This window comes from Deltaproteobacteria bacterium, from assembly GCA_017302835.1.
Lineage (GTDB): Bacteria > Bdellovibrionota > Bdellovibrionia > Bdellovibrionales > Bdellovibrionaceae > UBA2316.
On record JAFLCC010000020.1, the window covers coordinates 1 to 47,618 of the forward strand.

43 protein-coding genes and 1 tRNA gene are annotated in these 47,618 nt (G+C 37.8%); 14 read left to right on the forward strand and 30 right to left on the reverse strand.

Going from position 1 to position 47,618, the window contains the following annotated elements; genetic code table 11:
* Positions 1-115: 115 nt before the first annotated feature.
* From J0M15_15065 to greA, 5 genes are all read right to left on the reverse strand, one after another.
* On the reverse strand, positions 116-781 hold the full coding sequence (locus J0M15_15065; protein ID MBN8538372.1) for a transposase: 666 nt from the start codon (positions 779-781) through the stop codon (positions 116-118).
* A 403-nt stretch (positions 782-1,184) separates the two neighbouring features.
* A complete protein-coding gene (locus tag J0M15_15070; protein ID MBN8538373.1) occupies positions 1,185-1,706 on the reverse strand; it encodes a YceI family protein in 522 nt (173 codons plus the stop codon).
* A gap of 156 nt (positions 1,707-1,862) precedes the next feature.
* On the reverse strand, positions 1,863-2,642 hold the full coding sequence (locus tag J0M15_15075) for a glycerophosphodiester phosphodiesterase (protein ID MBN8538374.1): 780 nt from the start codon (positions 2,640-2,642) through the stop codon (positions 1,863-1,865).
* Positions 2,611-4,533, reverse strand: a complete 1,923-nt coding sequence (locus tag J0M15_15080) for a hypothetical protein (GenBank protein ID MBN8538375.1) — start codon at positions 4,531-4,533, stop codon at positions 2,611-2,613. Before J0M15_15080 ends, J0M15_15075 begins: the two co-directional genes overlap by 32 nt.
* 11 nt (positions 4,534-4,544) lie before the next feature.
* Positions 4,545-5,042: a transcription elongation factor GreA gene (greA, locus tag J0M15_15085; protein ID MBN8538376.1), complete on the reverse strand. Its 498-nt coding sequence runs from the start codon at positions 5,040-5,042 to the stop codon at positions 4,545-4,547.
* 182 nt (positions 5,043-5,224) lie between these two features.
* Between greA and J0M15_15090 the strand changes: the two genes are divergently transcribed.
* From J0M15_15090 to J0M15_15120, 7 genes are all read left to right on the forward strand, one after another.
* Positions 5,225-6,202 (forward strand): bifunctional oligoribonuclease/PAP phosphatase NrnA, encoded by a 978-nt coding sequence (locus J0M15_15090; GenBank protein MBN8538377.1) that lies wholly within the window; start codon positions 5,225-5,227, stop codon positions 6,200-6,202.
* A complete protein-coding gene (locus J0M15_15095; protein MBN8538378.1) occupies positions 6,199-6,444 on the forward strand; it encodes a (2Fe-2S)-binding protein in 246 nt (81 codons plus the stop codon). Before J0M15_15090 ends, J0M15_15095 begins: the two co-directional genes overlap by 4 nt.
* Positions 6,445-6,554: 110 nt before the next feature.
* A complete protein-coding gene (locus J0M15_15100; protein MBN8538379.1) occupies positions 6,555-7,481 on the forward strand; it encodes a PDZ domain-containing protein in 927 nt (308 codons plus the stop codon).
* Between the two features lie 28 nt (positions 7,482-7,509).
* The gene (gene gspD, locus J0M15_15105) at positions 7,510-9,927 is read left to right on the forward strand and encodes a type II secretion system secretin GspD (protein ID MBN8538380.1); all 2,418 of its coding nucleotides are present in this window, start codon (positions 7,510-7,512) and stop codon (positions 9,925-9,927) included.
* Positions 9,928-9,935: 8 nt separating this feature from the next.
* The gene (gspE, locus tag J0M15_15110) at positions 9,936-11,624 is read left to right on the forward strand and encodes a type II secretion system ATPase GspE (GenBank protein ID MBN8538381.1); all 1,689 of its coding nucleotides are present in this window, start codon (positions 9,936-9,938) and stop codon (positions 11,622-11,624) included.
* A 107-nt stretch (positions 11,625-11,731) separates the two neighbouring features.
* Positions 11,732-12,247, forward strand: coding sequence for a hypothetical protein (locus J0M15_15115; protein MBN8538382.1), 516 nt, complete (start codon positions 11,732-11,734; stop codon positions 12,245-12,247).
* Positions 12,244-14,334 carry a hypothetical protein gene (locus J0M15_15120; protein MBN8538383.1) on the forward strand — a complete coding sequence of 697 codons (2,091 nt, stop codon included), beginning with the start codon at positions 12,244-12,246 and terminating at the stop codon, positions 14,332-14,334. The genes J0M15_15115 and J0M15_15120 overlap by 4 nt, the downstream gene beginning before the upstream one ends.
* A gap of 37 nt (positions 14,335-14,371) precedes the next feature.
* On the opposite strand, the gene J0M15_15125 is transcribed toward J0M15_15120, so the two are convergent.
* The 9 genes from J0M15_15125 to J0M15_15165 form a co-directional block, all read right to left on the reverse strand.
* Positions 14,372-16,588 (reverse strand): bifunctional (p)ppGpp synthetase/guanosine-3',5'-bis(diphosphate) 3'-pyrophosphohydrolase, encoded by a 2,217-nt coding sequence (locus tag J0M15_15125; protein MBN8538384.1) that lies wholly within the window; start codon positions 16,586-16,588, stop codon positions 14,372-14,374.
* Between the two features lie 104 nt (positions 16,589-16,692).
* On the reverse strand, positions 16,693-16,932 hold the full coding sequence (locus J0M15_15130; protein ID MBN8538385.1) for a DNA-directed RNA polymerase subunit omega: 240 nt from the start codon (positions 16,930-16,932) through the stop codon (positions 16,693-16,695).
* Between the two features lie 29 nt (positions 16,933-16,961).
* The gene (gene gmk / locus J0M15_15135; GenBank protein ID MBN8538386.1) at positions 16,962-17,519 is read right to left on the reverse strand and encodes a guanylate kinase; all 558 of its coding nucleotides are present in this window, start codon (positions 17,517-17,519) and stop codon (positions 16,962-16,964) included.
* Positions 17,516-18,382 (reverse strand): YicC family protein, encoded by an 867-nt coding sequence (locus tag J0M15_15140; protein MBN8538387.1) that lies wholly within the window; start codon positions 18,380-18,382, stop codon positions 17,516-17,518. The genes gmk and J0M15_15140 overlap by 4 nt, the downstream gene beginning before the upstream one ends.
* A 90-nt stretch (positions 18,383-18,472) precedes the next feature.
* Entirely contained in the window at positions 18,473-19,393 is a 921-nt protein-coding gene (miaA, locus tag J0M15_15145) for a tRNA (adenosine(37)-N6)-dimethylallyltransferase MiaA (protein ID MBN8538388.1), read from the reverse strand.
* Between the two features lie 43 nt (positions 19,394-19,436).
* Positions 19,437-21,254, reverse strand: coding sequence for a DNA mismatch repair endonuclease MutL (mutL, locus tag J0M15_15150; GenBank protein MBN8538389.1), 1,818 nt, complete (start codon positions 21,252-21,254; stop codon positions 19,437-19,439).
* Positions 21,255-21,338: 84 nt separating this feature from the next.
* Positions 21,339-22,211, reverse strand: coding sequence for an SH3 domain-containing protein (locus tag J0M15_15155; GenBank protein ID MBN8538390.1), 873 nt, complete (start codon positions 22,209-22,211; stop codon positions 21,339-21,341).
* Positions 22,202-22,903, reverse strand: a complete 702-nt coding sequence (locus tag J0M15_15160) for a polyprenol monophosphomannose synthase (GenBank protein ID MBN8538391.1) — start codon at positions 22,901-22,903, stop codon at positions 22,202-22,204. Before J0M15_15160 ends, J0M15_15155 begins: the two co-directional genes overlap by 10 nt.
* Before the next feature lie 41 nt (positions 22,904-22,944).
* Positions 22,945-23,310, reverse strand: a complete 366-nt coding sequence (locus tag J0M15_15165) for a hypothetical protein (protein MBN8538392.1) — start codon at positions 23,308-23,310, stop codon at positions 22,945-22,947.
* A 143-nt stretch (positions 23,311-23,453) separates the two neighbouring features.
* Here J0M15_15165 and J0M15_15170 point away from each other — a divergent pair, with 143 nt between their 5' ends.
* Positions 23,454-24,113, forward strand: coding sequence for a hypothetical protein (locus tag J0M15_15170; protein MBN8538393.1), 660 nt, complete (start codon positions 23,454-23,456; stop codon positions 24,111-24,113).
* Between the two features lie 34 nt (positions 24,114-24,147).
* A complete protein-coding gene (locus J0M15_15175; protein MBN8538394.1) occupies positions 24,148-24,696 on the forward strand; it encodes a YIP1 family protein in 549 nt (182 codons plus the stop codon).
* 18 nt (positions 24,697-24,714) lie between these two features.
* On the opposite strand, the gene dut is transcribed toward J0M15_15175, so the two are convergent.
* From dut to J0M15_15240, 13 genes are all read right to left on the reverse strand, one after another.
* Complete coding sequence (gene dut, locus J0M15_15180) at positions 24,715-25,155, reverse strand: dUTP diphosphatase (GenBank protein MBN8538395.1); 441 nt, start codon at positions 25,153-25,155, stop codon at positions 24,715-24,717.
* Positions 25,156-25,211: 56 nt separating this feature from the next.
* A complete protein-coding gene (locus tag J0M15_15185) occupies positions 25,212-26,501 on the reverse strand; it encodes an insulinase family protein (GenBank protein ID MBN8538396.1) in 1,290 nt (429 codons plus the stop codon).
* Between the two features lie 48 nt (positions 26,502-26,549).
* Positions 26,550-28,643, reverse strand: coding sequence for a polyribonucleotide nucleotidyltransferase (gene pnp, locus J0M15_15190; protein ID MBN8538397.1), 2,094 nt, complete (start codon positions 28,641-28,643; stop codon positions 26,550-26,552).
* A 17-nt stretch (positions 28,644-28,660) separates the two neighbouring features.
* Positions 28,661-28,930, reverse strand: a complete 270-nt coding sequence (gene rpsO / locus J0M15_15195) for a 30S ribosomal protein S15 (GenBank protein ID MBN8538398.1) — start codon at positions 28,928-28,930, stop codon at positions 28,661-28,663.
* A 234-nt stretch (positions 28,931-29,164) separates the two neighbouring features.
* The gene (locus J0M15_15200; protein MBN8538399.1) at positions 29,165-30,484 is read right to left on the reverse strand and encodes a hypothetical protein; all 1,320 of its coding nucleotides are present in this window, start codon (positions 30,482-30,484) and stop codon (positions 29,165-29,167) included.
* Between the two features lie 60 nt (positions 30,485-30,544).
* Positions 30,545-31,471 carry a tRNA pseudouridine(55) synthase TruB gene (truB, locus tag J0M15_15205; protein MBN8538400.1) on the reverse strand — a complete coding sequence of 309 codons (927 nt, stop codon included), beginning with the start codon at positions 31,469-31,471 and terminating at the stop codon, positions 30,545-30,547.
* A 5-nt stretch (positions 31,472-31,476) separates the two neighbouring features.
* Positions 31,477-31,905 carry a ribosome-binding factor A gene (locus J0M15_15210; protein ID MBN8538401.1) on the reverse strand — a complete coding sequence of 143 codons (429 nt, stop codon included), beginning with the start codon at positions 31,903-31,905 and terminating at the stop codon, positions 31,477-31,479.
* A gap of 13 nt (positions 31,906-31,918) precedes the next feature.
* Complete coding sequence (gene infB / locus J0M15_15215) at positions 31,919-34,957, reverse strand: translation initiation factor IF-2 (protein MBN8538402.1); 3,039 nt, start codon at positions 34,955-34,957, stop codon at positions 31,919-31,921.
* A gap of 46 nt (positions 34,958-35,003) precedes the next feature.
* Complete coding sequence (gene nusA / locus J0M15_15220) at positions 35,004-36,389, reverse strand: transcription termination/antitermination protein NusA (protein MBN8538403.1); 1,386 nt, start codon at positions 36,387-36,389, stop codon at positions 35,004-35,006.
* Positions 36,390-36,408: 19 nt separating this feature from the next.
* Entirely contained in the window at positions 36,409-36,927 is a 519-nt protein-coding gene (locus J0M15_15225) for a ribosome maturation factor RimP (GenBank protein ID MBN8538404.1), read from the reverse strand.
* Positions 36,928-37,114: 187 nt separating this feature from the next.
* Positions 37,115-37,588, reverse strand: a complete 474-nt coding sequence (locus J0M15_15230) for a hypothetical protein (protein MBN8538405.1) — start codon at positions 37,586-37,588, stop codon at positions 37,115-37,117.
* 15 nt (positions 37,589-37,603) lie between these two features.
* Positions 37,604-38,317, reverse strand: a complete 714-nt coding sequence (locus tag J0M15_15235; protein ID MBN8538406.1) for a hypothetical protein — start codon at positions 38,315-38,317, stop codon at positions 37,604-37,606.
* 43 nt (positions 38,318-38,360) lie between these two features.
* Positions 38,361-39,659 (reverse strand): hypothetical protein, encoded by a 1,299-nt coding sequence (locus J0M15_15240; protein ID MBN8538407.1) that lies wholly within the window; start codon positions 39,657-39,659, stop codon positions 38,361-38,363.
* 250 nt (positions 39,660-39,909) lie between these two features.
* Here J0M15_15240 and J0M15_15245 point away from each other — a divergent pair.
* Positions 39,910-39,996, forward strand: a tRNA-Leu gene (locus J0M15_15245).
* 335 nt (positions 39,997-40,331) lie between these two features.
* Here the strand turns inward: J0M15_15245 and J0M15_15250 are convergent.
* On the reverse strand, positions 40,332-40,652 hold the full coding sequence (locus J0M15_15250) for a hypothetical protein (GenBank protein ID MBN8538408.1): 321 nt from the start codon (positions 40,650-40,652) through the stop codon (positions 40,332-40,334).
* A gap of 377 nt (positions 40,653-41,029) precedes the next feature.
* Between J0M15_15250 and J0M15_15255 the strand changes: the two genes are divergently transcribed.
* Positions 41,030-41,230, forward strand: a complete 201-nt coding sequence (locus J0M15_15255; GenBank protein MBN8538409.1) for a hypothetical protein — start codon at positions 41,030-41,032, stop codon at positions 41,228-41,230.
* A gap of 499 nt (positions 41,231-41,729) precedes the next feature.
* Positions 41,730-42,737: a hypothetical protein gene (locus J0M15_15260; GenBank protein MBN8538410.1), complete on the forward strand. Its 1,008-nt coding sequence runs from the start codon at positions 41,730-41,732 to the stop codon at positions 42,735-42,737.
* Positions 42,738-43,331: 594 nt separating this feature from the next.
* Here J0M15_15260 and J0M15_15265 read toward each other — a convergent pair.
* Complete coding sequence (locus J0M15_15265; GenBank protein ID MBN8538411.1) at positions 43,332-43,706, reverse strand: hypothetical protein; 375 nt, start codon at positions 43,704-43,706, stop codon at positions 43,332-43,334.
* A 500-nt stretch (positions 43,707-44,206) separates the two neighbouring features.
* Between J0M15_15265 and J0M15_15270 the strand changes: the two genes are divergently transcribed.
* A complete protein-coding gene (locus J0M15_15270; protein MBN8538412.1) occupies positions 44,207-44,803 on the forward strand; it encodes a TetR/AcrR family transcriptional regulator in 597 nt (198 codons plus the stop codon).
* Between the two features lies 1 nt (position 44,804).
* On the opposite strand, the gene J0M15_15275 is transcribed toward J0M15_15270, so the two are convergent.
* Positions 44,805-46,286 (reverse strand): hypothetical protein, encoded by a 1,482-nt coding sequence (locus tag J0M15_15275; GenBank protein ID MBN8538413.1) that lies wholly within the window; start codon positions 46,284-46,286, stop codon positions 44,805-44,807.
* A 322-nt stretch (positions 46,287-46,608) separates the two neighbouring features.
* On the opposite strand from J0M15_15275, the gene J0M15_15280 reads away from it, so the two are divergent.
* Entirely contained in the window at positions 46,609-47,463 is an 855-nt protein-coding gene (locus J0M15_15280; protein MBN8538414.1) for a ChaN family lipoprotein, read from the forward strand.
* Positions 47,464-47,618 lie beyond the last annotated feature (155 nt).

Genomic DNA, 47,618 nt, shown 5'->3' on the forward strand with positions numbered 1-47,618 from the left:
GTCCATTCCCTGACGCTCCTTGATTTAGTTTTTTTGCAACATCAATCAAATCAAAGACTCAGGGCTTGGGCAATTTCTTCTTTATGTATTACTTTTTACGGCACCCCATGAAAAGTTAGAGACCCGGGTTTACCTCTGGATCATATCTATGGGCCTTTGTGACCGCACTCTTTAAGTTATCTGGTGATACCACCTGCGGAGTACCCGAAAAATATTTAAACATATTTACATGTGAACCTAGAAAATCAGAAGATTTTTGACTCCACGTAAACTCCGCAAAGGCATATCGGCTTTGACATAAAACACCAACAAATAGTTCTGTTGTTTTTATTTCTCCACTCACTGGGTCTAAAATATCTATCCCATCACAATAATCAATTTCACAACGTTCTCCTGGCTTGAAAACCCTTACCATTGTGACTCTTGAGAGATTTATATTTTTCTTTAACTGCTTCCAAAACCCAGAGTATAGAACTGGAACTTTACCACTTGCAAACAACTCTTCATGTATTACTTGAAGTGATACGCCTTTTAAGTATTCATTTTTAATATCTTCCCAATGAATTTGATGTACCCAAAAATTTTCTTCAGTTACAGGCTTAGTAAAATTAGCTTTCTCTGAATTTATTTTTAAATTATCAGACTTAATCTCTTCTACATATTTATTAATGGTATTTCGGTGAATCCCAAGAGTCGTCGCAATTCTGCGATTTGAAAAATTTAATTCTAACAATCTTTTTACTTCTAAAATTTCTCGCATGCTGAGTCCTTTTCCTGACATTATTCAACCTCCAAGTTTGTTAATTAGTTAACTTCAACAAACTCTTTGGTTTCGGCAAAATGCGTTCAGCATGACGTGGCACAACATCAAGGAAATTGACTGGCACAGTATCAAAGGAAATCAGGTGGCACACTATTCAGGAAATCGAGTGGCACAGTATCGAGGAAATTCGACAGCTTAAATGCAGAATTCGTAAATAAGATATACAATCTAAATTTAAAAAATTTCGATTTATATAACAAGGTTCTTTCGCTATTTCTGCACATGGTGAACTACAGTAGTAGTTCCTTTGAGGATTTAGTAAAGTCGGAAGCCAAAGATCTTCAAAATAAATTCGAAAAAAAATTAGAGGCTGCTTTAGCTCCATTTCTTAACTGATTTTTTTAAGCAAGAAAACAAGAGTCTATTTCTTTACTGGCACTGTTACGGTGACATTAACAATATCTTTTACTCCCATGGACATATACCTAATTCCGCTTATTTTAAAATCAGCCATGTTAAGATCAAATTGAGCTTCGACTTCTTTATTATCGATGACTTTATAGGTGCCTTTAATTTCTTTTTCAATACCTCTAAATTTGAGTTTGCCTTCGCCCTTTCCTGCTTTTCCTTTTCCAAGGGTCAACGTGGCTTCTGGGTATTTATCAACTTCAAGATATTTCTTTTTCATATGATCATCTCTTAATCCCATATCTGTTGTTAAGGATTTCAAATCTACGGTTATTTTTTCTGCAGTGACTTCATTATTTTTAATGGTTACCGATCCCGTAACCGATTTTGTTTTAGCTTTAAAAGACCCAGCCGGAGAGATTTTACAATTTACGGATACACCTGTTTCCGCGTTCACAGAAGTGATGGTTAAAAAACTTATTAAAACCATCGATTTTAAAAGTAGACGAAAATTTAAAATTTGCCCAGTGGTCATATGATTTTCTCCTTAAAAATAATGCTCGATTGATGCCCTTATTGTATTTTTTTTGACAAACTAAACAATAGTTTTTCGTTATAGTTTTTATTTTCTAGATCTTCAGAAGTGAGCTCATTAATCTTTAAAAAGAACTCTTATGTAACGCGAAAACGATTAAAACATTCTTGGCAATAAAGCATCTGTAATTAAACTGTCCACTCCCCAATTTAATAATTCCTGCGCTTTGTCTTTGGAATTAACGGTCCATGCGGAAATTTTAAAATCTTTATTTTTAAAAAAAGAAACCAGTTGTTGGTCTAGCATTAAAAAATTAAAATGAATCAGATGAGGATTAACAAGCGGCAATAACCACATTTTTTTAAGAAAAAAATGATTCCAATTTTCAGGCTCATTCGTAACCAGCATCGCTCTTGGAATCATCGGCAATACTTTTTTTAATCGTGCGAGGGACCACGGATTAAAACTCGAAAAAAGAATTTGATCTTGAGTTTTCGTTTTATTAATTACTTCTAAAATTTTTTCTTCTATCAAGGCTGATTTAATTAATCGAGACTTAATCTCAATATTAAGAAAATCAGGTCGATTCTTAGTTGATAACACTTCCAATAAGGTGGGTAGACTTATCAATCTCTTAAGATCATTATAATTCAATTCGGATATCTGGACATTTATACCAAGCTCTCCGATTAAATCAAAATCATGAAATAAAATGGGAATCCCGTCTTTGGTTAACTGGACATCAAATTCCGCCATCAAAAAACTTTGATTTTTAGCTTCCATTAAGGAAGCTAATGAATTCTGCCTATTTGATTTTAGCCAGCAACCACGATGGGCTTGCAATTGTGGCATTTTCCACCCTGCCTTCCATTTGGGCGCAGAGGCTAATGAGGCAGGTAAGTATTTAATTTGATTTTGGATGAAATTGTGGTTCATCTCTTGATCCCTGAATGACAAATTCCATTTTAGGAATCATCAAATTTCCAGTAAGTACTCCCTGATGATTCCAACCACCCGAAGTCTTCCACTTATTTGCTGTTGTTAACTTCCATAAAGACTTGTCATAATCTGAAGTGTAATTCAAATTCACTTGGGAGTAATTTGGTAAAAGCGGTATTCCAAATTTAGAAAAATAACTAACTAATTTTTCTTCCACATCTAGCTTTGCGGCCTTTACCTGAATTTGAATTTCCTTATTCATTTCAGAATGAATGGTAGTTTCCAATTTACTTAAACTCAAATAATCATTCGCTATAGATTCGACATCAATTCGTGAGTTCATGCTCACTGTGTTTTTATTACCTGTGGCTTTAAAATATAATTTATCTATGACCAAAGGAGTGTCTTTATGAGTTAGCAGCTTTGAAGTTTTTGGAGATAAAGTGATCTTTTGCAATTCGGATGTTAAGATAAAATACTTATCTTTTTTTATAGAAAGATTTAAAAAACCAGGTATTTCATTTAGATGAAATATTCCTGTAGATCTAAAGTTAATGCTTTCTTTACTATAATCTCCAGCAAAAGAAATTCTATTGATTTTTTCATTTTGCCTTAGCCCATTGCTTGAGAAGTTAAAAGCCAAACCTTCTAACTTACCTTGATAAGTGATTTTATTATCATCAGCATATCTGATATTTCCATTAAGAATACCAAAGGAATAAATTTGATCTGGAGTTTTCAATAGCTTAGTAACTTCAAAAAAAGTATCCAAATTCAAATTATTAATTTGAATATCAAAAGGATCTGGTTGTCTTCTGATACCTCTGGGAAAAATGATTTCATCCGATGTGATGTCGCCAAACTTTCCATCAATTTTGACTCGTTTTAATTCCAATCGAGACGTTTCCCATTGTTCATTACTTCCTTCAGAATACCCAGAAAAAGAGACCCATCCTGATTTTACCAACATATCTTCTTTGATATTCAAAAAAGGAATTTCCATGATTTTTTGGATGGGTAAATTTTTAACTTCAGATTGAATTTGATATTTTTTTTCATCCAGTCTATTCAATAAACTGATAGAGAAATGTCCTTCCCTGACTCCACCTAATATATTCACTTTGATTAGTTTTTCCGGGAACTCGGAATATTCAATGTTTAATACTGTCTTCACTTCAGAAGTCATTGATTTCAAAAAAACAGATAAATCAATTTGTGTTTTTAAGGTGATTATTTTAGGTTTGTCAGATTTATTTTCTATGATTAAATGACTTAGAGAAAAATCAGAAATGCTTTTATCCTTAAAACTAAGGTTAACTGTTTCCACTTTAACTCGACGGAGTTGTTGGTTTGTCTTTTTTGGAAGGACTGGAATTTTATCCACTAGGGAAATCTTGTTTTTGAAAGAGCTATTCTGGTTGAGCATCTCTGAATTTAAAGTCTTTTGATGACATTGAGGCTTTGAGTTGACAAAGGCTAGGTTTATTTTCTGAATCTGAAATTCAGAAAATGGGTTTTCAAATAAGATTAAATTAAAAAAAGATATAGGAATTTTTGCATTTTCTATTAGAGCCGAAGGCTTTCCATAGCATTCAGACTCTGAACTTAGCGTTAAATTATCTATCTCTAATCCTACAGAAGGAAGCCAACCTTCGCGTAGAAACACCTTTACTTGCCCAAAAGAGACTTTCCACTCATTTCCAATATTTTTTGTTGCCTCAGCAAACACTTCATTTAAAATTTTAGATTGAGTCAAAGACCGAACCGTTAAACCCAGGGCCACGGAAATAAACACTCCCAAAAATAAAATAAATGCACCTGGTTGATCTGTGACCAGATTTTTCTCTTTAATTATTCTTTTTTTCCAAATATCCTTGGGGGTATTCACCGTGAATTTAATTAGGTCTCAAATTTAAAGCTTTGAATTTCATACTCTTTATCACCTTTTGGAGACTGAACGATTGCAGAATCTCCTTTTTTCTTTCCAATTAAGGCCCGAGCTAGGGGGGAAAGAATTGAAATTTTGCCAAGCTTAACGTTGGCTTCATCTACTCCCACAATTTGATATTTAGATTCTTCGTCGGTATCCACATCTTTAATATGAACCGTCGCTCCAAATACAATTTTATCTGATTTGATCGACTTGATATCGACAACCTCAGCCAGAGCAATTTTAGTTTGAATATCTGCAATTCGACCTTCGATAAGGGCCTGTCGTTCTTTAGCAGCATCATACTCCGCATTTTCGCTGATATCCCCATGGGATCTGGCTTCTTCAATAGATTTAATCACGGAGGGTCTTTCCTCATGCATTAATTTTTTTAATTCTTGTTCAAGCATGGCTTTGCCTAAAATGGTCATTGGCATTTTTTCAGATTTGATTTTAAGGTCAGTCATAATGCTTGCCTCCAAAGTTTAAATTCAAGGCGTTATTTCTATCTGAATAAAATTTATTTTTCAATACAAAGGATTAGATTATCAAATCGCAATGCGTTATGGCGATCTTTGTGTGAAGAAAAAATATGTTTATCCCGAAATATAATTACAATGGATATGTTACTTTGTTGAAAGGATCGAGATTGAAAAATGTTCTGGAGAGCTTGCGGAAGGCAAACAGCATCCTGTTAACGACTCATAGAGACCCTGATGGAGATGGTCTTGGTTCTGAGATGGCGCTTTATCATGCTTTAAAAAAAATTAACAAAGACGTTTCTATTTGCCACGTGGACCCTTTGCCAAAGAAGTATGATGGTTTAATAGATAGGAATCTCGTTTCCATCTACACTCCTGATAATAAACTTCAAACATTTGATCTTGCCTTAGTATTTGATACCAATGATGAAAGACTCACGGAACCCTTATTTTCAGCTCTCACCAAAAAATCGACTGAAGTTATCTTTATTGACCACCACCCCCTGCTTAAAAAAGGACCTGTTCCTCAAAAATTTTATATTGATCAAAAAGCTGCCAGCACAGGAGAAGTTACCTATGCTCTTATCAAAGAATTAAAAGTTCCTATGGACGCTCAAATTGCCAAATATCTCTATACAAGCATCGTTTTTGACACTCAGCTTTTTAGATATATCCGATCTAGCCCGGCCTCTCACGAGATTGTCCTCATGCTCCTTCCATGGATTGAAAATCCTGAATTGATCCATCGAAAATTATTCGGCGGCCAAACCCCAGAAAAAATGGAATTGCTTTCTCGGGCCTTAGGACGAGTTAAATATTATGATCAAAACAGAATCGCCATTATCCATTTGCTCCATGATGATTTAACCGAATTAGGTTTGACGATCGAAGAAACCAGAGACGTCGTGGATAAAATTATCGACATTGAATGTGTGGAAGTTGCCGTGTTATTTCGAGAAGATGTTAACCAAAAATTTAAAATCAGCTTCCGCAGCAAAAAAAATGTTGATGTCCTTGGGATTTCAGAAAAATTTGGAGGCGGTGGACACTATCACGCTTCCGGCGCCTCTATTCAGGGAACTTTTTCTGATTTAAATAAACAAGTCATTGATTTTTTATCTGATTTACTATCGAAAAATTTATGAATGATCCTAAACACAAAGAGAAATCCATTATCATATGTCGATGTAATGAAGTGGATGAAAAAACAATTCAAAAAGCCATTGAAAATGGCTGCAAAACCCTTAATGAAATATTTGATGCCACCTCTGCCGGTGTGGGACCCTGTGGAGGCTCTTGCCGTAAAATCATGGGCCCCATGTTGACCTATTATCTTGAGCATCAACAATTTCCTAAACGTGAAATTCACAAAAAACAAAAAAAATAAAATTTAACTGTGTCAACGTCCTGAAAACTATGCCAACGTCCTGAAGGTAATGTTTTTAAATTACTCTCTGTTTTAAAACTTGATATTATTTCTTAGGAGTTCAATTTAGAATGTCGAATAAAAAAGAAAAAGCCATCAGATCTTATAAACCATGGTTATTTGAGTTGCTTTTATACTCGACATTGATTTTCTTGTGCTTTGCTATTGCTGATTTAACCATACTTTCTGTGCGCAGTTACTTTTTACCCAACGAGGTTGCCCAGATCCGTCCGCATCGTCCCCCACCCTCTCCGATTAAAAGTCGAGATTTTTTTAAACCAATTACCGAGAAAAATGTATTTTCTTCCTCTGGCGATATCCCTCCAGATTTTCTTCCTAAGGGCGTTGAAAAAAGAAAATCAGATTCCGAACCAGTTCCCTCAACATTACCTCTTAATTTAATTGGAACTCTGGTTCATTCAAACCCCTCTAAGTCCATTGCTGCCATTGAATTTAAAACTAAAAATACCATTACCTCCTACTCCCTCGGCAAAGAAGTGGAGGGCCTAGCCAAAATTGAAAAAATTGAAAGAGGTAAAGTTTTCATCAGAAATCTTTCAGCAGATCGCCTCGAGTTTATCGAAATGAAAGAATCTAACAAGGTCACCTTTGATACCAAACCTAAGAAAAGCACAACCCCTGAAAAAGCTCAAATTATTCAATCTGCAGGCGATAACAAATTTGAACTTAAACGTTCCGACTTAGAAGAAAAGCTCAAGGACATTCAAAGTATTCTGATGCAAGCCAGAGCCGTTCCCGCAAAGAGAGCCAGTAGTGGAGAAACCTATGGTTTTCGACTTCTCGAAATCCAGCCTGACAGCATCTACACTCAGCTCGGCCTTCAAGTCATGGATGTGATCACGGGGGTTAATGGAACTCCCGTCACGACCCAACAGCAAGCTTTAGAAATGTATCAAACGCTCAGAAATTCACCTCAAATAAAAATCACTGTAGAACGCGGTGGCAAAAACGAGGAACTATCTTACACTGTGAAATAATCAAGTGTGAACCGATCAAGGAGGATCCATGGGGCTGAATCAAAAATACAAAAAATATAATTACAAAAATCGAGCCTCATGGCTTTTGCTGTCGAGTTCTTTGCTATGGTCATTCTCTCCTTTGCAGGCTCAAGATGAGTTCCCCCCGCCACCACCCGATTTTGGAGATTTTGATGCTCCCATCCCTCCGCCTCCAAATAACTCTGTGCCTGGCTCTTCATCGGGCAACAACTCAAAATCTTTTAACAACTCTAAATCGTCAAATGATTTTGCAAACTCTAACAGCAACGAATCTGCTGAAAATATAAAGAAGGGCAAGGGTCTCAATAAAATTCAAAAACAAAAATTTTCCCAAGCTTCCGTAGAAGACATCACTGACTCTAACTTTCCTGAGACCATCGAATCCTTTGACTTTCCCAACGTCGAGATCACCGATGTCATTAAAGCCATCTCAGAACTTACCGGGAAAAACTTTATTATCGATCCCGGAGTGCGAGGCAAAATCACCATCGTTGCCCCCAGTAAAATCACTGTGGCAGAAGCTTACAAAGCTTTTCTTTCGGCCCTGGCAATTAATGGTTTTACGATTGTGCCTTCGGGAAGTTTTTTGAAAGTGAAATCAGGACGAAACGCTCAGCGTGACAGCATTGAAACTTATTCTGGAACTTATTATCCCAATACGGATCAAATGATCACACGGATCATACATTTAAAGCACATCTCAGCAGAGCAAGTAAATCGAGATTTAAGAATGTTAGCCTCAAAAGATGGGGAAATGAATATCTACACCCAAACTAATTCTTTGATTCTTTCTGATTGGGGTACCACCATTGATCGTGTCATGAAGATTATCAATCAATTAGATGTTCCAGGATTTGAAGAGCAACTGGAAGTGGTTCCCATTAAATTTGCTAAGGCAAAAGATCTTGCTGATTTAGTCGATAAGATTGTTAACAAGGGTCAAAATTCAAATCGTAGTGGCGGTGGCATTACTGGCGGATTTGGCGGTGGCGTCCCTAGTTTCAACAATCGCTCTTCTTCTGGGGCCTCTTCTCAAAAAGGGACCAGCTATTTTATGGCCATTCCTGAAGAACGCACCAATTCCATTATCATTGTTGGAAATAAACCTGGAATTGAGAGAGTCAAAAAATTAATTGCAAGACTTGATAATCGCATCAAAATCGAAGATCAAGGCGGCGTTTTCGTTTACCATGTAAAACATGGAGATGCGAAAAAAATAGCACAAGTCCTTCAAGGTGTTGCTAAAGATGCCGCCCCCAAAACACCTCCGGGCGGTGCTGGCAATAACCCGCCTCCTTTTTTTGCTCCGCCTCCTTTAACTCCTGATCCTGCAAACCCTACAGCTGCTGGTGGTCAAGTCTTCGGAGGGGAAGTCAAAATCACAGCTGACGAAAATACGAACAGCCTCATCATCACCGCAGGCAAAGGTGATTATGAGGTAGTCATGAACTTACTGAAAAAAATTGATATCCCTCGAGATCAGGTTTTTGTGGAAGCGATTATTATGGAAATGTCCGCTGGTGATGGTTTTGGATTTAAACCTTCTTATTATAATTTTGTCTCGGAAAATGGAATTGCCAGACAAAGTTTTAATGGAGGCGTTAAAGTGGAAGATGCGATCAATCCACTTGCTGGAGTAGGAACGGTATTAGGATTTGGATCTGGAAAAGATATCACTCTGAATGTTCAAGGGAAAGATGTTAAGGTCCCTTCCCTTGTTGGTTTAATTAATCTCCTAAAAAAAACAACCAAAGCTAATATCTTATCTCGCCCTCAAGTTATTGCGATGGATAATCAAGAAGCTCTTATTCAAGTCGGCGATAAAGTCGTTGTAGGAGCCAATAATACAAGCACCGCGGGAGTGGGCTCTACAAGCTCTCCGATTTTTGAAGAAGCTCTTATTGAATTAAAGCTCAAGCCATTTATCAATCCTGCAAGCGAGACGATCCGAATGGAAATTGATCAAAGTGTGAAACAACCTTCCGTTGGTGCTTCGACACCTAAGGCATTTCAAGATTCGACTCAGCCCTTAGCTACACGAAAAATCAAAACCCATATTGTCATCAGTAATGGAGATACCGCCGTCCTTGGAGGCTTAATCAAAGATCGAGAAACTGAAGAGATCGTCAAAGTCCCTCTTTTAGGTGATTTACCTATTATAGGATGGTTGTTTAAGTCCAAAGAGACTAATAAAGAAAAAGTAAACATGTTGGTCTTTATCACACCTAAAATTATTCGAAACCCTTCAGATGCGAAAGAAGTTTTAAGCAAACGAATAGATCAAAGAATTGATTTTGTGAAATCACAGGGTGGTGTCGATCCTTTTGGTGGAGTTCTTGATGAAGTTCAAAAAAGAACAACACAGTTAGCTCCTGGAGCCCCCTCTACAAACAATGAACCAGAAGCGACGGAAATTAAGGAGTAATTTAGGAAATGGCCACAGACGCACAGACCTTATTGCAAAAAGCTACGGGACTTACTGCCGATCAAGTAAAAATTATTTGGAACAATCCTTCGCTGGTTCAAGCAGGAACCATTGGTTCGGTTTTATCCTCACGAAGCTTTCAATCTGGCGAAGAAGTTGTTGCAGATCTGTGCAAAGAAATGGGTTTGGATTTTTTAAAAGACATTCCCTATAATGATATCTCCGCAGACTTAATCCGTGATATCCCGATTAATTATGCAAAACAAAACTTTGTTCTTCCCTTCAGAGACGAGGCCGACTCCATCCAAGTACTCATCGCCAATCCACTGAACTTAAAAAGTTTGGATGATTTAAGAGTTATCTTTGGGAAGCGAGTTCGTCCCGTCGTCACGCTTGCCGGAAAGCTGATTGATGCTATTAATCGCGTCTACGAAAAATCCACATCAAATCTTTCGGGCCTTGATGAAATAGATGAAGAAGAAGTGGACCTTGAAGATGGGATTATCGATCTTCTTGAAGCTGGGGAGGATGACGCTCCTGTTATTAAACTGGTTAATTCACTATTATTTAGGGCCGTTAAAGAAAAGGCTTCAGACATTCATATTGAACCCTACGAAAAAGACCTTGTAGTCAGGTTTCGCATTGATGGAATTTTATTCGATATCTTTAAGCCACCCAAGAAATTGCAAAACGCCATTACCTCGCGAATTAAAGTTATGGCCAATTTAAATATTGCTGAGAAAAGGCTTCCGCAAGATGGCCGTATCCCTCTCAAAGTCGGCGGTAAAGATATCGACATACGTCTTTCCACCGTTCCAACCTCCCATGGTGAAAGACTCGTGATGCGTTTACAGGACAGGTCCAATGTCATTCTTGAACTTGAACAGCTTGGGTTTGCCCATAACTCCTTAACAAAAATTGATGACCTTCTTTCTCGCACTTATGGAATCGTTTTAGTGACTGGCCCCACGGGGTCGGGAAAATCCACAACCTTGTACGCTTGCCTCACTCGACTTAACTCAACGGATGTCAACATCCTCACCGTTGAAGATCCCGTGGAGCAAAGAATTCATGGCATCGGCCAAGTCCAGGTCAACGCTAAAATAGGGCTCACTTTCGCAGCGGGACTGCGCTCTTTCCTAAGGCAAGATCCCGACATCATCATGGTCGGAGAAATTCGAGATTTAGAAACCTGTGAACTCGCCATCAACTCTTCTCTCACTGGTCACTTGGTCTTATCAACACTTCACACTAACGATGCCGCCGGCGCCTTTCCCCGGCTTATTGATATCGGTGCAGAGCCTTTTCTTATTGCCACCTCCATTTTGGGAATTATCTCACAGAGGCTCGTGCGGGTTTTGTGCCCTCACTGCAAAACCCCCTATGAGCCTACAGAATTCGAGCTGAATAGCTTAGGCATCACTCGCCAACAAACCATGACAGCCCATATCTGTAAGGCCGTCGGGTGCAATCAGTGCAACCAAAAAGGATATATCGGCCGAACCTTGATCCAAGAACTCCTCACCGTTTCCGATGATATTCGCTCTCTGATAATGCAACGAAAAGACGGAAACACCATTAAAAAACAAGCTCTTTTAAATGGAATGGTGAGCTTTCGCGAACACGGAATTCAAAAAGTCCTGCAAGGAATCACCACCATCGAAGAGCTGTTTACAAATACTCAGTTAGATATTTAAAAAACAAGTTAAAAACTGCAGCAGAGGCCTTTCTTCGTCCAGTTTATAACTGTCGCTTTTGTCGGAAAGTGGACAAAAAAGGAAATTGGATTTAGAATTTAAGGAGGATGCATCAAAATTTTAAGAGATCAAATTTTTTAGTTTTTCTCATTTTATTTTCTATTTTTTTCAATTTTGCGGAATCTAATACTTCTTCAAAGAAGCAAAATGTCGCTTCTAAAAAAAATAATCACCAATCCAATATTCGCCAATCTAAAATTGTTGGCCCGTATTTCCACTGGCATCCAAACCATGATTGGCAAATGGATCGTTTCTTAAGACGACAGCTCCCGCAATATTTTTTGTTTAGAAATAGCCTTACTAAAAAAATTATTTATGTGAATTATGAAGCTCCTCACCCTGAAGAACTGAAAGAGAAATGTCCTTCAAGACCAGAGCCAATCAGTCTAAAAAATAATGAAAAACTGTCAGTTTGCTTTGAAAATCATAAAGATGGTCCCTCTGCCTACTTTTTAAAAAAATATGATGAAAATCTAAGTTGGCGTTACAATTTTGTAAGTAGAGACAAGTTGAGTCTTGCAGATTGGAAGGCTTTTTTTAAAAATTGGACATTTGAAATATGAAATTAAAATCCCCCATTTCATTTTCAATTCTTTTGATTGTTTATTCTCTGCTCTTATTTGAGTTTTCTCCCTTTCCCATTTTGGCTCAAAATCCTGGAATGGGTGCTCCTGGAATGGGTGCTCCTGGAATGGGTGCTCCTGGAATGGGTGCTCCTGGAATGGGTGCTCCTGGAATGGGTGCTCCTGGAATGGGTGGTTTTCCTGGAATGGGTGCTCCTGGAATGGGTGGTTTTCCTGGTCAACAAAACCCCAATGCCGTTTATGCTGGCGTTTTGGATAACTGTCCCTTCAGTCCACCAACTTCTTCAGAAGTAAGCGGACTCATGCGATCTTTGACTGCCGCTCTTGTTCAACTTAAAAATGAATGCCCTAGTCTAGATTCAACAATTAGACAACTTGAAAATGAAGTTACCGAAAGCTCAAAAAATATTGGAGTACTTTTAAATTTAAAAAGCTCAACTGAGATGAGTTTAAGTAGCAAACTGCCAAGCCCTGATATAAGCCAAGTAGAATTGGATTGCTCAAATTACAATTTATTATTAGGCAGGGAATTTGACATTGTTTCTGATCGGCTTGATAAAGGAGAAACCGAAAATATCCCCCTTAAGTACCAAAAATGCAAAAGTTATGAAGGTCAGGAAAAACGAAAATGCATCTCTGACTCTTTTAGCAACTCAGTCACAATTGCAAAAAGAAACTGTCAGACAACCTATAGCGCAGGCGTTCAGCAGAACATAAAAAAATCAATTAGCAGTATTTCCCAAGGATTCACACAACTTTTTGATAAAGCACAAACTGATTGTAGAGCCGGTAGTGGGGAGACAATCTCTCAAACCTTTATTGGACTGGCGGAGTCTTTTACGGCTCTACCAGGAGCCCTTGGCTTGGCAGGTGTTGGCATCAATGTGTTAGCAAACTTAGTAAGTTCATTCTTCAGGCAGAAGAATTACGAAAGTAGTCCCATTAGCTTCCTTAAAACACTGAGCAAACAAAAAGATATTAAAAATCAGATGTGCCTTTGGTTTCAATTTCAAAACAAAGGCTTAAACTGTAAAGATCATTTTAGAAGAAAAGACCTACAAATAGCCAATGATAACTTAAACTTATGTCCTCAATACTTTTCAGGTGCCTTGCCCAACAAACAACTCACAAATATTTCTTCTTTGAGTCATCAGCTCTCGCGATTTCCGGGTAGCCCGGTTCAACCTGCTCAAAAAATTGATTTTTTAGATGCCTTGCTAAAGAAAAATATCACTGATCCAATAAATGCAGAAAATACTATTCCCTTAAAAAAGCATCTTGAAACAGTGGCAAAAGAGTTAATGACATCAAACGGCGAGTCAAAAAGATCCGATATAACGTTAGGAAGGGGCTTACAAAAGTTATTAGAACTTCATGACAAAATGGATACCCTTGATTCCTCGTCAAAAAACCCTAAATATGAAGAAGATCTTAAAGGCTTAAATAAGTCCATTGAAGAGTTGCTCAAATCATTCTCATTAGAATCGGCTATTGACTCCTATTGGACACTCAAAGAGAAGGAAGACTCTTATAATTTAATTAAACACTTAGCCTTCCAAGATACTGAATCTAATTCAGAGAGTTTTTTTCAGTATAGCGGTGATGAAAATGATTATAGGCTTGGATTAAACGGTATGGTTAAACATTTTCAAGAGCCTCTTGGAGAAAACCTTGAATTGCTGGCAAAACGATATGAAAGTTCCATTAGCGAAGGTAGTCCAAATGGAATTTTTACTTCCTCCATCGAGCTTGCAAAAGCCTGCTTTATGAATGCAGGTCTCTTTTACGCACAAAAACCTGATAATCTAGATGACTTGTTTGTAAAGGACCCTTTACGTAGAATTCAACAAAAACCAACAAAACAATATGAAAACGCTTGCAAGGTTTTTTCCTGCTTTGAATCAAAAACTGGAAACAGTGCGGGTTCTCTGTTTAAACCAGATCCAGATGAGCGCAAAAATTCGGAGAAATTCAGAGACTATCAATGTCAAAATTTAAAAAACTACGATATCATTATTTCAAAAATAAAAACTCAAATTCAAGATCGTAAAAAGCTTTGCGATTAATGGTAAAGCTTTGACAACTCAAGCAAACATAGAGGGATTAAGTACTCACTCTTTCGACTGATAATATCCCCTTGATTTTTTGTAATTCAAAAATGGTTTGATTAAGGTGAGAGGAATCCCTGACAGTTATGTCAAATAAACAGATTGCTTTTTTATCTTTTGTGGTGCGGATATTAGCTGATTGAATATTGCTTCCTAGGCTGGTAAAGGCTTCTGTCATGGTTTTCAGCAATCCAGGGATATCCAAACAAGTGACCTTCAAGCGCACCACTCTTTCTAATCCATCGGCGGCTTGTTTGACATTCCAATTCACATCCACTTTTCTGAGCTGATCCAGCTCAAAGACTTTTTTACAACCACTTTGATGGATACTGACTCCTCGCCCTCGGGAAATAAAACCCACGATGGGGTCCCCCGGAATGGGCGAACAGCATTTAGCAAAGTGGACAAGAACATCGTCCATCCCATCGACGGTGATGAGGGACTTTCGTTTTTTTAATTTAAGGGTGGCATTTGAAACCAGTTTTTCCATAAAGGAAATTTCTTCTTTTTTCGTTGGCACCGTTTCGTTTTTTGGAATAAGTCGATCCACCAAATGTTTAGGTTCTAATTTTCCATAGCCCACTTTGATAAATAATTCATCTAAGCTATGGACGCCACTTTCTCGAATAAATTTTTCAAACTCATCGCCCTTTAAAAACCGAACCGCTGCAAAACCAAACTTTCTAAACTCTTTATCGATAAGCTCTTTACCTAGCAACCAACTTCGTTTCCTTTGTTCTTCCTTAACAAACATTCTGATCTTGGATTTAGCTTTGCTAGTGACACAATATTTTAACCAATCCTTTGAGGGAGTTTGAGTTTTGGAAGTGATAATTTCAACGGTATCCCCGTTGTGCATTTTATATTTCAAGGGAACCATTTTTCCGTTGATTCTGGCACCAGCGCACTTATTACCCAAATCAGTGTGTACGGCATAGGCAAAATCAATAGGAGTGGCCCCTTCGGAAAACTCCTTCACATCTCCATTAGGTGTAAAAACATAAATTTCAGTATCAAACATTTCTGTTTTGACTGTGTCTAAAAATTCTTCAGGATTCCGCATCGTTTGATGCCACTCCACCAATTCTCGCATCCAGTTGGATTGGTTTAATCCCTCATCGGTCATTTTTCCACGTTCTTTGTACTTCCAATGAGCGGCAATCCCTCTCTCTGCTATTAAATGCATTTCTTCGGTTCTAATCTGAATTTCAATTCGATCACCACCTGGTCCAATCACCGTCGTATGTAGAGATCGATAGTTATTTGTTTTAGGCATAGCGATAAAGTCTTTAAACCGCCCGGGAATGGGCTTCCATATAGAATGAACATGACCCAATACTTCATAACATTCAGAAACACTTTGCGTGATAATCCTGAAAGCCAAAACATCATAAACTTGATCGTAATCAATATTACGACTTTGCATTTTTCTATAGATTGACCAAAGATGCTTGGATCTTCCATAAACTTGAAATTTAACTGTGGTTTTTTCCAAGGCTTTAGAGACCAATCTTTTCACATCTTCAATATAACGATTGGTCTCGGCTTCCGTTTTTTTGATTCTTTGAATCAGCTCATAATACATATCAGGGCGGTAATAACGAAAACACAAATCCTCTAGTTCAATCTTTAAAGTATTGATACCCATTCTCCCAGCCAAGGGAGAATAAATCTCTAAAGTTTCGAGGGCAATTTTGGCCTGCTTTTCATAGGGCATGTGATTGAGAGTCCGCATATTATGTAATCGATCTGCCAGTTTCACCAAAACAACACGGACATCTTTACCCATGGCAATGATCATCTTACGTACATTTTCGCCTTGTTTTTCAACGGAGTTTTTAAACTTAATTTGCGAAATTTTAGTCACTCCATCTACAAGAGTGGCCACAACCTCACCAAATTCTTTCTTAATATCCTCTAACGTTGCCTCAGTATCTTCGACGGTATCATGCAATAACCCCGTGACAATGGAATCCATATCCAACTTTAAATCCGCAAGAATTCCCGCAACGCTCAACGGGTGAGATATATAGGGTTCACCACTACGACGAAATTGTCCCTCATGGGCTCTCTCTGAAAAGGTATAGGCTTTTTCTAAAACAGAAACATCTGCCGTTGGATAGTATAACAAAACCTTATTACAAAGCTCTTCCACCGACTTCAAAGGCTGATGCCTAAGGCTTTCTTCAACAGCTAACAACGCTTCTGTCATCTGTCTATTATCCTCAATAATTAACTATAAAATCAACGAGATAAGGTAAAATTAATATAAACTACCAAAGGATCTAGCAAGAAGTATTATGTTACTATAAAAGTTTACTTGTTCAAATCTTTTTGGATTTCTGCAATAAATGTAGCGTTGTCTAGATGGCTTTCATAGCCCACATTGCCGGCAGCCACTTCACGTAAAGAGGCGACGATATATTTATTGCTTTTCAAGGCGACAGTGGCCTCTGAGCCCTTAAGTAATTGCTTAGCTCTTTTTGCAACCATAAGAACAAGTGCAAATCGATTTGGAACCTTTTCTAAACAATCTTCAACTGTGACTCTAGCCATTAAAACCTCCGAAGATACTATTACTAAACTTATCTAAGTATATTTTCAATGATTTTTTTAAATTCCTCATAGGAAGTTTCAAAAATATCATTTATCAACCGGAAATCAAAATGAGGAGCTTCCTTCATTTCATTTTTTGCATTTTCCATTCTTATTTCAATATCTTGAGGAACTTTACCATCTCTTTTAATAATTCTTTTTCTTAATTCCTCAATCGAAGGAGGCACAATAAAAATTCCGCGACTCTGAGGAAATTTCTCTTTAAATGTTTTTGCACCCTGAATGTCCACATCCATAATAATGCATCTGCCATTCTTCCACGCCTCTTCAAGTTGGTACATGGGGGTCCCATAAAATCGTGTATGAACCATGGCCCATTCAACAAAAAAACCTTCTTTTATTTTTTGTTTGAATTCTTCTTCTGAAACAAAATAATATGGATGCCCTTGAGACTCTCCCAGGCGCATGCTTCTCGTGGTGTAGGTAATCGTATCAACAAGGGTTGGAATTTCTTTACAAATCCTTTCAATAAAACTACTTTTCCCGGCCCCACTTGGAGCTGCAACAATGATTAAATTTGTTTTCATTCTATATTTTGCGCCTGTTCTTTTAACTTTTCAATTAAACCCTTAGCCTCAACCACGTGTTGGGTAATCTTTGCACTTTGTGATTTGGAGCCTATGGTATTAATCTCCCTGAGTAATTCTTGAGTGTAAAAGTCTATTTTCTTTCCTTCCGATTTTTTAGACAAAAGGAGGTTCTTGTAGTTCTTTAAATGCTCTTCCAACCGTTGAATTTCTTCAGCGATATCTGCTTTTTCCGCCAAAAAGAAAATTTCCTGCTGCACTTTTTGATCTTCAACCAACTCAACAGCTTTTGATTTTAATTTATCTTTCCATTTCTGGACAACTTCAACAACATTGATGGCTCTCTGCTTCTTAACAGAGGCAACTTCCAAAACGAGTAAGTTTAAAAGTTGAAGCAATTCCTTCTTGATCGAGTGTCCTTCCCGGACTCTTTCAAGATGGCACTTTTCAACTCCCTCTTTAAATATTTTTAAAACCATCTGACTTTCAGCCTTAGAAATATCAGTTTCCTCATGCACCTGAATAACAGGAGCTATGGATAAAATATCCTTTATGGAAACATGAGGAGATAGTTTCAATTGTTTTTGCAACTTACTTATTTCAATACTAATTTTACTAGCCAAATCCATATCTCCTTGGATTTTAGCATCTGACAGATTTCTTTTAATCTTACGATGACAGAAGACATCGACGGTACCTCTTTGAAAAGTAATATTAAGAATCTTACGAAGTTCTGGCTCTAAAAAAACATACTCTTTTGGTAAATGAAACCTGGACTCTAGAAATCGACCATTTACTGACTTTAAATTGAATTCAATGCGAACATCTTTTGTTTCTATTTTTTGGGAACTAAACCCAGTCATGCTTATCATCAAGTAAAAAGTGGCCGTTACCGCCCACCGCTCCTTCCAGAACCATGCCCGACAAATTACTAAATCTCAAGCCTGATTTTGTTATATCAGGTCATTTAGGTCTAAAGTTTGCATTTTATCGATGTTCATTATTTCTTTATCACGCTTAAACCAAGTTTTTTGTTTTTTTATTAACTTCATCGTTTGGCTCACTATCTCCTGGTGGAGGGCCTCGAGGTTCTCGATCTTTTTAATATCGTTCATATTAGGATGTGCATTCAGATACTGGACCACCTCTTTGTATCCCACACTGGTCATCGGTGCCCATTGTGAATATCCTTTTTCTAGCAGATTTTTAACTTCATCAATCAGACCATTTTCGAGCATCTGTTGGGTTCGTTTTTGAACAGAGACGAGCAGTTCACTTTTCTCGGCGGTAATACCGATTTTTAAATACTTATAAGGGAATTTCTTCTTTGCCTGATTAAAGTCTTCTTGAATTTGAGTCATCGATTTATTTTCTGAAACCATGAGCTCGAAAGCTCTTTCAAGACGATAACTGTCGTTAGCTGAAATTTTCTGAGCATAAATAGGATCTCTTTCTTGAATCCACAAAAAGACTTCGGCTAAAGTCATTTTCTGAAATTCTCGATGAATTTTCTCCTTAATTTCCTGCGAAAGAGTTTTTACCGGGTACATCCCCTGCTCTAAAGCCTGAAAATAAAAGCCAGTCCCACCAACGACGAAAACAAGATCTTCCTTAATCTTATCTAAGGTTAAAAAAAAATCTCTGACATACTGACCTGCCGTCATCTCTTGAGGAAAGGAAACGTAATCAAATAAATAATGAGGAACTTGCTCTCTTTCCATCAAAGTGGGTTTACTTGAACCTATATCCAGATCGCGATAAACTTGAATACTGTCACAGTTGATGATGGCAGCCTTGTATTTTAATGCCTGACGCAAAGCCCAGCTTGATTTTCCTGCAGCGGTTGGGCCCATCACAAAGATAAATTTTTTCATTTTTTAAAACTCTTATTTATCATTTTATTATTCAAATTATGACTCAAACAATTCTTCCAAAATCTCTTTCAATCTGCTTAAAAGGAAACTCCACATTGACTGGTCGACCGTGTGGACAAAAACTTGATAAAGGGTACTCATCCATTTGGATTAATAGCTTTTGCATTTCATCACGACTCAAAGCTTGTCCCGCTCTGATTGCCGAATGACAGGACATGCTGGCAATTAAGTCATTAAGTTTTTTTTCAAACACAAAACTTCCACCTAGATCTTTAACTTCTTCAACAAATTTTCGTACCAGCTCGACCGCAGAACCTTCTTTTAATAGAGCTGGCAGGGCCACAATCCCAATGGTACCAGGACCTAGGAGTTCAAAATAAACTCCTAGCTTTTTAAGGTCCTTATCATGTTGAATTAAGACTTCAATTTGATCTGTCTCCAAATCCAAACTTAATGGAATCAACAAGTTTTGAATCTCAATGTTATTTTCTTGATACTGCCCTTTGAGTTTTTCAAACAAAACTCTTTCGTGAGCCGCATGCTGGTCTACTAAAACCATTTTTTGTTCATCTTGACAGACAATATAGGTCAAATTTATCTGTCCAACAACATGTAAGGATGCCCAACTAAACACGGTTGCTATTTGGTTTTCAAATTTTTCGATTTGAACCCATGGGGTATTTTTTTGTAAAGCGACCTCTGGCTGCTGGAAAGAGAAATCTTTTTGCTGGTATTGCTTTCGTTCAAACTCAAACTGAGGTAATTTATTTTGACTAACGATTTGATCAAAACCTTGATTTGATTTTTGATCAAAACGTGCACTTGAAACAGCTGGCTTCATTTCACGAAGGAGGTCATTTGAAGGACTTGCTTGCTCTTGTTTCCAAGGCGCTTTTTCAATTTCGTGCCTCAAACTTCGGTAAATCATTCGATAAATTAACTGTGAATTCAAAAATTTTATCTGGGATTTGGTAGGATGAATATTGACATCCACCTGCTCTGGCGGGACTTCCATTTTAAGAATGACTTGGGGATACTCTCCATGCATTAAAAGATTCTGATAAGACTCCAAAATCGCAGCGACCATCACTTTATCTTGGACCCATCGATTTTGCACAAACAACCAGATATTTTTAGTGTTTTTCTCGACTTGGTAAGGACTACTAAAAACGCATTGAATTCGATAGCCGCCATCTTTCATCTCAAAGAAAAAATTTTGCTTTGAGTTTAAGACAGATTGAGCTCTTTCAGAGAGCAAAGTGACCTTGGGATAAAAATAAATTAATTTTCTATTTTCATAAACTTTAAACTCAACACCTGGTTGCGACAAGGCCATTGCTTTTACAACTTGCTTAATAAGGCCCTGTTCATAGGATGAGGACTTCAAAAACCTAAGCCGGACAGGGACATTTTCAAACAAATTAGAAATTCGCAAATGAGTTCCTAGCGGACTTGATGTTTCTACCGTTGGCTGCCTTTTTCCAAATTGAGAACTGAGGCGGTAGGCCGTCTCTGAATCAGAGACCCGACTCACCATCTCAAAATCACTCACCGCAGATATAGAAGCAAGCGCTTCCCCCCTAAATCCATAGGAAGACAGGCACCAAATATCATCAAACTTCAATATTTTGCTCGTTGCATGACGTTCCAGAGCCAGACCTAGGTCACTCCCTGGAATACCAATTCCATTATCAATAATTTCAACATTTCGTCCCGAATTTTCAAAATGAACTTCTATCGCCGTGGCCCTGGCGTCTAAAGAATTCTCAATGAGTTCTTTGACCAAATGAGCGGGTCTTTCAACAACCTCTCCAGCAGCAATTTGATCAATTACATTTTTATCTAATACTTGAATCGACATCGAGTAATCCTTACCTTCTCTTTAAACTCAACGCAAGAGGTGTTTAAATGCGAGATGTTTATTGCGAGGTTTTCAAACACGAGCTTAAAATTCAAATAAGGCCGATAAATTATAGGCAAAATACCTTTGGGCTTCAATGTAATATTTGACATCAGACCTGATGGACATGTTATTGATTCTAAAAGCCAAACCTAAACGTAAAAGAACTCCCAAAGTCATGTCATCCATTGGATAATCTGTAGTATAGGAGTTCGTCGTATTCCTTAGAGAAGTGACAAAATGCGAGTACCTAAACATTGGACCAAATCCATAACTTATAAAATGAATCTTACTTTGCGGATAAATAGTATCAAAAGTAAAATCAGTATGAAGGATCCACCCGCTAGCTTTTTCTTTAGTGATTTCTTCATAATATTTTGGCGCACCAAAATAGAGTAAAATACTGGCATCTGTAGACATTTCCCCAGAAAATAAAGTGTTCATACCGACCACGCGATACCCTATCAGAGTTAAATTGGCAGTCCGATGCTGACTCATGGTATCCTCAGCATAATTCATTTGCTCGATGATAATTCCCCGGTATCGACTTGTATAAAAAGGTTTTCTTGGCTTTTCTTTAGATGCTTTCTTTTCGGCCGGTTTTTCTTTTAAATTTCTTCTTTGTACTTGTTTCTTTTCCTTTGATATCAATTGAATTTCTGAATCAGATACATACCCGCTCATTCCTGGTTTAACAGAAACGAAATAAAAAACATTTGCAAATTTTTTTGTCGAAATATTAAAAAGCTTGCCTCGAGGCAACTCTGCAATAACTGGCGCATTGAAATCAGGAGAAGAGTAAACATAGGGGTATTCACCGGTGACTTTGGCCATTTGGTTTTGTGCCAGAATTTTAAAGCTAAATAGTCCAATCAAGGCCAAAACAAATTTAGCGACAGTTAGGGGGCTTACAACCATTTAATTTGCCAAACCTTATAAAAGGCCTCCAGAACTATTTTCATAGACATTTTGCTTTTTCCAACTCGACGGTCTTCAAACACAATGGGAACTTCCTGAAATTTAAATCCATTTTTACAGGCTTTATATTTTAACTCAATTTGAAAACTATACCCATTTGAACTGACCCGATCTAAACCTATTTTTCTTAGTACACTCTGGTTCCAAGAGTTAAAGCCACCCGTCCAATCATTAATGGGAAACCCCAAGATCCATCGTGAATAAAGACTTCCTCCCTTTGAGATTATTTTCCTCAAAATCCCCCAATTCACAGTTTCTCCGCCGGGAACATAGCGGGAACCTATGCAAAAATCACATTCAGACCAAGCCTGTTGATGTTTTTTTAAATCTATGGGTCGATGGGAAAAATCAGCATCCATTTCTATAAGATATTCATAGTTTCTTTCTAGCCCCCATTTAAACCCAGAGATATACGCCCGACCCAAACCTTCCTTTTTTTCTCTTAACAATAAATTTACTTGATTTGGAAATTCTTTAGACAATTGTAAAACGATATCAGAAGTTCCATCCGGCGAACTATCATCTACAATTAAAATATGAAATCCTAAGTCCTGCTTTAGAATCTCTCTGATAATGGTTTCGATGTTTTCTTTTTCATTATAGGTAGGTATAATAACAAGTGAATTATTCATGCTTGAAATCTAGATTTTTTTTTTCTAGGTAGCAAGTTCTTTTAGGTTTTTCGCGTTGGCAAATTTAATGGGAAAAATAAATTTTTTATTTCATCTTTTTTGCGATCTGCCAATTTCGCTTTCACCTTCTCACAAGCTAAGGCTTTGTTTTTCATATACAAAACAGGATCAAAACCACACTTTTGGCAAATTAAAAAGAGACGCCAACGGGTTTGTAGACAAATTTCGCCAATAATAAGATTGACCGCAAAAATTAATAAAAAACTGGGACTCAGTTCTAAAGTTATAAAATAATTTATACAAATTGCAACAATCAGAGCTAAAAAAACATGTCCAAAAGAAAGATGTTTTCTATCAAAAAACATTTTTGGAGATTTACAAAATGCACAGTATCCATGAACCTTCATACTTTATATTTTAGTTACCTTTTCCAGAACTTTGTTCTTTTTTGTAAAACTCAGACCATATCTAGACTGACAACCTCTTGGACTAAGGCACAGATTCCATAATTCCTATTTCGACTGTCCTCTTCATGGTTTAAACTTGACTCATGCTAGGTTCATTAAATTTCACTTTTCTTTTTTCTATAGTTTTAATTTTAACGTTCCTTCCTCCCAAAGGAAACACTTCCGAAGATGATCCCTATGAAATTACTTATGACCAACTTATTGATAAGATTAGATCCAAGCAGAAGAACTACACTCAAAAAAGAGCTCTCACTGCCTGGGATCAAGTATCCATCTATCCCAGTTTTAGTTTTATTCAATCAATGATTCAGATTAATTCAAAAGAAAAACAAAATTATTTTCAAAACGGCATGCAGATTGGAATTGGCATGGAATTATTCTCAACATCCTGGTTTGCAGAAACAGCCTATCGTAATTTTGGAGTTACCAAATCAAATAGTTATGAATTAACACTCAGAGAGTTGGATTTCAAAGTTGGTTACAAAAACCTCATCACCAACTCCATGGACTTACGGGCCTCTGTTGGTGTCAGCACTAGGAATTTTCGTCTAACAAACGAAGAGATAGGTTTCCATGACGAAAGTAAGAACCCCGCTTTAATCTCGGCACTGGGAATCTTTTCAACTATCCAAGATGCACCTTTAATCTTAGGCATGGAAGCTAATTACCGTAGCCTTCTCGTTTCCAGTCCATCGGATAAAGGTTCCCTTGGACTTGATCTTATTTTTATGGGATATTTTTAAGAGAAAGATTAAATTTTAATGACGGAAGACACTCATGATTTTTTTTAGCAATCTTCAGTTTAAATCAAAAAAAAGCATCGTTTTTCTTTTATGGTTTTTTAAAAACCCCCTTGAACAAATTAAAAAATTACCTGATTGGTCTTTACGCAACCTCCTTATCGTTCACTTTCTTTTTTCCATATTTTCTGGTTTTTTAGCTGGAGCTGTTAGCCTTAACAAGTGGAATATCTTTTTTGGAATTTTAATTTTTCCATTTATTTCCCTCGTTCTTACTGTGGTTTTATCCACTTTTTTTTATTATTATTTTCAAGTTTTTGAAAGAAGAACTGTTAGCTTTTTAAAGATTTTAACTATTGTTATATTTGCTAACTTCCCATTTTTCATTTTACAGATTGCTTCCAACTATATTTCATCCGTAAGCCTCATTGGTTTATTATTTACTGGAATGCTCATTATTGTGGGGTTAACAGAAAACTTAAAAATGTCAAAAAAAAGAGCCCTACGCCTTGTTGGAGTCATTTGGTTCATCATTCTCTTGGTCTGGATATGGAACAAAATCTCAGTCTCTAAAATGGATTTCTGAGAGCCTATTTAAAAAGCCTTAGGCTCTTCCCGTAGAGCCAAAGCCACCAAGGCCTCTTTCTGTTTCACTTAAGCTTTCTTTCAAATCGAATTCAGCTTGCAACACGGGACACAATACCAGCTGGGCGATACGATCCTGATCTGAAATTTCTATGGGTTCTTTTCCTAAATTAATAAGAATAATTTTAACCTCTCCACGATAATCAGCATCAATGGTTCCCGGAGTGTTGAGTAAGGTCATTCCCTGCTTAATTGCCCAACCACTACGAGGTCGTGCTTGAATTTCAAAGCCTTCAGGGAGTTCAAAACTGAGACCTGTAGGAACTAAAGCACGCTCTCCAGGATTTAAAATCACTTTTTGACTTAACTGCGCCCTCACATCAAAACCACTCGAGCTTTTAGATTGATAAGAAGGAAGATCGCCCTTGTAGTTTTCTAATTTTTTAACTTTAATTTTCACTTTTTTATTCCTTTTAAATTCTTATATTCCCAATTTTTCTAATATTCCTTATTTACCTATTCAAACTGAGTCCACCATTGAGATTTTTTTTCAACACCTGGCCCCATTAATATTCCAGATAATTTACTCATATCTAAATATTTTTCAATATATTCATGTACTGAATCAAAATTAATTTTTTCTATTTCCCTTTGAATCATTTTTACACTTTTACTTTTTTTAAAAATCAATTCATTGACAGCTAAGGAATTCATTCTGTTTTCAATATCTTCAGAACCTAACAACACGCTTCCCTTTATTTGATTTTTGTAAAACTCAACATCTTTTTTTGAGACTCCCTTTTTCTTAATTTCCTTTAAATCTTTAAAGATAACTCTCATCAATTCTTGAACTTTCTTCCCATCACAGGCTGCTTGCACCGTTAAAAAACCAGCATCTTTCATGGTGTGAAGCGAGCTTTGAATGGAATAGGCTAAGCCCTTTTGTTCACGAACACTTTGAAATAATTTGGAAGTCATCCCCCCACCAATAAGTGAGTTAACAATAAAAGCTTCCATTCTTAGCTCATCCGTAAAAGTCGAAGAAGGGATGGCTAACAACACATGGGTCTGTTCAATTTTCTTTTCCTTCACCATTCGAATCAAATTAAAAACAGGCCTCTCATGACCTTTTTCATTGATCAGTGCCTCCGAAGATATAGTTTTAAATTGTTTATTTTTTTTAAACTGTTGATTTAAAAAGTTTTCTATTTTTTTATGATCGAGGTTTCCAGCACAACTGATAACCAAATTTTTACCGTGATAAAAAGAATGATAATATTCGTAAACTTGCTTTTCATTTAAATGGTGAATTGTAGAAATTTTTCCTAAAATAGGTTTACCTAAAGGATGATCTTTATAAACGCCTTCTAATAAATAGTCGTAAATGATATCATCTGGGGCGTCCTCGCTCATTCCAATCTCTTGAATCACCACACTTTTTTCAGTCTTAAAGTCCTTTTCTGTGAACTTCATGTTTGAAGTGATATCAATTAAAACATCCAAGGCCGTTTTCCAATTTTCCTTTAAAACCAAACCATGGAAGCAAGTATGTTCTTTAGAGGTAAAAGCGTTTAAATCCCCCCCGTAGGATTCTAAAGACTGGGCAATTTCTAAAGCAGATCTATTTTTTGTTCCTTTAAAAGTTAAGTGCTCTAAAAAATGAGTCACACCAGCCAGTTTTGGATTTTCAAAACGAGAGCCTATATTGAGCCAAAAACCCACTGAAAATGACATAGAATACGGATGCTGTTCTGTTACCAGCGTCGCTCCACCTTCAAGGACTGATTTATTAAATTGAACTTTCATGAAAAACATCTTCTTATTAGAAATAAGAAGATGCAAGAATTGATTTGGCTATTGAAGTAAGGCTTTTCGAGAAAGCTTCACTCTTCCCGCCCTGTCCACTTCCAAAACTTTGACATCAATCATGTCACCTTCTTTTAAAACATCAGTAACTTGACGAACTCGTTCATTAGAAATTTCAGAGATATGCAACAACCCCTGGGTATTTGGAAATATCTCCACAAAAGCTCCAAATTCAGCGATTTTGACAACTTTACCTTTATAGGTTTTTCCCACTTCGGCTTCAGCACAAATAGCATTGATCATTTCAATAGCTTTTTTAGTAGCTTCAGGATCACTGGATGCCACATGGACAGTTCCATCATCTTCAATATCGATTTTAACTCCTGTAGCTTCAGTGATTCCACGAATGACTTTTCCACCAGCACCGATAACTTCACGGATTTTGTCTGGTTTAATTTTAAGAGTTTCAATCCTTGGAGCGAAATCTGAAATTTGACCCCGCGAAACTTTAATTACTTTTTCCATTTCACCTAAAATATGAACTCTTCCCACGCGAGCCTGCTCTAACGCTTGCTCCATAACAGAAAAACTTACAGAATCGATTTTAATATCCATCTGAAGTGCCGTGATCCCCGAAGTTGTTCCAGCTACTTTAAAATCCATATCTCCTAAGTAATCTTCATCGCCTAGGATATCCGTAAGAACCGCCACTCTTTCATTTTCTTTGATAAGTCCCATTGCAATTCCTGCAACATTGCCTTTAATATGAACTCCCGCATCTAGCAATGATAGAGTTGCTGAGCAGACCGTTCCCATAGAGCTCGACCCATTACTTTCAAGAACATCACTCACAATTCGAATCGTATAGGGGAATTGAGCATGATCAGGAATAACAGCCTTGATGGCTCTTTCAGCTAAATTTCCATGACCAATCTCTCTTCTTCCCTGCCCACCAAAGCGTCCAACCTCTCCAACAGAAAATGGAGGAAAATTGTAGTGTAATAAAAATTGTTTTTTCACATTTCCATGCAAGGAATCAATTAATTGTTCATCGTCTCCAGTACCTAAAGTTACTGTTCCCAAAACTTGAGTCTCTCCCCTTGTGAACAGCCCTGAGCCATGGGCTCGAGGTAAAATTCCAACTTCACAGGCAATAGGTCTAACCGTTTTTACATCCCTACCATCCATACGATAGCCGGTATCTAGAATCTGAGACCTCGCTACCTTGTACTTCACATCTTCAGCTAACACCGCAAGATCCTTAGCTCGCAAAGCTTTTAATTCCTTATCTGCTTCTGACTCCACAAAGGTCTTTTTCAAAGAATCTACGGCCTCGGAAACAGCAGCATGTCTTTCGCTTTTTTCTTTAATTTTAAATGCAGAGGAAATTAATTCCGTCAATTTAGGCTCCACCTGAGCCTTAAAACCAGAATCAACTTGAGGCACTGAAAAAGATCTTTTCGTTTTTGAACCCGTCTTTTCCCTTAATTCATCCTGGGCATTTAGAAAGGGAATTAAAGCTTGATGAGCGAACCTTAGCGTCGCCATGGCATCTGATTCGCTGATGAATTTACATTCACCTTCAACCATCAAAATACCCTGTCTTGTTCCTGCCACAATTATATCCATATCTGATTTTTCAAGCTGCATGGGAGTAGGGTTTGCGATAAACTGCCCCTCCACACGTCCCACCTGAACAGAGGCTACAGGTCCGTCAAAGGGAATATCCGAAATATGCAAAGCAGAGCTTGCTCCTAAGGAAGATAAAACTTCAACTGGATAACTTCCATCGGCACTTAAAACGGTAGCAACTACTTGCGTTTCATTTCTATATCCCTCTGGGAACTTAGGTCGAAGAGGCCTATCGATGAGTCTTGCGATAAGAACTTGTTCGTTAGAGGGCCTACCCTCTCTTTTAAAGTACCCACCAGGAATTTTCCCTGTGGCATAGAACTTTTCAATATACTCTACGGTTAAAGGGAAAAAATCTAAGTTTGAGGCTTCTTTTTTAGAAACAACCGTTACTAAGACGATATTGTTTCCGCATGAAACTAAAACTGACCCGTCAGCTTGCTTTGCAAGTCTTCCGGTTTCGATGGTAATTTGCTTACCGCCGACAGAAGTGGTTACTGTCGTTTTCATCAAAACTCCTTTTTCGATTATTTTCTAATTTCTAAATCAACCAGAATTTGTTCATATTTTTTAGCATCTGTTTTCTTTAGGTAGTCTAATAACTTTCTTCTACGGTTAACCGCTTTGATCAATCCCAACTGAGAGTGGTTATCCTTTTTGTGAGTTAGAAAATGACCTGAAAGGTGATTTATCTTCTCGGTTAAAAGCGCTACTTGAACTTCTGATGACCCTGTGTCATTTGCATGCCTTCGAAAGCCTGATAGAATTTGTTCTTTTACTGATTTATGGACTGCCATTAAAGTCTCCTTTTGATTGATTAAACCCTTTTTTAGGGTCCTCATTCCTAATTAGGAACGAAAAAATGTTGTTAGATTTTTTAAAGTCTTCGCTTTTAGTAATAGCCTCATGAAGGTCATGGCTGACCCAAAAAAAGCCCTAAAAAAGACTTTAAAACTTAAATAAGTCATTGATTTATCTTTATTTAATTATTAGGTCAATAATAATATTCTTAGATTGATTTAAATATAATATTAATCTTTTTGACAATAGTATTGGAGGCCATAGTTGCCTACATCCAAAGCCTTTTTTAAGTAAACTTCATTTCCTTCCACCCTATCAATTTCAATTGGATTTGTTGAATCTGAAGAAATTTCAATATCTAACTTTCCGTCTCCATCCTTGTCTTTAGGCTCACACTCAAGCATTATGACTTTAACTAGGTCTTGAACTTTTTTCCCTATAGAGTTCAATTGTGACCCGTAATCATTCTCGCAAACACTGCCAATGATTCCCTTTGTTATATTTGAAAGAAAACTATAAACCTTCCCATAATTTTCATTATTGTTCATTTTCAAACAGATCTCATCCCCATCTTTTACAATAATGGAATGAAACTGGAACTTTTTGTCTCCCCAATTTGTTGCCAGATATTTCATTAGCTCGCCTGGTTTATTCTTTTTATTTATCACAGGTTTCCCCAGATCATCTTCCCATGGAGATTCATCTGCATCACTGATAACAATCACATTAAAAGTACTCCCAGCTCGCAACAGCTTGCTTGTTCTTTTTAGATCTCTTTCAAGGAATCGGTACGTTGCAAAAATTCCTTGCTCATAAATAGAACCAAGTTCCGTTCTTTGAATCGTTTCTCCAAAAGCCTGCTCGACTGCACTTTTCTCCATCTTTGAATTAAGGATATAGGTACTTAGGGAATTAAATTTCAAAAGTTTTCCATCACTAGTTAGAGAATAGGGATCATCCACGTCTGTTGTCACGATACCCATTTGCCAGTCAAGTCCATTGATAGAATTGATAAATGTAGAAACTCTTTCTGCCATATTTTTTTGTTCAAACTTCATCGATACAGAGTTGTCCACAACGAAAAGAATATCTACCTTTTCAGGTGCATTCACTTTTAAACTCAAAGATTTTTTTTCAAAGCTTTTAGGAACTGGAGGATTCACGACTACTGGTGGAGGCACCACTGGAGGTGTGACCACCACTGGGGGAGGAGGAGAAGGAGTCGCGACCGGTGGGGATACTGTTGCTGGAGGAACGACTGTTGCTGGAGGAGGTGACACAGCAGGAGGAGGTGACACAGCAGGAGGAGGTGACACAGCAGGAGGAGGTGACACAGCAGGAGGAACGACAACCGGTATAGTTGCCCCAGGACCAGGAAGAGGTTCTGGATCTGAATGGGGCGATCCAGAAGAAGAATTATCATCAGCATTAATGGTCGTATTATTTTTTTTTAATTCAATATCTCCTCGTTGCCCGCAATTGTTAAAAGCTAAATTAAGGAAGACAAATAGAACTGTTATTTTGGCTAGTCTTATATTTTTTGTTTTCATACCTAGCTCGTCGGAAGGTAGAGCCAAAACATGACTAAAATTGGATAAAAATCAGAAATGCTAGACCATAGGCTTGCTTTTAAATACCTTTTTAATCCTTAAGTCTGGTTTATTCTGAACAATAGATATCAGCTCATTCTGAAAATGACAGAATATAAACTCTGCATTCACATTTAAATTGAGAAGTCTACTTTTCAAATCATAGCTCAAAAGTCCATTTTCCATAGGCACAATGTCTTGAGGACTTAGGTTATAGATATAAAAAGATTGTACGAGTTCTTTTTGTTCAATGTAAGATTTGGGTTTTAGGTTTTTTCCTAGGTCATTTTCGATTTCCAATAAACTTTGCGATCTATCTATTGTGTATTTATCAATGGCTTCTCTTTTTAGATTTACTAAAGTGGCTCCCACGTTTAGCCGCTCACCCAATTGAAATATCCAGCTACGAATATAGCTACCCTTGCTACACCAAAGATCCAAACTTACACGAGGCGAACGGACCTTTATATTATCTAAATCCCAAAAATTCATCGCCTTTTTGGGACCTAAAAAACTTTCCACTTCTAGTTCCTTTTTCTCTCTAGCCACTTCATACAATTTGACGCCATTTATTTTTTTTGCCGAGTACATTGGAATTTCAAATTCTTGAGGCCCCTGAAGACTTAACACACTCAACCTGATCATTTCTTCATTCAAAGAATCTATTGAATTTTGTTTTAAGATTTTTCCAGTGATATCCCAGGTATCCGTTTGGCAACCTAGCATCAACTCTAGAGAGTATTTTTTGTTCTCATTTCCCAGATAAGGTAAGAGTTTCACTGAAGGGCCTACAAGACACATTAAAAGACCCGTCGCCATAGGGTCCAATGTTCCCGTATGACCTATTTGTTTATCTTTGATTAACTTTCGAAGTTTAAAAACCACATCATGAGAGGTCATTCCCTGTTCTTTATGAATGAGAAAAGCTCCATTAAATATTCCAGGCATTAAGGCTATTCTTCATCATTTTTAGTAGAAATTTGAGTCAAGATTTTATCGACTTGAATGACCTTATCGACGCTTTCATCATGATAAAATCTTAATTTTGGCACATATCTTAGCTTTAACTCCTTAGAAATTTTATCTTGAAATTCAAAAGCATACTGATTCAGGAGCTCTGCCACTTCCTCCGAGGAAGAAATTTCTTCAGTCTCAACTTTCTCAATTCTTGGCCTTAGAGAATCCAGTTCTTCTTTATTCCACTTAGGCAAAGTTGAAATATAAACCTTAGCACTTCGTAAATCTGCAGCCATCATCACTTTGGTCACATTAACAAATAAGCCCAGCGGTTGAGAAAAACCATGTATGAGATACATCCCCAAAACTGACTGAACTTCTTTTTCTACCCTTTGCACACGCCGATTATCGTTGGTGTTTTTCATACAAACTGAACCCTTAAGCATTTAGCTCTGCAGTCAATTCCCTAGCCACTTCTTCTTTAATAAAAGCTTCAATTTGATCACCGATTTTAACATCATTAAAGTTTTCAATACCCACGCCGCACTCAAAACCTTGAGCCACTTCCTTAGCATCATCTTTGAATCGTTTTAATGAAGCCAATTTCCCTTCGTAAACTATCTTTCCATCCCTGATAAGGCGAACTGAATTAGACCTTTGGACTTTTCCATCAATAACAAAACAACCTGCAATCGTTCCAAGTTTAGGAACATTGAAAATATTTCTAACCTCAACTCGACCCATCACCTTTTCAACAACATCTGGAGTCAACATTCCTGTCATGGCTTTTTTAATATCGTCCATTAACTCATAAACAATGGAATAGGTTCTGATTTCAATTCCAAATTGTTTCGCTTTGCTTTGCGCTCCTGTATCAGGCCTTACATTAAAGCCGATAATAATACCTTTTGAGGTATTTGCCAGTAAAACGTCTGACTCGCTGATGCCACCAACTCCTGCATGTAACACTCTGGTTTTAACTTCTTTTGTAGAAGCCTTAGCTAACATTCCTAAAATGGCCTCTAAAGACCCATGAACATCGGCTTTTAAAATAATCGCCAGTTCCTTCACATCACCTTTATTAACCTTAGAAAAAATATCTTCTAATGTTAATTTAGCTTTTCCAGATTGAGTCAACTTATCCGCATGTTCTTTTCTTATCGCAGCTACTTTTTCAGCTTGAACTTCACTTTCTACAACGTCAAATCTGTCACCAGCTGATGGGGTTGTCTCCAAACCCAAAACTTCCACTGGCAAACCCGGGCCCATAGATTCGACTCGTTCGCCACGGTCGTTCATCAAACTCTTAATTTTTCCTTTAACCAAACCTGCAACAATGAATTGGCCCACTTTTACAGATCCATCTTTAACTAGAAGAGTCGCCACCGGACCCTTTCCTTTTTCCAGCTTAGATTCGATGACAATACCTGTACCTGAACGCAAAGGATTGGCCTTAAGTTCCTGCATTTCCGCAACCAAAGTAATTTGCTCTAGTAACTCCTTGATGCCTTCTTTTTTCAACGCAGACACTGGACAAAAAATAGTAGTACCACCCCATTCCTCCGGAACGAGTTCAAATTCTGTTAACTGCTGCTTGATTCTTTCAGGATTAGCTCCAGGTTTGTCCATTTTATTTATGGCCACAATGATGGGCACATTTGCTGCTTTTGCATGATTGATAGCTTCGGCAGTTTGAGGCATCAATCCATCATCCGCTGCAACGACAATAATGGCAATATCTGTGGCGTTGGCTCCCCTGGCTCTCATTGCCGTGAAGGCCTCATGTCCTGGAGTATCTAAAAAGGTAATGGTTTTTCCATCTTCTAGTTTCACATTATAAGCCCCAATGTGCTGAGTGATCCCACCCGCCTCACCTGAAGCCACATTGGCCTTCCTGATAACATCAAGCAAAGATGTTTTTCCGTGATCAACATGCCCCATGACCGTGACCACTGGAGGCCTGAACACCTTTTCTGCATTCATTTCTCCAAAAGCAGTTTCTCCTAAAAATTCATCCGCAGTTCTCAGAACATTTTGAGCTTCCCATCCAAATTCGGGAACAATCAAAGCGATGGTATCAAAGTCAAGCTCTGTACTCATGCTGGCCATCACTCCACTAGTCATTAGGGCTTTAGTTAATTGTGGAGCTTTGATTCCTAACTCATTGCAAACGTCAGATAATTTCATCGAACCATAAACTTTTAAAATTCTTTTCGAGGCTTTTGGTGTTGTAATTTGTGTTTGCAGGGCTTGTCTTTCAAGGGTTCCTTTTTTCTTCTTTGGTTGAAATACCATTTCCCGTTTTCTAAATTCAACAGCATTAAACTCTTTAATCTCTTCTAACTCTTTTTCTTTTGGAGTCAGAGTCGGAGCTGCCCCTTCAAGTTTTTTGCTCTTTTTATCAAAATTCTTTTTACCCTTTTGATCGTCAGAATAATCTTCAATGATTGGCGCCGCTGGAGCCGCAACAAAACCAGCTCGGAGGCCTCTGTTTTGAACCCCTCCTGGCCTTGGCGCTGAAGAGGGTCTAACTCCACCACCACCGGGGATAAAACCGCCTGTTGAGCGATTAACAAAACCCTCTGGTCGGTACTCCCTTGGACCCGAACCTCCACCATATTGGCCACCTGAAGATGGCGGGGCCTGCACCCTCGATAGGTCCATTCTTCCAACAATATTCCGCTTGGGTTGCATGGGCGTTGAATTTGAAGAAACTCCACTGGCCCCAACAGAAACTTCTTTTTTTCTCGCCACGGGAACGGATGAACCTGGCACCGCAGCTGAGCCTGTCACTGAAGTCTTAGCTTCCACTTTAGGTTCTGCTTTAGGTTCTGCTTTAATTTCCGCTTTAACTTCCACACTTGGCTCAACAACAGATTCTGCTTTCAAATCAGAAGGTGTCTCTTTTTTAGGTTCAACCTTTTTAAGTTCAACTCTTGCTTCGATCTTATGATCTTTTTTAATTTCAGCAGTTAGCTCCGCTTTAGGTTCAGCCTTCATTTCCATTTGTTTTTCGGCAGGCTTGATTTTACTTGAATTAACAACCTCTGGAAATGGAGAGGTCACAGGTATTTTTTCATTTTCAAATTCAGGTTCAAGCTCACTCACTTCTGGTTTTGGAGTTACTTTTTTGATAATCCTTGCCGCTCCTGGCTTTGCTGGAGGTAACAACTCTTCTTCCGAATCCTTTGATTTCCTTCTGACCACTGTGGATTTTCCATGAATATCTTTTGAAGTATCTGGCTCCACTTCAGTCACTTTTTTGGGAGTCACCTTACGAGTGGTTACTTTTTTAGGTTTATCCTCTGATTTCTTATCGTTGCCACGAAGTTTTAATCTGATTTGTTCTAAGACTTCTGGATCAAGTTCAGCCATATGACTTTTAACAGGAAAATGCCACTCACGGATTTTGTCCATAAGCGCCAGTGGAGTCATACCGATCTCTTTAGCAAACTCAAATACTTTTGGATTGGCCACGAATATTTATCCTTCCCTTTATACAGTAGTTCTAAAAACGACTTATTTACTCTTCTTTTTGAAGTTTTTGTAATTCTTCTTTTAATCTTTGATCAGCTTGTTCTTTTGCTGATGCATTTGGTTTAGTTTCTTTACTTACCTGTGCTGGTTTAGGCACAGGCGTACCCTCTTTTTCATATTTTTCAATAAGATCTTTGGCCGACTGAATCAGTTTGTCAGCTTTTTCTGGATCTTCATAGCCAGGAATACCCATCACTTCTTGAGTGGCTGCTGAGCACAAGGCTTGAAATGAGCCAAATCCAGATTGAAAAATATTTTGCGCCATTGTTTGAGTCATTCCAGGAATCAACATCAAATTGAAAATAGCTTCCGCTGTTCTTGATGAAGCCACCGCATCGGAAATAATATCAATTCTCCAGCCTGTAAGTTTGGCCGCTAACCTCACATTCACGCCTCTTTTTCCAATCGCTAAACTCAATTGAGTATCTGGAACGACAATTTCAATTTCTTTATTTGTCTCATCTAAAAAAACTCTGGATATCTCTGCTGGAGCTAAAGCATTGCAAACAAATCTGGTAATGTCTTCATTCCAAGGAACAATATCAATTTTTTCACCTTTTAGCTCTTGCACTATATTCTGAACTCGACTCCCTTTCATCCCAACGCAAGCTCCGACAGGATCCACAGATGAATCATTGGATCGAACAGCAATCTTGGCTCTCACTCCAGGCTCTCTCGCTGCCGATAAAATCTCGACAATTCCATCATAGATTTCGGGAACTTCCATTTCAAAAAGCTTAATAAGATACTCTTCGCTCGCCCTTGACATAATAATTTGTGGTCCTTTGGTTGTTTGACGGACTTCCATCAAAAACCCTTGGATCCTATCTCCTGGCTTATACTGCTCACCTGGAATTTGTTCTCGAGGAGGGATATGGGCCTCTGTTCGCCCGAGGTCCACGATCAAAGAACCTCTCTCTACTCTACGAGCAATACCTGAAGCGACTTCCCCTTTTCGCTGTTCAAACTCACTAAAAATAATATCGCGCTCAGCATCCCGCACTTTTTGCAAAATAATTTGCTTAGCTGTTTGCGCAGCTATCCGACCTAAATCACCCACTTCCATTTTAATTCCAATGGAATCATTAAGCTGAGCTTGAGGATCCAATTTTTTTGCTTCTTCTAGAGGAATTTCAACTTCTTCATCAATAAACTTTTCTTTTTCAACAACTTCTTTAAATTCAAATAATTCGACTTCCCCAGAATCTTCATTATAACTGGCTTCGATTTCTCTATAGGTTCCAAATTTCTTTCTGGCCGCCGTTAACAAGGCATCACAAACAGCATCCACAACAATTTGTTTTTCAATACCCTTATCTTTTCCAACGGCTTCAATAACTTTTGATAAATCAGTAAAAATATTTTCTGCCATAGTTCCTCTTCCTAATTTTCTATTTATGTTTTTTCTTATTATTTTTTTCTAATTCAAAAACGACTTTGGCTTTTTCTACAGCTTCCAAGGGGATCTTCAACTCCCCCTCAGGAATTGTAAAAAAAAGCATTTTATCTACGTAGGCACTTAACAGGTGCTCTACAGTTTTTGTTTTTTTCCAACGATCAAACTCAACACCCACATTTTCTAAGGCTGTATTCGTTTTAATTCTAACTTTTTTTCCAACCGCCTTTTTAAAATGCCACTCTTTTTTAAGTACGCGTTCTAATCCAGGAGTGGATACTTCAAGCTGATAATGCTCCCCTGGTATTATATTTTCGACATCTAAAATTAAACTCAACCCCTTAGAAACATTTTCACAATCTTGAATACTCGCTTGTGGTTCTCGATCTATATAGATTCTCAAAACTCTTGAGGAAAACTCAATATCATAAAGGACACACCCTTCTCTAATGGCTATATCTGAGGCTAAATGTTCAACTTTTTTAAGCCAGCCCTTGTGTTCATGGCTTTCCATTGTATCGTCTATGGTAACGTCTATGACTTCATCTGTAGTTTCATCTGTGATTTCAGCTAAGAATTTATTTGTTATTTCATTTTCAAAATTATCGGACATTGAGACCCCAAAAAATAAAAAAGTGGGTATTTACCCACTCCGTCATATGTCCTAACAAAAGTTTTGGCTATAATCAAGCCGTAAACATCTATATCTTATTATAGACATAGATGAGGGCATGCCCTCCATCTGGATAGTACTTTTTTCTTTTTGCATTTTTGTGAAAACCAACTCTTTCATACAGTCTGATGGCTCCTTGATTTTTTTCATGCACCTCCAGCCACCACTGCTTAATGTGACGGTTCGTGTCAAGCAAGGTGCTTAAGGTTTGAAAAACGACTTCTGTCGGAGTTCCTTTGGTTTTCATTACTATATAAATTTCGGCTTCTGGTGGAATTTCTTTGTATAAAACAAGTACTTTCAGAATGTCGTCTTTACAAGAAAACCCAAAGAGAGTGCCAGTCTCATTTTTCAACTCACCCATAATCTGAGTCGTCGTCCAATTAAAACCAAGCAATTTCTGATCGCCCCAACTGGCTAGCAAGTTTTTAACATCCTCTTTCGAATTTGGCTCATGAGATATTTTGTACGAGCCAAGATATTGAGAAGTATTATGTTTCACTTGTGGAAATTATCCTTAATGAGAATAGTTTTTGACCTTATATTTTTTCTTAATAACTTCAAACCAGACTGTTAATCTTTCTTCCAACTGTTGTTGGGTTAAGAATGTCCTAATATTTTCTTTAAATTGAGAGAAGGCTATTTGACCAAATTTGAGTCTATTTTTTTCAAAATATTCTTTAGCTTCTTGGTCAGAAATAAATCCCTTCATTGAATCAGACTTTATTTTAATAAATTTTTTTGCGATGATCTTTCTTTTTAGAAATTTCTCAAATTCCATTTGTGAAACCTGAAGTCTTTTCCAATCAGAATTATTTATTGTTTTTTTTGTAATTCTTTCTGAAACTTCTTTAAATTCTTCTTCGCTGATTTGAGTCATTTCAAAAACCAAGGATTCATTCCAAACAACAATCTCTAGTAAAACTTGAGTGATCTCTGAAAAAAATTTCGCATCGTCAATAGCAATAAGTTTTAACTCCTTATCTGCCCCTAATGCTTTTTCTAGTAAATTAACTATTTGAACTTCTCTTGAGGTGACAATTTGATCGCCAGCAACTCCGACTATTTTAGAAAGCACCATGGGAGGTGCTTCTATTATTTTAGCATTATTTAAGTTTATTTTTTCAGGTTGAGACGACTGAATCTCCTCAGTTTGAGCCCCCTGAGCTAAACAAAAAAACAAACAAAAACCTATAACACGCATCCCATAACCAAGACAATTACCTTCCATGATTAAAGACTATCAAGACCTGCAGCAAAGGCCAATGAATTTCTTAAAACCCAACCTTAGCGCTCACACTAAATAAAGAAGCATTTAATTGCTCCAAAGGAGTCCCATAATAAGGTTGATAAACAAATGCCGAATTATCTTTTCTTGAATATATGTTAAAGAGATACCGATAATCCACACCTAAAGAAAATTTGTGATTAAATACAATGTCAGCACCAACGTTGAGACCAAAATCTACCGCATGGGAATTTGTACTTTCACTATTATTGTTATAATAACCATTGTTGTAATAGTTGTTATAACCGTAATTATTGTTACTCCAAGCATAGGTTCTGTAATTATATTGCATCAGCCCACCCAAAAATGGTTTCACCATCCCAGTGAACATAAAGTATTTTAAACCCAAAGAAGCTGCGTATTGGTTTACATCCATATTAGGAGCTGTAAATCCATTAGTGTAAACCGGAATCATATTATAATTCGAAAAAATTAAAGAACCTTCCACGGCATAGGTCTCATCATATTTAGTTCCAAAAGTAGCGCCTAAGGAATAATTACCACGTACGTTGCTAGCATCTGGATAATCTGGAAACCCTACCAAAGCCGTGAAATATTTTCGCTCTATGGAAGTTACCTCTGCTTCTTGCTCTGCCTTAAGAGCCGATTGAATCTCGTTCTTAATCGTCTCTCGTGATAAGCTTTCGTGGTCTTCTTTGTCTGAGCTAGCTACCACAGGGACCGGAGTTGGCTGGACAATTTGCACAGGAATAGGTTGAATCGCTGCCGGTGACTGCTGTACCTGTTGAGACAAGGGAGATGGCTGCTGCTGCGAGTTTAGTGTTTGTTGCTGGTTGCCAAGCTGCTCGAATTTACTTCCGAATAAAACGTCAGCCCGTCGTTTTTCATCTTCCAAACGAGAAGTTTCTAATTTTTCAACTATCTTCGTCTCTGTCTGAGCTTCTGCATCTACCCTGGATTTCCTCATTTGCTCTGCCTTGGATTCAACTAAAGGAGAAGCTTCGACAAAAGTTGTGGGTTGTTTTTGAACTATTGTACTTTGTGATTGCTGGGACTCATTATTGTTCGATGCCACAGCTGATGAAGAAGGTGTGGCTTGATTGACAATATAAATTGGCTGTGGGGCCTGAATATTTTGAGTAGGAACTGTTTGTCTTCTTTGAGTTGATACGCTTCTCGAACCATCCCGGTGTTGTTTGTTTTTTACCGGCTCGGCGTACAACTGATCTAATTCAGAATCCACTTCGTTATCTAATGCCGAGCCCTGCCCAAAACCCACCCCTGGGAATATGAAAAGGACCGCAAGGATAAATAAAAACTTCATAAAAACTCCTCGAGGTTAATTTTTCTTCCGTTTTGCATAACAGCAATCTTTGCGCCAATAAGTTTCAAAAGCCTTTAATTTTATTAACTTATTGAATTAAATAATCTTTCAATGTTATTGGCTCAATTTCAAGATGACCCTACTAGATAAAAAGGTGAGGGAATTTAAGGCGCACCATGAAAATATTTCTTGAATTGCCTATTTGATTTTTGTACAAAGGTGCTTACTTTAATTTTCGTCTTTATCCTACGGCCCTGTGGTGGAATTGGTAGACGCGCTGGACTCAAAATCCAGTATTCGCAAGAATGTGGGAGTTCGATTCTCCCCGGGGCCACCATTTTAAACTTCTAAACAATTACTTTTAAAATCTTCGTATTCACCTAAATTTTTAACTGAACAAAAACGATAACGATATCGCCTATCAATCATTCGTCTCGTTCAGAATCTTTAGAGAAATACCGATTATGAATCCGATGCCGAACACTTCTCAGCGAATCAATTTTACTATCAAATACCCTGACTTTAAGGGCCGAAATACATTCACCCTTTTAAAAGTCATTCATTATAGCGATGGCACGTCCAAAAAAGGCCGAGATCCAGAATTGAAGAATGGCGCCAGATATTCTGCGCGCCGTCCTTTTCTCAATCAAGGGTCACTCGGTCAAAAAGATTCTATTTACGTTTACAAGAAAATTGCTCGCCTCTAAAAGTAGCTACAATTGAGGTAATTTTTTCATCAATTACCAAAACAGTATCTCCCTCTTCGTGAACAAATGAAATTCTCAAACCACCAAAGATAGGTGTAACTTTGCCCGTTGTACTATCAATATTAGCAATTTCTTTACCTTGTTTATTTGTAACGACTATCTCTCCGTATTTCGTAGATGCCGCTAATTGTTTGCCTGAGGGGCTTACACAGCCATAGCTGTTAGCAACACGATTGTCAGCTCTCACAAAGAACGCTGCGGTTAAAATGAAAAAAATCATTTTCATAAAATCTCCAGTTATTTTGGTTAAGTTTCTTATCAAATCTAGAGTATACTTATACCAAGTCTTTAAAATTGTAGTTATGTACAAAAATATGGCATAAAGAAACTTCCATATTCACGCCTAGGATGGGTCCAAAATCCAATCTTAAACGGCTTAATTTTGGTTTTAGGTTGTGAGCCTTTTAATCAGCCTACTGCCGCTGACTAAAACTTAGGGCTTAAATGAGCGAGTGGTACACTCTTCGCCTTTTAAAAACCTATAAGCGATTTTAAAACCGGTCCTGGCCAAAAGCTTCATCTGGGGGGACCAAATGAGCATTTAAAACCATTACTTTTTATTCGCCTTGATTAATTCAAAACAGAAAGCAAAAAAGACGCTTTTTGTTTACCAATGTAAATTCAAAATTGGCCTTTAACGTGCGGTCGTGGCTTTTGTTTTTGTCCGTGATTTTTTCTTATCCCGTTGCCGAGCTTTGGGGCCGAACATTGACAGGGAAACAATTTTTAGAAATGTGCGGAGCCTTTATTCTCATTGTTGGCGTGGATTTTTTAAGCGTGTGGATAAAGGCTTATCCCGAATAAAAGGAAATGGAACGAATTGAGCGGGAAGCATTTGGCCGCAGAAAAAGTCGTTAAGTCAATTCTTTGATTGTCGCCAATCATATTACTATAAGGAGGTGCTCATGGAAAACATAGTCTTAAAACCTAATCAAATTAAATCCCACAGTTGCTGAAACTCTCTTCTGTTTGGAACCAGATCTTAGCCGTTAATCAAGTTGTTGATAATGGGTTCAGAGACCTAATATCTGACAAAAGTATCCAAGCCCAGATAAAGATCCGTCAGTCAGTCGATGTAACATCATCTTGCAATGGAAGAATATTGATCAATCGCAAGCGATTGAAACCCCATAGTCCAAAAACGGCTCACTCCAACCCGGACCTATCAAGAATCGGCTTCTAAATAAATCAAAAAATATTGCAGTAACAACAAATTGAGTCACGCATAACTCTGGCCTTCGTTCGGGCCGACTCTCGATCAATTCCTATATCTTTTGGTGCAATTTTTGAAATAAGTTTTTGCATGAACAAGAATGGTATTAAGAAAAGCATTATATTAAGTTTAATTGCACTAAGTTTGTACAAAGATTGTGCAGTTGCACAACAAAGTTGTGCAACCTTATATCTAAGATCTCAAGATGAAACAGCTATTAACTTGGCAATACGCTCAGTCACTAACGCAGACCGATTTGATCGTATGTTTGAAGCCGACGTAGGAACAACGCCAAAGAATATATTGCGGAATTATATTGAAGAAAATAGTGGCGCGGGTGTGATCAATAAAAGGTTAGAACAAGGAAGATACTCTGTGGCGTTAATGGCACCTCAAAAATATCTTAGATCTATATTAACCTCTGGATTTAAAAATTTTCACGAAACGGGTTACAGCGAAGGACTTGAAAATTTAAGTGTTAGAAAATCGGTCGAAATGAGTTTGTCTGGATTATCTGAAGTTGTTTATCAAGGAATCAAACCCGATGAAAAGCCTATTTATGCCATGCTTTGGCCTGATTTAAATAGTAAGGATAGACATGCCACTAAACCTGAATATGGTGATATCGTATTTATTTTAAAAAAGGCAAATATCCTTAATCGCACAACTTGGTCACCTTTAGACAGTTTTGATTTGGTTCGCGATCAACATCACTCAAGAATTTACGCTGGTGAGATTATTTATAGCGATAAATTGCGATGGTATCAGCGGTTTATTCCAATGGCCAGGTTTCCGCTAGCAACGATTTTCACGCATGAATATGATAAAGTTTCTATGTCCACAAGACCGTTAAACAGATCATACCTTCCAAAACAAATTTCTGTAGCTGATAAAGTTCTTTGGTTCGTACGACCAACGAGAGCAAACAGTTACCTTGAATTTCAAATTTGGGGGTCAGTAAAGGCAGAAGACATAGAAGCTATAGTTTTTCTGCAAAAACCACCAAACGAGGAGAGCGTGAAAGATTTAAAAAAGCTCGGGATCAAAATTTTTAATGGCCAGAGTGGGCAACGAGTACTTTGGGATGTGTCCATGTAACCCTTGTATAATAGTCAGTTAAGAATAAGAAACTTTAGCTTTTAATTACTGGAATTTATTTCTGTCTCGATTTGTAGGACCTTTTGGCCCGGCATTGAGACTACTGCTAAAAAAATTTAAATCAATATTTGAAAACTGCAAAGATCAGAAGGGCTGATTATTTCAAGTCAGCCCTTACCAATCAAACAAGTGACATCGATGCACCTAAATTCTCTAGTTCCACAGAGTCTAAAATCAAATTAAACAACTTTTAAGGATTAATCGTCATCAAAAAATCCAAATAAAGAAAAAACTCCGCACTAGTCTAAGTGCATTTCAATACAGCAAAAAACCATCAATTCAGTGCAATCATGATCCCTCGAAAGTGGCTACTATAAAAATGTATTGCGGACAACTTCTCCGATTCCCTAGCCACAATTATGGCAATTCCAAGAGCGAAAACTATTCTAACAAATTGCACCAATGCCGTGTAACCACTCTTTACTTCGCGTTATTGCAAAATCTAATACTTTGCAATAACGCGAAGTAAAGAGTGGTTACAGTAAAGAGTGGTTACAGTAGATCTCAAAATTAATAAATGTGTTCGACCTCAAACTAGTTTGAAATGACGGAGACGCATTGAACTTTATACTCGAAGTCTTGGTCTACCACAATAGAACCGACGTAGTTTGAACTTATACCGTTCGATACTAATTCGCCCCACTGGTCACCATCTGCGCTATTAAAGCGAATTTTGTTAAAACCTGTATTTATAAAGATGCTTGTTGTCTGAACTCCGCTGGTTCTGGACTTTGTGCCAAAATATATTTTTTCTTGTCCAAAACCACGCACCGGACCGACTAAAGTGATCTTTTGTATACATCTCGATTTTCCCTTGCAGGGGTCAATCGGAATACAATTTACAGAAAGTTGACTCGCTCCAAAACTGAGTTGGGCAATCATTACCAAAATTACTGTTAGTTTTTTCAAGTTTCCTCCTAGTTCATGGGTTTAATAAAAGGGTTGCCATATATGTTTTCTAGACTACACCCAGTCGCATTTGCTCGAACGTACACAATAGCGCGATACTTTGCCTTTAAGGTGCAAAGCAGGTCTACTTGGTATGATTGGCCTACCTGAATAGGTCGGACGTCCTGGGCCGCGCAACGGGCAGCGCTGTATGCAGATAACTTCTCAGTTGCAGCTTTTGCAACTACCCATTCGCAAGAGTATGGTTTAACTACCATATTCTGTCCGAAGGTTTTGAAACTCACTAGGACACAGCTGATAAAAACTCCTATAACTTGTTTCATTGGATTTCCTTCATTTTTTAATTGAGGCATTTATTTGCCTGTTTAATATTGACAATATGTATTAAAGAATTGACTAAATGTCAATTCTTGTAGACATTTTGAAAAAATTAGCCATTATGTAATAATATGCGACAGAAAAAGTATAGACCTCAGGCTCAAGATCTATTTGAGTTGAAAGTGTCTAAGTCCCAGGAACAACAAATAAAAATCATTGAGGCCGCTATTTCATCATTTGCGGTTAAAGGACTTGAAAAAACAACTTACACCTATTTGGCAAAACTCTGTGGGATCAGCCGTCCTTTAATTCATCACTATTTCCCGGCTCTAGAAGACTTATTTCTCTTAACTGCCAGATATGTACGTGAAACTCTACTGAAGTTAGCTATCGATGAAATGCAAAAAAATGATTTGAAAGACCCTGTTGCGCAACTAAATGGATACTCTCGAGGATGTTTAAATTGGGTAAGGGACTATCCTCATCAATGTAGTTTTTGGTTTCTTTATTATTATCAGTCCAGTCGATCAAGTTTGGCTCGTAAGGAAAATACGGAACTCGTTACGGCTGGCCACAATCGAATTACTTCCCTATTGGAGCAGGGTAACCAATTGGGCATTTGGAAAATTGCAGATTGTACCTATGAAGCTAAGAAGATTCAAGTGCTGGTGACCGGAGTGATGGTTTCGTGTATGACAGAAGATGGGTATCTTTCTTTGGAAAAAGCAGCCGACATTTTTTTTGACTATTTTCAAAAAATGAAAATTAAAACTAAATAGTCTATTTTCCTACGGAAACTAGGCGGTCGCTCAGGCGTTCAAAAAATGAGTTTCGGTATGAAATTTGCTCAAACTCATCAAAATATTGAAACATTTTATCCAACTCAGGTTCACTTATTCTTAGTCTGAAGCGGTTCAATAGTGCTTTCGATAATGTTTGACCATTTCCCATTAGCACATTCCAGTTCTCTGAGGTCGGATTTCCTGAACCTAATTTATCTGGAGTAATTTGCTCATGCAGCCCAAATCCAAGCGATTGATAAAATCTATCTGACGAGCTGCCTTCGCTAGCGTAAGTTCCTATGCGTGTGGCGGGCCCTGCAGCGCCCGCTTCTTTTCGTACTAGGCGTGCAATGTGAAAATAGAGTGCGGGTGCTGTTAAGCCGCGCAAGCCCGGCGGAAGATCGCGATCAGGAATCATGGCAAAATTCCCGGGCTCGATGAAAAATCCTAAATCTTTTTCACCTAAAGGGAGTCGATTTACGTCGTCTAGTCGTTCACGGGAGTATGTGCGACCCAATACTTTTTCAAATGGGGCTGGAATCGATAATAAGCCATCTTGAGTTGAAGCTACCGTCGTTGATGCGATGTCTGATGCTGGGACGTTAATTTCGTTTTGCGAAAATACGTTTTTCCAGACATCAGGTCGCCAATTGGGAATACCAAAGGAAAGTGATTTTTCACTCGGATTCTCTGCCTGCATTCTGAAACCTGGAAGAAAGTGTTTTTCCGTCGCAAGAAGCGCCCTGGCCAGTTCGTCAATTTTGTCTTGCGGTAGGCCAGCTTCAGCTAAGGAACGGCGAAGGGAATAAGGGGTACTAATTAGTCGAATGCTGCCTATGATACGTCCTTGGCCTCCTTGTTGTCCTTTCTCTCGCACGACAACATAGGTGGATTGCGATGCGTAATTAAATGCAACATAGAATAACTTTTGCAAAAAACTGGGTGGCCAACCTTTATCAGAAATATAGCGTTCAAAAACGAAATTGAGTTGTTCTAAAATAATTTGAATCATGTCACCAGCGCCGCGGCCAATTAGTAAATTAGTTTCCTTTTCTGTTCCATGAAGTTTCTCTTTCTGTCGTAATAGTTTTTGAAGTTTCGGGTCAACGGCTTCAAGTTCGACAGAACTAGTTTTTGATTTAATCAGTGGCCGAATAATTTCAACTTCAAAACTTTCATAGTCATAGACAGTTTTGGCATAACCTTTAGTAGTTATAGTATCGGAGACGAGAACAGATTTTCCGCCACGAGTTGATGATGTTAGGTATGAGCTAACAATAGAAATAGGGAACTCTTCTGATTTTCTATCCACGGGATTTAATAATAGTTCCAATACTTGGCGGTTCGTCAGAGGAACTCGCTTTTTCCCTTCATAAAAGGAACGGCATTCCGACGCATTTGTCCCTAGCGAAAACATCACTAAAAATAAGAATGCCAATATTCGGCAGACATTTGTCGTCAAAAGCATAGCGAAAGACATTTATTCTCCTTAGGAGTTTCCTATGGTCAATAAATGCAATGGGGGGACCTAAGCCAGGAGTCAATTCGGTCGCGCGCTTGAACTCCCAGTCGACTTTCTAAGAAGACCGCAGTTTCTATTGCCACAATTTATTAGTGAGAATCTATAAAATTGGCCAAATCAAATTAAAAGAGACCTCAATAAACGAGTACTTGCTAAGAAACCTAAATGGCTGTTCAATTTTTTTCAATTTAACTAAATGTAAAAATCGACTACAGCACTATTGGATAATCGCTAATAAGATTGGTTAGGAGGCGGTACAATTTTCGCAATAGCAATTAGAGTGAAATCGCTAGGAAACTCTATTCTTTTTATAGTACTTTTTTTAAGCCATCTGGTGCAGGCTTCTAATACTTCAAGCTCTTTTCTAAGTTGCCTTCAATTTTTTTTAAAGGGTCAGCCACTTCAAATTACCCCGCCGTTCCCTAAAGAGAAAGAATCTTTAATCGAATATATCAAAAAAACTGCATCTGCCCCTAGTCTTTCAGGGTATGTTGAGAGCGCAAAAGTCGTTTTTATAGGCGAACACCACCCAAACGAATCATCTAGGAAATACGTAATTTCTCAGCTTGGTGACCTTAAAGAAAAGGGATTCACAGTATTGGCCCTTGAGATGTTTAACTCAAAGAATCAAGAACTTCTAGATCGGTTTTCTAAGAACGAAGCGAGCTCAAAAGATCTTTTGATGTACCTTAAAGCCGAATGGGGATGGAGACCTGAAACCTACGTTGCCCTTCTTGAAGAAGCTAAGAAATTGGGAATGAAATTAGTAGCTATTGATGACCGGACCGGTGGCGATACGCCAGCTAGGGACCAGAATATGGCCCAAGTATTAGCCAAGTTGGTAGTAGAGCAACCAGAAACCAAAATTGTAGTTTTTAGTGGTGGTATTCATGCATCCCTAGAATCTCGGGAACGAATGCATTTCCTCTTCAAAAAGAAAACAGGCTTGCCGACTTTCAGTATAATGATTGATTGGAAAAACGATTTTAATCGAAATGTCGCAGACGGGTTTCCCAACGAATCTGTTTATGCTCTTGTTGGGGATGCCTTCGATAGCTCAGGAATACTTACATCAACATTTGTTCATTTTGATCGAGACCGATACTTTTTTGATGCCTACCTATTTCAACCTTAGCAGATTTAGAATTATTTTGCTCTTTTGCTTTGTACATCAACAAACCTCCCCACATTTTGGTATTTGGTAAAAATTGTTAGCCTGACTTCAGTCCATAACTGTAGGAGGTTTTCATATGAAGTGTTGGGTCTCTGCTGGCAGAGCAGAAAAAAAAC

Bases quoted from the DNA above. Each gene is read 5' to 3' on its own strand.
- J0M15_15065 (MBN8538372.1), bottom strand. From the start codon at position 781: ATGTCAGGAAAAGGACTCAGCATGCGAGAAATTTTAGAAGTAAAAAGA.
- J0M15_15070 (MBN8538373.1), bottom strand. From the start codon at position 1,706: ATGACCACTGGGCAAATTTTAAATTTTCGTCTACTTTTAAAATCGATG.
- J0M15_15075 (MBN8538374.1), bottom strand. From the start codon at position 2,642: ATGAACCACAATTTCATCCAAAATCAAATTAAATACTTACCTGCCTCA.
- greA (MBN8538376.1), bottom strand. From the start codon at position 5,042: ATGACTGACCTTAAAATCAAATCTGAAAAAATGCCAATGACCATTTTA.
- J0M15_15095 (MBN8538378.1), top strand. From the start codon at position 6,199: ATGAATGATCCTAAACACAAAGAGAAATCCATTATCATATGTCGATGT.
- J0M15_15100 (MBN8538379.1), top strand. From the start codon at position 6,555: ATGTCGAATAAAAAAGAAAAAGCCATCAGATCTTATAAACCATGGTTA.
- gspD (MBN8538380.1), top strand. From the start codon at position 7,510: ATGGGGCTGAATCAAAAATACAAAAAATATAATTACAAAAATCGAGCC.
- gspE (MBN8538381.1), top strand. From the start codon at position 9,936: ATGGCCACAGACGCACAGACCTTATTGCAAAAAGCTACGGGACTTACT.
- J0M15_15115 (MBN8538382.1), top strand. From the start codon at position 11,732: ATGCATCAAAATTTTAAGAGATCAAATTTTTTAGTTTTTCTCATTTTA.
- J0M15_15120 (MBN8538383.1), top strand. From the start codon at position 12,244: ATGAAATTAAAATCCCCCATTTCATTTTCAATTCTTTTGATTGTTTAT.
- J0M15_15125 (MBN8538384.1), bottom strand. From the start codon at position 16,588: ATGACAGAAGCGTTGTTAGCTGTTGAAGAAAGCCTTAGGCATCAGCCT.
- J0M15_15130 (MBN8538385.1), bottom strand. From the start codon at position 16,932: ATGGCTAGAGTCACAGTTGAAGATTGTTTAGAAAAGGTTCCAAATCGA.
- gmk (MBN8538386.1), bottom strand. From the start codon at position 17,519: ATGAAAACAAATTTAATCATTGTTGCAGCTCCAAGTGGGGCCGGGAAA.
- J0M15_15140 (MBN8538387.1), bottom strand. From the start codon at position 18,382: ATGACTGGGTTTAGTTCCCAAAAAATAGAAACAAAAGATGTTCGCATT.
- miaA (MBN8538388.1), bottom strand. From the start codon at position 19,393: ATGAAAAAATTTATCTTTGTGATGGGCCCAACCGCTGCAGGAAAATCA.
- mutL (MBN8538389.1), bottom strand. From the start codon at position 21,254: ATGTCGATTCAAGTATTAGATAAAAATGTAATTGATCAAATTGCTGCT.
- J0M15_15155 (MBN8538390.1), bottom strand. From the start codon at position 22,211: ATGGTTGTAAGCCCCCTAACTGTCGCTAAATTTGTTTTGGCCTTGATT.
- J0M15_15160 (MBN8538391.1), bottom strand. From the start codon at position 22,903: ATGAATAATTCACTTGTTATTATACCTACCTATAATGAAAAAGAAAAC.
- J0M15_15165 (MBN8538392.1), bottom strand. From the start codon at position 23,310: ATGAAGGTTCATGGATACTGTGCATTTTGTAAATCTCCAAAAATGTTT.
- J0M15_15170 (MBN8538393.1), top strand. From the start codon at position 23,454: ATGCTAGGTTCATTAAATTTCACTTTTCTTTTTTCTATAGTTTTAATT.
- J0M15_15175 (MBN8538394.1), top strand. From the start codon at position 24,148: ATGATTTTTTTTAGCAATCTTCAGTTTAAATCAAAAAAAAGCATCGTT.
- J0M15_15185 (MBN8538396.1), bottom strand. From the start codon at position 26,501: ATGAAAGTTCAATTTAATAAATCAGTCCTTGAAGGTGGAGCGACGCTG.
- pnp (MBN8538397.1), bottom strand. From the start codon at position 28,643: ATGAAAACGACAGTAACCACTTCTGTCGGCGGTAAGCAAATTACCATC.
- rpsO (MBN8538398.1), bottom strand. From the start codon at position 28,930: ATGGCAGTCCATAAATCAGTAAAAGAACAAATTCTATCAGGCTTTCGA.
- J0M15_15200 (MBN8538399.1), bottom strand. From the start codon at position 30,484: ATGAAAACAAAAAATATAAGACTAGCCAAAATAACAGTTCTATTTGTC.
- truB (MBN8538400.1), bottom strand. From the start codon at position 31,471: ATGCCTGGAATATTTAATGGAGCTTTTCTCATTCATAAAGAACAGGGA.
- J0M15_15210 (MBN8538401.1), bottom strand. From the start codon at position 31,905: ATGAAAAACACCAACGATAATCGGCGTGTGCAAAGGGTAGAAAAAGAA.
- nusA (MBN8538403.1), bottom strand. From the start codon at position 36,389: ATGGCAGAAAATATTTTTACTGATTTATCAAAAGTTATTGAAGCCGTT.
- J0M15_15225 (MBN8538404.1), bottom strand. From the start codon at position 36,927: ATGGAAAGCCATGAACACAAGGGCTGGCTTAAAAAAGTTGAACATTTA.
- J0M15_15235 (MBN8538406.1), bottom strand. From the start codon at position 38,317: ATGGAAGGTAATTGTCTTGGTTATGGGATGCGTGTTATAGGTTTTTGT.
- J0M15_15240 (MBN8538407.1), bottom strand. From the start codon at position 39,659: ATGAAGTTTTTATTTATCCTTGCGGTCCTTTTCATATTCCCAGGGGTG.
- J0M15_15250 (MBN8538408.1), bottom strand. From the start codon at position 40,652: ATGAAAATGATTTTTTTCATTTTAACCGCAGCGTTCTTTGTGAGAGCT.
- J0M15_15260 (MBN8538410.1), top strand. From the start codon at position 41,730: ATGAACAAGAATGGTATTAAGAAAAGCATTATATTAAGTTTAATTGCA.
- J0M15_15275 (MBN8538413.1), bottom strand. From the start codon at position 46,286: ATGTCTTTCGCTATGCTTTTGACGACAAATGTCTGCCGAATATTGGCA.